General features: G+C 69.3%; 49 protein-coding genes and 3 pseudogenes (1 of these 52 only partly in view). 18 read left to right on the top strand and 34 right to left on the bottom strand.

Annotated elements, in window-relative coordinates:
* From ACIBH3_RS29935 to ACIBH3_RS29860, 16 genes are all read right to left on the bottom strand, one after another.
* Positions 1-965: the 5' portion of an FAD-dependent oxidoreductase gene (locus ACIBH3_RS29935; RefSeq protein ID WP_396315240.1), read on the bottom strand. Its footprint begins 661 nt before the window's first position; 965 of the gene's 1,626 nt are visible here — the first part of the coding sequence; it begins with the start codon at positions 963-965; its stop codon lies beyond the left edge, outside the window.
* A 62-nt stretch (positions 966-1,027) separates the two neighbouring features.
* The gene (locus ACIBH3_RS29930; RefSeq protein ID WP_396315239.1) at positions 1,028-2,047 is read right to left on the bottom strand and encodes a Gfo/Idh/MocA family protein; all 1,020 of its coding nucleotides are present in this window, start codon (positions 2,045-2,047) and stop codon (positions 1,028-1,030) included.
* Entirely contained in the window at positions 2,044-3,522 is a 1,479-nt protein-coding gene (locus ACIBH3_RS29925; RefSeq protein ID WP_396315238.1) for an NDP-hexose 2,3-dehydratase family protein, read from the bottom strand. The genes ACIBH3_RS29930 and ACIBH3_RS29925 overlap by 4 nt, the downstream gene beginning before the upstream one ends.
* Before the next feature lie 10 nt (positions 3,523-3,532).
* The gene (locus tag ACIBH3_RS29920) at positions 3,533-4,600 is read right to left on the bottom strand and encodes a glucose-1-phosphate thymidylyltransferase (protein ID WP_396315237.1); all 1,068 of its coding nucleotides are present in this window, start codon (positions 4,598-4,600) and stop codon (positions 3,533-3,535) included.
* Positions 4,597-5,640, bottom strand: coding sequence for a dTDP-glucose 4,6-dehydratase (gene rfbB / locus ACIBH3_RS29915; protein ID WP_396315236.1), 1,044 nt, complete (start codon positions 5,638-5,640; stop codon positions 4,597-4,599). Before rfbB ends, ACIBH3_RS29920 begins: the two co-directional genes overlap by 4 nt.
* Positions 5,641-5,663: 23 nt before the next feature.
* The gene (locus ACIBH3_RS29910) at positions 5,664-5,885 is read right to left on the bottom strand and encodes a DUF6059 family protein (protein WP_396315235.1); all 222 of its coding nucleotides are present in this window, start codon (positions 5,883-5,885) and stop codon (positions 5,664-5,666) included.
* Positions 5,886-5,916: 31 nt separating this feature from the next.
* Positions 5,917-6,249 carry an antibiotic biosynthesis monooxygenase family protein gene (locus ACIBH3_RS29905; RefSeq protein WP_396315234.1) on the bottom strand — a complete coding sequence of 111 codons (333 nt, stop codon included), beginning with the start codon at positions 6,247-6,249 and terminating at the stop codon, positions 5,917-5,919.
* Positions 6,246-6,578 (bottom strand): antibiotic biosynthesis monooxygenase family protein, encoded by a 333-nt coding sequence (locus ACIBH3_RS29900; RefSeq protein ID WP_396315233.1) that lies wholly within the window; start codon positions 6,576-6,578, stop codon positions 6,246-6,248. Before ACIBH3_RS29900 ends, ACIBH3_RS29905 begins: the two co-directional genes overlap by 4 nt.
* Position 6,579: 1 nt before the next feature.
* Positions 6,580-7,329, bottom strand: a complete 750-nt coding sequence (locus ACIBH3_RS29895; RefSeq protein ID WP_396315232.1) for an SDR family NAD(P)-dependent oxidoreductase — start codon at positions 7,327-7,329, stop codon at positions 6,580-6,582.
* Positions 7,330-7,351: 22 nt separating this feature from the next.
* Positions 7,352-7,810, bottom strand: coding sequence for an anthrone oxygenase family protein (locus ACIBH3_RS29890; protein ID WP_396315231.1), 459 nt, complete (start codon positions 7,808-7,810; stop codon positions 7,352-7,354).
* The gene (locus ACIBH3_RS29885) at positions 7,807-8,283 is read right to left on the bottom strand and encodes an SRPBCC family protein (protein WP_396315230.1); all 477 of its coding nucleotides are present in this window, start codon (positions 8,281-8,283) and stop codon (positions 7,807-7,809) included. The genes ACIBH3_RS29890 and ACIBH3_RS29885 overlap by 4 nt, the downstream gene beginning before the upstream one ends.
* A 2-nt stretch (positions 8,284-8,285) precedes the next feature.
* On the bottom strand, positions 8,286-8,549 hold the full coding sequence (locus ACIBH3_RS29880) for an acyl carrier protein (protein ID WP_396315229.1): 264 nt from the start codon (positions 8,547-8,549) through the stop codon (positions 8,286-8,288).
* Positions 8,546-9,835: a ketosynthase chain-length factor gene (locus ACIBH3_RS29875; protein ID WP_396315228.1), complete on the bottom strand. Its 1,290-nt coding sequence runs from the start codon at positions 9,833-9,835 to the stop codon at positions 8,546-8,548. The genes ACIBH3_RS29880 and ACIBH3_RS29875 overlap by 4 nt, the downstream gene beginning before the upstream one ends.
* On the bottom strand, positions 9,832-11,103 hold the full coding sequence (locus ACIBH3_RS29870) for a beta-ketoacyl-[acyl-carrier-protein] synthase family protein (protein ID WP_396315227.1): 1,272 nt from the start codon (positions 11,101-11,103) through the stop codon (positions 9,832-9,834). The genes ACIBH3_RS29875 and ACIBH3_RS29870 overlap by 4 nt, the downstream gene beginning before the upstream one ends.
* The gene (locus ACIBH3_RS29865; protein WP_396315226.1) at positions 11,100-11,540 is read right to left on the bottom strand and encodes a cupin domain-containing protein; all 441 of its coding nucleotides are present in this window, start codon (positions 11,538-11,540) and stop codon (positions 11,100-11,102) included. Before ACIBH3_RS29865 ends, ACIBH3_RS29870 begins: the two co-directional genes overlap by 4 nt.
* Positions 11,537-11,860 (bottom strand): TcmI family type II polyketide cyclase, encoded by a 324-nt coding sequence (locus ACIBH3_RS29860; RefSeq protein ID WP_396315225.1) that lies wholly within the window; start codon positions 11,858-11,860, stop codon positions 11,537-11,539. Before ACIBH3_RS29860 ends, ACIBH3_RS29865 begins: the two co-directional genes overlap by 4 nt.
* A 271-nt stretch (positions 11,861-12,131) precedes the next feature.
* Between ACIBH3_RS29860 and ACIBH3_RS29855 the strand changes: the two genes are divergently transcribed.
* Complete coding sequence (locus ACIBH3_RS29855) at positions 12,132-13,136, top strand: acyltransferase domain-containing protein (protein ID WP_396315224.1); 1,005 nt, start codon at positions 12,132-12,134, stop codon at positions 13,134-13,136.
* A 121-nt stretch (positions 13,137-13,257) separates the two neighbouring features.
* Entirely contained in the window at positions 13,258-14,466 is a 1,209-nt protein-coding gene (locus ACIBH3_RS29850; protein ID WP_396315223.1) for a cytochrome P450, read from the top strand.
* 71 nt (positions 14,467-14,537) lie between these two features.
* Here the strand turns inward: ACIBH3_RS29850 and ACIBH3_RS29845 are convergent, their stop codons facing one another.
* The 5 genes from ACIBH3_RS29845 to ACIBH3_RS29825 form a co-directional block, all read right to left on the bottom strand.
* Complete coding sequence (locus ACIBH3_RS29845) at positions 14,538-15,044, bottom strand: DUF1707 domain-containing protein (RefSeq protein ID WP_396315222.1); 507 nt, start codon at positions 15,042-15,044, stop codon at positions 14,538-14,540.
* Between the two features lie 108 nt (positions 15,045-15,152).
* Entirely contained in the window at positions 15,153-16,349 is a 1,197-nt protein-coding gene (locus tag ACIBH3_RS29840) for a cytochrome P450 (RefSeq protein ID WP_396315221.1), read from the bottom strand.
* Positions 16,350-16,359: 10 nt separating this feature from the next.
* A complete protein-coding gene (locus ACIBH3_RS29835; RefSeq protein WP_396315220.1) occupies positions 16,360-18,357 on the bottom strand; it encodes a BTAD domain-containing putative transcriptional regulator in 1,998 nt (665 codons plus the stop codon).
* 218 nt (positions 18,358-18,575) lie between these two features.
* Positions 18,576-19,133, bottom strand: coding sequence for a class I SAM-dependent methyltransferase (locus ACIBH3_RS29830; RefSeq protein WP_396315219.1), 558 nt, complete (start codon positions 19,131-19,133; stop codon positions 18,576-18,578).
* Positions 19,134-19,273: 140 nt separating this feature from the next.
* Positions 19,274-19,954, bottom strand: coding sequence for a DUF1772 domain-containing protein (locus tag ACIBH3_RS29825; RefSeq protein ID WP_396315218.1), 681 nt, complete (start codon positions 19,952-19,954; stop codon positions 19,274-19,276).
* A 260-nt stretch (positions 19,955-20,214) separates the two neighbouring features.
* Here ACIBH3_RS29825 and ACIBH3_RS29820 point away from each other — a divergent pair, with 260 nt between their 5' ends.
* Positions 20,215-21,003: an SDR family NAD(P)-dependent oxidoreductase gene (locus ACIBH3_RS29820; protein ID WP_396315217.1), complete on the top strand. Its 789-nt coding sequence runs from the start codon at positions 20,215-20,217 to the stop codon at positions 21,001-21,003.
* Between the two features lie 79 nt (positions 21,004-21,082).
* Here ACIBH3_RS29820 and ACIBH3_RS29815 read toward each other — a convergent pair whose 3' ends face one another.
* Positions 21,083-22,792: an MFS transporter gene (locus ACIBH3_RS29815; RefSeq protein WP_396315216.1), complete on the bottom strand. Its 1,710-nt coding sequence runs from the start codon at positions 22,790-22,792 to the stop codon at positions 21,083-21,085.
* Positions 22,793-23,029: 237 nt separating this feature from the next.
* Between ACIBH3_RS29815 and ACIBH3_RS29810 the strand changes: the two genes are divergently transcribed.
* Positions 23,030-23,527 (top strand): MarR family transcriptional regulator, encoded by a 498-nt coding sequence (locus tag ACIBH3_RS29810; RefSeq protein ID WP_396315215.1) that lies wholly within the window; start codon positions 23,030-23,032, stop codon positions 23,525-23,527.
* A gap of 139 nt (positions 23,528-23,666) precedes the next feature.
* The gene (locus ACIBH3_RS29805) at positions 23,667-24,449 is read left to right on the top strand and encodes a DUF4097 family beta strand repeat-containing protein (protein WP_396315214.1); all 783 of its coding nucleotides are present in this window, start codon (positions 23,667-23,669) and stop codon (positions 24,447-24,449) included.
* Positions 24,450-24,478: 29 nt separating this feature from the next.
* Here the strand turns inward: ACIBH3_RS29805 and ACIBH3_RS29800 are convergent.
* Positions 24,479-24,694, bottom strand: a pseudogene (locus ACIBH3_RS29800) (IS5/IS1182 family transposase); the annotation flags it as partial.
* 2 nt (positions 24,695-24,696) lie between these two features.
* Here ACIBH3_RS29800 and ACIBH3_RS29795 point away from each other — a divergent pair.
* Positions 24,697-25,268 (top strand): annotated as a pseudogene (locus tag ACIBH3_RS29795) (transposase); the annotation flags it as partial.
* Between the two features lie 11 nt (positions 25,269-25,279).
* Here the strand turns inward: ACIBH3_RS29795 and ACIBH3_RS29790 are convergent.
* Positions 25,280-25,763, bottom strand: a pseudogene (locus ACIBH3_RS29790) (IS982 family transposase); the annotation flags it as partial.
* A 181-nt stretch (positions 25,764-25,944) separates the two neighbouring features.
* On the opposite strand from ACIBH3_RS29790, the gene ACIBH3_RS29785 reads away from it, so the two are divergent.
* Complete coding sequence (locus ACIBH3_RS29785; RefSeq protein WP_396315213.1) at positions 25,945-26,568, top strand: PadR family transcriptional regulator; 624 nt, start codon at positions 25,945-25,947, stop codon at positions 26,566-26,568.
* A gap of 499 nt (positions 26,569-27,067) precedes the next feature.
* The gene (locus ACIBH3_RS29780) at positions 27,068-27,466 is read left to right on the top strand and encodes a threonine/serine exporter family protein (RefSeq protein ID WP_396315212.1); all 399 of its coding nucleotides are present in this window, start codon (positions 27,068-27,070) and stop codon (positions 27,464-27,466) included.
* 81 nt (positions 27,467-27,547) lie between these two features.
* Here ACIBH3_RS29780 and ACIBH3_RS29775 read toward each other — a convergent pair whose 3' ends face one another.
* On the bottom strand, positions 27,548-28,453 hold the full coding sequence (locus ACIBH3_RS29775) for a LysR family transcriptional regulator (RefSeq protein WP_396315211.1): 906 nt from the start codon (positions 28,451-28,453) through the stop codon (positions 27,548-27,550).
* A 137-nt stretch (positions 28,454-28,590) separates the two neighbouring features.
* Between ACIBH3_RS29775 and ACIBH3_RS29770 the strand changes: the two genes are divergently transcribed.
* Together ACIBH3_RS29770 and ACIBH3_RS29765 are read left to right on the top strand one after the other, a co-directional pair.
* Complete coding sequence (locus ACIBH3_RS29770) at positions 28,591-29,409, top strand: 3'(2'),5'-bisphosphate nucleotidase CysQ (protein WP_396315210.1); 819 nt, start codon at positions 28,591-28,593, stop codon at positions 29,407-29,409.
* A 41-nt stretch (positions 29,410-29,450) separates the two neighbouring features.
* A complete protein-coding gene (locus tag ACIBH3_RS29765) occupies positions 29,451-30,047 on the top strand; it encodes an NADPH-dependent F420 reductase (protein WP_396315209.1) in 597 nt (198 codons plus the stop codon).
* Positions 30,048-30,580: 533 nt separating this feature from the next.
* Here ACIBH3_RS29765 and ACIBH3_RS29760 read toward each other — a convergent pair.
* Complete coding sequence (locus ACIBH3_RS29760; protein ID WP_396315208.1) at positions 30,581-30,814, bottom strand: alpha/beta hydrolase; 234 nt, start codon at positions 30,812-30,814, stop codon at positions 30,581-30,583.
* Between ACIBH3_RS29760 and ACIBH3_RS29755 the strand changes: the two genes are divergently transcribed.
* Positions 30,783-31,319 carry a TetR/AcrR family transcriptional regulator gene (locus ACIBH3_RS29755; protein ID WP_396315207.1) on the top strand — a complete coding sequence of 179 codons (537 nt, stop codon included), beginning with the start codon at positions 30,783-30,785 and terminating at the stop codon, positions 31,317-31,319. The genes ACIBH3_RS29760 and ACIBH3_RS29755 overlap by 32 nt on opposite strands.
* A 354-nt stretch (positions 31,320-31,673) precedes the next feature.
* On the opposite strand, the gene ACIBH3_RS29750 is transcribed toward ACIBH3_RS29755, so the two are convergent.
* Entirely contained in the window at positions 31,674-32,672 is a 999-nt protein-coding gene (locus ACIBH3_RS29750; RefSeq protein WP_396315206.1) for an NADP-dependent oxidoreductase, read from the bottom strand.
* A 121-nt stretch (positions 32,673-32,793) separates the two neighbouring features.
* Here ACIBH3_RS29750 and ACIBH3_RS29745 point away from each other — a divergent pair, with 121 nt between their 5' ends.
* Complete coding sequence (locus ACIBH3_RS29745) at positions 32,794-33,669, top strand: LysR family transcriptional regulator (RefSeq protein WP_396315205.1); 876 nt, start codon at positions 32,794-32,796, stop codon at positions 33,667-33,669.
* 563 nt (positions 33,670-34,232) lie between these two features.
* On the opposite strand, the gene ACIBH3_RS29740 is transcribed toward ACIBH3_RS29745, so the two are convergent.
* The gene (locus tag ACIBH3_RS29740; RefSeq protein WP_396315204.1) at positions 34,233-34,961 is read right to left on the bottom strand and encodes a TetR/AcrR family transcriptional regulator; all 729 of its coding nucleotides are present in this window, start codon (positions 34,959-34,961) and stop codon (positions 34,233-34,235) included.
* A 111-nt stretch (positions 34,962-35,072) separates the two neighbouring features.
* Between ACIBH3_RS29740 and ACIBH3_RS29735 the strand changes: the two genes are divergently transcribed.
* The 4 genes from ACIBH3_RS29735 to xdhC all read left to right on the top strand — a co-directional run bounded on the left by ACIBH3_RS29735 (position 35,073) and on the right by xdhC (position 41,615).
* Positions 35,073-36,206, top strand: coding sequence for an FAD-dependent oxidoreductase (locus tag ACIBH3_RS29735; protein WP_396315203.1), 1,134 nt, complete (start codon positions 35,073-35,075; stop codon positions 36,204-36,206).
* A 711-nt stretch (positions 36,207-36,917) separates the two neighbouring features.
* Positions 36,918-38,381 (top strand): xanthine dehydrogenase small subunit, encoded by a 1,464-nt coding sequence (locus ACIBH3_RS29730; RefSeq protein WP_396315202.1) that lies wholly within the window; start codon positions 36,918-36,920, stop codon positions 38,379-38,381.
* Positions 38,378-40,804: a xanthine dehydrogenase molybdopterin binding subunit gene (xdhB, locus tag ACIBH3_RS29725; protein WP_396315201.1), complete on the top strand. Its 2,427-nt coding sequence runs from the start codon at positions 38,378-38,380 to the stop codon at positions 40,802-40,804. Before ACIBH3_RS29730 ends, xdhB begins: the two co-directional genes overlap by 4 nt.
* Position 40,805: 1 nt before the next feature.
* Positions 40,806-41,615, top strand: coding sequence for a xanthine dehydrogenase accessory protein XdhC (xdhC, locus tag ACIBH3_RS29720; RefSeq protein ID WP_396315200.1), 810 nt, complete (start codon positions 40,806-40,808; stop codon positions 41,613-41,615).
* Between the two features lie 324 nt (positions 41,616-41,939).
* On the opposite strand, the gene ACIBH3_RS29715 is transcribed toward xdhC, so the two are convergent.
* Positions 41,940-43,304 carry a glutamate decarboxylase gene (locus ACIBH3_RS29715; RefSeq protein ID WP_396315199.1) on the bottom strand — a complete coding sequence of 455 codons (1,365 nt, stop codon included), beginning with the start codon at positions 43,302-43,304 and terminating at the stop codon, positions 41,940-41,942.
* A 300-nt stretch (positions 43,305-43,604) separates the two neighbouring features.
* On the opposite strand from ACIBH3_RS29715, the gene ACIBH3_RS29710 reads away from it, so the two are divergent.
* Positions 43,605-43,895, top strand: coding sequence for a hypothetical protein (locus tag ACIBH3_RS29710; RefSeq protein ID WP_396315198.1), 291 nt, complete (start codon positions 43,605-43,607; stop codon positions 43,893-43,895).
* A 25-nt stretch (positions 43,896-43,920) separates the two neighbouring features.
* Positions 43,921-44,388 carry a hypothetical protein gene (locus ACIBH3_RS29705; protein WP_396315197.1) on the top strand — a complete coding sequence of 156 codons (468 nt, stop codon included), beginning with the start codon at positions 43,921-43,923 and terminating at the stop codon, positions 44,386-44,388.
* A 195-nt stretch (positions 44,389-44,583) separates the two neighbouring features.
* Here ACIBH3_RS29705 and ACIBH3_RS29700 read toward each other — a convergent pair whose 3' ends face one another.
* The 5 genes from ACIBH3_RS29700 to ACIBH3_RS29680 form a co-directional block, all read right to left on the bottom strand.
* Positions 44,584-45,762, bottom strand: coding sequence for a hypothetical protein (locus tag ACIBH3_RS29700; protein WP_396315196.1), 1,179 nt, complete (start codon positions 45,760-45,762; stop codon positions 44,584-44,586).
* A gap of 335 nt (positions 45,763-46,097) precedes the next feature.
* Complete coding sequence (locus ACIBH3_RS29695) at positions 46,098-47,393, bottom strand: discoidin domain-containing protein (RefSeq protein WP_396315195.1); 1,296 nt, start codon at positions 47,391-47,393, stop codon at positions 46,098-46,100.
* A 67-nt stretch (positions 47,394-47,460) separates the two neighbouring features.
* On the bottom strand, positions 47,461-50,940 hold the full coding sequence (locus tag ACIBH3_RS29690) for a hypothetical protein (RefSeq protein ID WP_396315194.1): 3,480 nt from the start codon (positions 50,938-50,940) through the stop codon (positions 47,461-47,463).
* A 39-nt stretch (positions 50,941-50,979) separates the two neighbouring features.
* The gene (locus ACIBH3_RS29685) at positions 50,980-53,211 is read right to left on the bottom strand and encodes a hypothetical protein (RefSeq protein WP_396315193.1); all 2,232 of its coding nucleotides are present in this window, start codon (positions 53,209-53,211) and stop codon (positions 50,980-50,982) included.
* A gap of 107 nt (positions 53,212-53,318) precedes the next feature.
* Positions 53,319-55,856, bottom strand: coding sequence for a DUF6603 domain-containing protein (locus ACIBH3_RS29680; RefSeq protein ID WP_396315192.1), 2,538 nt, complete (start codon positions 55,854-55,856; stop codon positions 53,319-53,321).
* Positions 55,857-56,844 lie beyond the last annotated feature (988 nt).

Here is a 56,844-nt window from a genome sequence, read left to right as displayed (position 1 = left end):
TGGATGCCCGTGGACGAACCGAACGCCCCCGTCGGCGGCATGACATGGGCGCTGTCCCCGACGAGGAAGAGCCGCCCCACCCGAAAGGTCTCGGCCACCAGCCCCGCCGCCTGCCAGGGCTGGACCCCCAGGATCTTCACCGGCAGGTCCGGGACACCCGCCGCGGCCCGCACGGCCGCTTCGCAGCGCGCCTCGTCCCAGCCGTCCTGGTCGGAGTCGGCCTGCGGGGCCAGGGGGACGTGCAGCAGCCACCGGTCGGTGTTGTTGATCGGCAGCAGCCCCGCGGTCACCTCGGCATTGCGGACGTACGCCATGACGAAGCGCCGCTCCCCGAGCGCCTCGGTGAGGTCGGCGCGGAAGTGGATGTTCAGGTACCGCGCGAGGACGCCACGCCCCTGCCGTGCGATGCCGAGCTGCTCGCGGATCGGGCTTTCGGCGCCGTCGGCCACCACGAGGTAGCGCGCCCGCACCGTGTACTCCTCGCCGGTGGCGCGGTGGCGCACGGTGGCGGTCACGCCCTCGGCGTCCTGGGTGTGCCCGACCAGCTCGTGTCCGAAGCGCAGGTCGGCTCCGCTCTCCTCCGCGTGTACCCGGAGCACCGGCTCCAGTTCGTCCTGCTCGCACAGGGTCCAGCCGGTGGGGCTGACGTCCCGCGCGTCCTCGTCCAGGTACTCCCGGTTGAAGCCGGGGGCCTGGAATCCGGCCAGGGACTCCATCCGGACGATGCCGCTGTTGTCGGCGAGCGCGACGGCCGACTCGGTGGCCCGGATCGCGTCCTCCAGGCCGACCTGCCGGAACAGCTCCATCGCCCGGACGTTCACACCGCGGGCCCGGGGGTGGAGCGAGGTGCCGGGGTGGCGCTCGACGAGGAGCGGCCGCTCCCCCTGCCAGGTGAGGAAGACGGCCGCCGAAAGTCCGACAAGCCCTCCCCCCACGATGAGCACGGGAACGCTCACATCTTCCATCGTCTCTCCTCAGAGGCTGGTCAGTTGATCGGCTTGGTGGCTCTGTGTGTCGGTGCGGCTGGTCAGCTCGGCCGCAGCACCCGGGCCGTGTCCCGGACGGCGCTCAGCAGTGCGGCCTGGCGCAGGATCCGCGCGTACTGCTCCTCACGAGCGGCGGCCGGCCCCTGGGCGAGGCCCGCGAAGCTCGCCGCGGTGTTGCCGAACTGGTCGTCGGCGTCGAGCACGAACTGCTGGACGTGGTCCTGGCGGGACAGCCGCAGGACGGGCGGCGCGGTCGTCGGCGGGGTGAAGGGCTGGTCGAGTACGAGCCGCCCCTGCGTCCCCCACAGCGCGCAGTGGCTGCGGTAGCCGTGTTCGAACCCGAAGCTGAGCTCGGCGGTGACGCCGTCCGGCGAGGCCAGCAGCACGCTTCCGGCCGTGTCCACCTCCTGGTTCGGGCCGACCCGCAGCACCGCGCCGACGACCTGGACGTCATCGCCCAGGTACATCAGGGCCGTGCGCAGCGGATAGGCACCGACGTCCAGCAGCGCGCCACCGCCCAGCTCCCGCCGGTAGCGGATGTCCGCCGGCGGTCGCGGGGGGATGCCGAACGACGCCTGTAGCACCCGGAGTTCGCCGATCTCGCCGTTCTGCAGCCGGCGCTGCGCGGTCGCGTGCTGGCTGTGGTGGACGAACGCGAAGTTCTCCATCAGTGCCAGGCCGCGCTCGCGCGCCAGGGCGACCACGTCCTGCGCCTCGGCGAGCGTGCCGGTCGCCGACTTCTCCACCAGCACGTGCTTGCCCGCGTCGAGGGCCCGGGCCGTCCAGAGCGCGTGCAGGCCGGTGGGAAGGGGTATGTACACCGCGTCGATGTCCGGCCGGGCGAGCAGCCGTTCGTAGTCGTCGACGGCATCGCAACCGAACTGCACCGCGAAGGACTTGGCCCTCGCCGGGGCGCGGCTCGCGACCGCCACGACCCGGATGCCTGGCCTGCCCGCCAGGGCGGGAAGCATCCTGCGCCGGGCGATGTCCGCGCAGCCGAGCACCCCGATCCTGAGCTCGGCGGTCCCGGGCCGCCCCTCGGCCGGCCGGTCCGCCGTCACTGCGGGCCCTGCCAGAGGGACTGGAGGCAGGTCATCAGGGTCCGGGCCTCGACGTTGATGTGGTTGCCGCACCGCAGCAGGTCCTTGAGCTGGGTGAGGGTCGCCCACCGCATGGTGTCGGGTTCGGCGTCCGGGAACTCGTCGCCGACCTCGACTACGGTGTACAGGTTGTCCCGCTGGTAGAACCGGCCGCCCTCCTCCGGGAGCACCGCGCTGAACCGAACCTGCGCGGCGTCGGCGCCGAGCACCTGGTCGAGCAACGGGGGCCGCTCGCCCGGCGGCAGTGCGCGCCAGTCCCGCGACACGCACTGCACGGTCGGTCCGATCTCGATGGCGTCCCGGATCCCCGGCTGCGCCTTGCCCTGGACGAGGACGTGCGGGACCCCGTCGATCCGCTTGACCAGGAAGGCCGCCACGCCCTGGCCCGGGAACTGCAGCATCGGCTGGGTCCACCGGGTCACCTCCCGGGTGCCGGCCTTGACCGAGACGGCGATCACCTTGACGCAGCTGTTCGACGGCTCGGTGACGGCGTCCTCGTCCGTGCTCCATCCGGCCAGCTCCCGCAGCGGTACCAGCCGGGCCGACTGGGAGCTCTCCGTCCTCAGGTCCTGGAGCCAGGTCAGCAGCTCCAGATCGCCGTGTACCGCCTGCTCGCCGCGGTCCAGGGACCGGGTCAGCGCGCTCTGGAAGGAGTCGGCCGGCCCCCCGGCGACGGCTTCCTCGTGCGCCCCGCGCTGCCGGCCCAGCGGCATGCAGCTCAGCACGGTCCGTACGTCCATGTTGACCAGGTGGTCGATCCCCATCAGGGAGTGGACCTGCCCCAGGGTCATCCAGCGGTGGCCGTCGTGCGCCGGGACATCCTCGAACACCTCCACCACCATGTTGCGGTTGCGCTTGTACAGGAAGCTGTCGCCCTGTTCGGACTGGAGCGCGTCCACCAGGACCCGGCCGCGGTCCGGTCCGACGAAGTACTCCAGATAGCGCGTGTGGCCACCGCGGTGGACGCGGGTGTAATTGCTCCGGGTGGCCTGGACGGTCGGGCCCAGCTGGACCAGTCCGGTGTTGCCGGGCTCCATCTTGGCCTGCATGAGCAGGTGCAGGACGCCGTCGATCTCACGGACCAGGATCCCCAGGATCCCGCTCTCCCGCTGGTTGATGATCGGTTGGGTGATGCCCTCGGCGGACCAGTCGCCGCCGGTCACCCGCAGCCCCTCGACTGTGAAGAACCGCCCGGTGCTGTGGCCGAGGTTGCCGGTCTCCTGGTCGAAGCTCCACTGGTCCAACGCGGCGAACGGTATCCGGTCGACGGCGAAGCCGCCCTCCCTCCGGGCCCGCTCCAGCCAGGGCACGACGTCCTCGGTCGCGAAGCGGGGGTTGTCGAAGGTGGTGGCGGAGAGGCTCAGCCGGTCGGCCAGGATCACGGTGTCGTCGGGCCTCCCGGCCCGGCCGGTGAGAGCGTCGGCACGGTGCGACATGTTCTCTCCTTCAGTAGTTCAGGCGCACTCGGCTGTGGTCGCCGATGACCAGCTGGTGGCCACGCGGCGCGGGGCCGGCCGGGGAGACCTCCACGTTCCTGCCGATGAGCGAGTTCTGGATCCGGCTCACCCCACTGATGGAGGAGTGGTCCATCACGATCGAGTACTCGATCTCGGTGTGGTCCAGCCGGCAGCCGGACCCGACCGAGGTGAACGGTCCGACGTAGCTGTCCGCGACGACCGTGCCCGGGCCGATGGACACCGGGCCCACCAGCCGGGACCGGATGACGACCGCGTCCTCGGCGATGTCCAACCGGCCGATGACCTCGCTCTCGTCATCCACGCTCCCGCCCATGCGGGGGGCGATGTTCTCCAGGACCATGCGGTTGCACTCCAGCATGTCCTCGACCCGCCCGGTGTCCTTCCAGTAGCCGGAGATGGTGTGCGAGGTGACGTCCGCCTGCTGGAGGATCAGTTCCTGGATCGCCTCCGTGATCTCCAACTCGCCGCGCGCGCTGGGCCGCAGCTCCGCCACGATCCGGTGGACGAGCGGGGTGAACATGTAGATCCCGACCAGGGCGAGGTCGCTCCTGGGCTCCTTCGGCTTCTCCTCCACCCTGACCACCCGGCCGCCCTCGTCCAGTTCGGCGACCCCGAACTCCGAGGGGTTGGCGACCTTGGTCAGCAGCAACTGGGCGTCCGGGCGCCGGGCTAGGAACTCGGTGACGAAGTCACGGATGCCGTCGATGACGAAGTTGTCGCCGAGATACATCAGGAAGTCGTCGTCCCCGAGGAACTCACGGGCGATCAGCACGCAGTGCGCCAGGCCCAACGGGGCTTCCTGCGGGATGTAGGTGACCGACAGACCGAACCGTGATCCGTCGCCCACCGCACGCCGTACTTCCGCTCCCGTCTCGCCGACGACGATCCCGACCTCGCGGATGCCACTGTCCCGGATCGCCTCCATACCGTAGAACAGCACCGGCTTGTTGCCGATCGGTACGAGCTGCTTGGCGGAGGTGTGGGTGATGGGCCGCAGCCGCGAGCCGGTGCCACCGGCCAGAACCAGGGCCTTCATCGGGCGCCGGCCTCGGACGGCGACCAGGCGCGCTCCTCCACCACCGGGCGGCGCTCCAGCAGCGGCTCCCACCAGCCGGGGTTGTCGCGGTACCAGCGGATGGTCTCCCGCAGGCCCTCCTCGAACGCGACGGTCGGCTGCCAGCCCAAGGTCTCCCTGATCCGGCTGGAGTCCAACAGGTACCGCCGGTCGTGGCCCGGCCGGTCCGCCACCGTGGCCTGCAGCGAGGTGGGCAGCCCGAGCTCGTCGAGGACCAGGTCGGCGACCTGCTGAACGCTCGCCTCCACCCCGGTTCCGACGTGGTAGGTCTGTCCGGGCTCGCCGTCGGTGAGCACCGCGTCGATCGCACGGCAGTGATCGTCCACGTGGATCCACTCCCGCCGGTTGTGCCGGGACGCGTAGACCGGCAGGCTCAGGCCGCGCAGCGCGTTGGTCACGAACAGCGGGACGACCTTCTCCGGGAACTGGTAACGCCCGTAGTTGTTGGCGCAGTTGGTGATGGTGACCGGCAGGCCGAAGGTCTCGTGGTAGGCGCGCACCGCGTGATCGGCTCCGGCCTTGCTGGCGTTGTACGGAGTGCGGGGCCGGTACGGGGTCTCCTCGTGGAAGACCTCCGCGCTGTCCAGGGCCAGCTCCCCGTACACCTCGCAGGTCGAGACGTGGTGGAACCGCTCGACCCCGGCGTCCAGGCACGCGTGGAGCAGCTCCTGGGTGCCGAGCACATTGGTCCGGAAGAACCTGCCGGGGTCGAGGACGGCGAGGCTGTTGTGCGACTCGGCGGCGAAGTTCACCACCACCTGCACCCGGTGCTCGCGCAGGATTTCGGACATCCGGGCGCCGTCGGCGATGTCGGCCCGCACGAAGAGCACGTCGTCGCGCACCGCCGCAAGGTTCTCCTGGTTGCCGGCGTACGTCAGCGCGTCAAGGGCGATGATGGTGTCGTCAGCATGCGTCTTGCGCCAGTAGTGGACGAAGTTGGCGCCGATGAAGCCCGCCGCTCCGGTGACGAGCACAGTCCGGGTCGGGACGGCACGGTGCATCACAGAGCTTCTCTCTACTCGGGTCATGAGGTCGGCCACCGCATCTCTCGGCGCAGCTCGTCGAACAGCCACCGCTCGGCCGCGGTCGCCGAACTGCTGGGGATCAGTCGCTCCGGTGAGCCTGACGGGGGTTCCGTCAGGACTGGTCCGCCGGGGTTCTGTAGAGGCAGGGGGACGTACATCGCTCCCAGCACCTTGAGTCCCTCGTACAGATTCCGTCCCAGCGCGCGCACCAGGTTGCGCATCGCCGAATTCCTTTCTCGTGGCAAAGCGGCGTCAGGCCTGGTCGGGGATCGCGAAGGTGGCGCGCACCTGGTAGATCCCGTAGTGCCGGCTGCCGCCCCGGTCCTGGTACTGGCGCAGCGGCGAGGTCTGCTTGCGGTGCGCCGCCCCCTGCTCCCAGGCCTGGAACGACTGGACGTCCTTCCAGTAGCTCAGGACGGCGAAGGAGCCGCTCTCGCCGTCGAGGGTGGACTGCAGCAGTTCGCTGCGCAGCAGACCGGGCACCTTGCCCAGGTCCTCGTTGATGTGGTGGAAGGCCGCCTCCAGCGGGGCGTCTCCCTCCTCGGGCGCCCGGCAGTAGACGATCACCCGGATCCCGCCGCTCATGCCTTCGCCGCCTCGGCCTGGGGCAGGTGGTAGACGACCTGCATGGTGGCCATCGAGCCGCCGGAGCGGAAGGGGTGCAGCCGCTCACGGTGCTTGACGTGCTGCTCGCTGTGCTCGAAGGTGCGGAAGCCGGGCTCGTCGGTCCAGTCGCTGATGATGTGGTAGATGTGCTCCTCTTCGGTGGAGCGCATCAGCCACTGGCCGAGGTTGGCCGGGTCGGAGGTCACCGCGGTGCCGATCTCCAGCCAGGTCCGCTCGAAGTCCGCCGCCATGCCGGGGTGGGTCTCCACCCGCAGCAGGACCCGGAAGGCCTTCTCGGGGTGTGCCATGTCAGATTCCTCCGTCGACGTGGATGATCTCGCCGGTCAGGTAGCTCGACGCGGAGCTGGCGAGGTAGACGACCACCGAGGCGACCTCGGCGGGAAGGCCGAGCCGGCCGAGGGCGGTCATGTGGCGGTACCGCTGCTGGAGCGCCTCGTACTCCTCCGGCGTGAGCTTCGCCGCTTCCTCGGTGTCGATGACGCCGGGCGCGACGACGTTGACCCGGATGCCCTTGGGGCCGAGCTCCTTCGCCATCGACCGGCTGAGCCCGATCAGGCCCGCCTTGCTGGCGGTGTAGTGGGCGCGCAGGGCGAGTCCGACGACGGCCACCCGGGAGCCGACGTTGATGATCGAGGGCTTCTCCGCGAGCAGCGGGAGCGCCTTCTGGGTGATCAGGAACGGGGCGGTGAGGTTGGCGTCGATGACGCGCTGCCACTCGTCCAGCGCCAGCTCGGCGAACGGTATGTGGGAGATGACGCCAGCGTTGTTGACGACGGTGTTGAGCGTGCCGTACCGGCTCCGGCACTCGTCCAGCAGCCGTTCGATGTCCTCGGCCCGGCCGACGTCGGCCTTGACCAGGTGGTGGTCGCCGGGCAGCGACTTCAGCTCCCGGGCGAGGCTCTGGGCGTCCTCGGAGTCGTTGCGATGGCAGGTGATGACGTTGGCGCCGGCAGTGGCCATGGCCAGCACGATGGCCCGGCCGATGCCGCGGGTGCCGCCGGTGACGAGCACGTTCTGCCCGTCGAGAGACAGGTTCATGGGGTCTCCGTAAGTTGTGGAGTTACAGGGCGAGTGCCGCTGCGAGCGCGTTGGCCAGCAGCGCGATGACCACGAAGGCGGTCCGGACGACGTTCCAGTTGCGCCATCGGACCCGGGGATCGATCCGCTCCCAGTCGGGCGGTACGACGCCCGGCTCCAGCGTTCCGACCCACTTGTTGATCGGGACGTTCTTGACGAGCGACACCACGATCGCGCCCAGGAGCAGCACGGCCGCGACACCTTCGGGCCCGCGGGCCGAGCCGTCGGACAGCGTGGCCGCGGCGATGTCCGCGAGCATCGCCGTGATCATGCAGATCGGCATGAACGGGTCGAACCTGGTGACCAGGAACTGGTGGACGGGGATGTAGCGGTCGACCGGGAGGCTGAGCAGCAGCGGCGCGCCTCCCAGCGAGGCGATCATCAGTCCGCCGGCCCCCATCCCGCTGCCGATCAGGGCCAGTGGCAGGAGGATCTGGCTCATCGCCCCGACTCACCGGAGCGGCCGACCGCCGCCTCTTCGACGAGCTTCTTGATCCTGGCCATCTGGACCTTGGTGTTGGTGTTCAGGTGCTCGGCCATCGCCGCGTCGCCGAACGGCATCTCCGGCCGTACGTGGAACTCCTGCACCCAGCGCATCCGGACGCCGCCCTCGGCCTCCTGGTAGTCCCAGGAGATGTTCATGAACTCGAACGGTCCGGTCTCCACCCGGTGGGCCCGGACGGTGCGGGTCTCGACGTCGGGCTTGCGCAGCGAGACCCAGCTCCAGACCTTGCCGTCCTCGTCGGGGAACATGGTCAGCCGGAAGCGGATGGTCCCGTCCGGTGAGCGCTCCAGGATCTCGGCCGCGGCGTACTCGTCGAACAGCTGCGGCCAGGACTCGATGTCGTTGGTCATCTCCCACACCAGGTCCATGGGGGCGTCGATGACCACGGTGTTCTCGGTCCGCGCGGTCATGGTCACGCTCCCATCGGCAGGTGGCTGTCGATGTACTCCAGGACGGCCCGCGGGGTGGTCATGAACTCGATGTGGTCGTCCGGGATCGGCACGCCCAGCTGGTTCTGGATGCGCGTCGCGAGCTCCAGCATCGCGAGCGAGTCGTAGCCGAGGCTGCTGAACGGCGTGTCCAGCACGGCGCCGTCGAGGTCGACCGACTCGTCAACGCCCGCCGCCTCCTGCAGCATGGTCTTGAGTTCGTCGAGAGTGAAAGCACTCACGGTCATGCCTCCGTTTTCACAGTGGTGGTTCTGATGTGCCGGTCGGTCAGACGCACGATGGCGACGGCGTTGAACCCGCCGTGCCCGCGCGCGATGACCATGGCGGTCCGCAGCTCGATCTCGCGGGGCTGATCGATGACCAGGTCCAGCTCGTGCGTGTCGGCCGGGTTCTTGACGTGGACGGTGGGCGGCACGACCTGGTCGCGCAGCGCCAGCAGCGCACCGGCAGTGTCGAGAGCGCCGGCCCCCGCGTAGAGCCGACCGGTCATGGTCTTGGGCACCGTCACCGGAACCGCCCGCGGGCCGAAGACCTCGGCCAGCGTCCGTGACTCCTGGCGGTCCATCTCCGCGGTGCCGTGCCCGTCCGCGAAGACGACGTCGATGTCCTCGGGCCGCATCCGTGCGTCGACGAGGGCCTCACGCACGCAGCGGGTGAGCGTGGGCGGACGCCCCGAGCCGGGGCGCGGGTCGAACGTGGCGGCGTAGCCCGCGAGTTCACCGTAGGGGTGGTCGACACCGCGTTCCCGTGCGGTGTCCGCGTTCTCCAGCACCAGGATCGCGCCGCCCTCGCCGGGCACGAAGCCGGAAGCGTCGGTGTCGAACGGCAGGTAGGCGCGGGCCGGATCGTTGACCGGGGTGAGGTTTCCGGTGGGCAGCTGCGAGACGAACCCGGCCGGCGACAGGGAGGAGTCGCTCCCACCCGTCACGACCAGGCGGGTGCCGTCGCGGACCACCCGGCGGGCCTGTCCCAGTGCGTCCAGGCCGCCGGCCTGCTCGCTGACCATCACACCGCACGGCCCGCGCATCCCGTGGCCGATGGAGATCTGGCCGGTGGTCGCGGCGTAGAACCAGGCGATGGACATGTACGGGCTGACGTCCTTGGGGCCGCCGCGCCACAGCTTCTGGAGCTCGCGCTGGCCGAACTCGGCGCCACCGCTGGCGTTCGCGGTGATCACCCCGAGCTCGTACTCCGGGATCTTGGACAGGTCCACGGTCGCGTCGTCCAGGGCCATCCTGGTGGCGGCCAGGGCGAAGTGGCTCATCCGGGACGTCTCGACGACGATCCTGGCCGACAGGCGCTCGCCCGGGTCGAAGTCCTTGATCTCTCCGGCGAGTTGGGACGGGTAGGAGCGGGCGTCGAAGCTGCGGACCGTGTCGATCCCGCTCTTGCCGGCCAGGGTGGCGGCCCACCAGTCCTCGGTGCCGGTCCCGTTGGGAGCCATGACACCGATCCCGGTGAAGACCGCCCTCGCGCGGCCGTCGGTGCTCTGCCGTACCTGCGATTCGCTCATGCCGCCGCCTTGTCGGGTGCGGCCATCACGATCGCGCTCTGGAAGCCGCCGAACCCGCTGCCCACCGAGAGTGCCGTGGAGATCTTCTGCTCACGCGCGGTCAGGGGCACGTAGTCCAGGTCGCACTCGGAGTCGCGCTCGTGGAGATTGGCCGTCGGGGGGACCACGTCGTGCTCGATGGCCAGCGCGCAGGCCGCCACCTCGATGGATCCGATGGCGCCCAGGGAGTGGCCGATCATCGACTTGATGGAACTCATCGGGACCTCGAAGGCCCGGCTTCCCAGGCTCGTCTTGACCGCCGCGGTCTCGTGCCGGTCGTTCTGCCTGGTGCCGGAGCCGTGGGCGTTGACGTAGTCGATGTCCTTCGGGTCCAGCTCGGCCTGGTTCAGGGCGACAGTGATCGCCTCCGCCATCTCGCGGCCGTCCGCGCGCAGGCCGGTCATGTGGAAGCCGTTGGCGCGGGTGGCGTAGCCCAGGATGCGTGCGTAGATGTGCGCACCCCGGCGCCGGGCGTCGTCGGCGTTCTCCAGCACGAACATCGCGGCGCCCTCACCCAGGACGAGGCCCCGGCGGTCCCGGTCGAAGGGCCGGCAGGCCCCCTCCGGGTCGTCGTTGTAGGTGGAGGTGGCCTTGATCGCGTCGAAGCACGCCATGGTGATCGGCGAGATCGGCGCGTCGGCGGATCCGGCCAGCACGACGTCCGCGCTGCCCTCGGCCAGCAGGCCGGCGGCGTAGCCCAGGGCGTCGATGCCCGAGGTGCAGCCTGAGGAGACCACCGAGGTCGGGCCCTCGGCGCCGGAGCGCCACGCCACCTCGGTGGCGATCGAGCTGGGCACCAGGTAGTTGTAGAGCTGGGGAACGGCGAAGGTGTGGTCCACGGCCCACTGCCGACCGTCGTCGCTGAGGACCCGGTACTCCTCCTCCAACCCGGTGGTGCAGCCGACCGCGTTGCCCACGGTCACGGCGACCCGCCCGGGATCCATGCCGGCGAGGTCGAGCCCGCTGTCGGCCGTGGCTTCGTCCATCGCCACGGCCGCGAACTGTGCGGCCCGGTCCATGCGGCGCCGGTCCTGCGGCGTCAGCCCGTGGGCGGCCGGGTCGAAGTCGATCTCGGCCGCCACCTGGCAGCGGAACCCGGTCGGGTCGAACAGTGTGACCCGGCGGGTGGCCGCCCGGCCGGAGACGATGCGGTCCCAGAACGCGTCACGGCCCAGTCCTCCGGGGGCCATGACACCGATTCCGGTGATCGCGACATCCATCGTCCTCATGCGTCCGCCCCGACTGGCCCACCGACCCGAGGCGCCGGAGCGTCCTCGTGGCCGGGCAGGAACTCGGTGTCCACGTGGCCCAGTTCGGGCTTGGGCGCCAGGGGGCCCAGGTGGAAGACGGCCTGCGCCTGGACGGAGCCGGTGTTCACCAGCCGGTGCCGCACGCCGATCGGTACCATGGCCGAGTCGCCCGGGTGCAGCTCCAGCGTCGTGCCATCGATGGTGAGGCTCACGATCCCGCGGACCAGGTGGACGAACTCCTCGGAGTACGGGTGGTAGTGCTCGCACACGTACTCGCCCGGCTCCAGCGTGACCGTCCCCATGAATCCCGAGGTGGCGCCGACCGTCAGCGGGCTGAGCAGGACTCGAACGTCCCCGCCCCGGCGCAGGTTCGGTGTCACATCGGTGACGGCGACCTTCTTCACTTCAGCACTCACCGCTTGTTCTCCCAGGTGTAGAACGGGCTGGCCATGGCGTCCTTCGGCTCTTTCCACGCCGGGTCGTACGGCCGGATGTGCCGCGCGAGCCTGACGTGGATGTCCTCGTAGAGCGGGTGGCTGCGGGCCCGGTAGAGGTTGGGGGTGACGTCCTGGTCTCCCTCCACGAGGTGGAAGTACAGGTCGTGGAAGCGCCACAGCGAGCGCCGGGACACCCCGATCAGGTGCGGCAGTTCGGAAGCGTCCGATTCCGCGAAGATCTCCGCGACGGAATCCGCCTGCGAAGGATCCATCCGGGCGACGATCAGGTTCTGATACACGGGTCCTCCCCGAGTCGGACGGTGTGAGGTGGCGTTGGACGTGTCAGGGATCCGGCCGGGCGCGCCACGCCTGTTGTGTCACGGCCGGTTCGATCACCGGGCAGGCCCTCGGTGCACCAGACTGGGCGGCTCCGCTGGACGCGGGCTCGCGAGCAGCTGGCATCCCTGTGAGTGGTGGTCCAGCCACCCGCTAGTGGGCCGAGATTCGGCCGCCCCATGGTCGGTGCGGCGCCCGCCCCCGGGCGCCTGACCATTGCCTTCGGAGGCGTCCATGAAGACCACCGCCACGTCCGGCGCGCGTCCAGTAGTGCTGCTGTTCGCGGGCCAGGGTGCCCAGCACCCAGGCATGGGACGACACCTGTACGGCGCCGAGCCGGTGTTCACCACCGCCATGGAGGAGGTCTTCGGCCTGCTCGGGCCGCGGGCGGAGCGGCTACGGGCCGACTTCCTGGCCGGGCGCGAGGACGGTCTCGACGAGGCCGAGCAGGCGCAGCCGCTGCTGTTCGCCCTCGGTTACGCGACGGCGTGTCTGGTCCGCAGCTGGGGCGTCCGTCCGGCGGCCCTGCTGGGCCACAGTGTCGGCGAGGCCGTCGCGGCCGTCGTCGCCGGTGTGATGTCCCTGCCGGACGCCGTGCGGCTGCTGATCACGCGGACGGAGGCGGCGGCGCGGACACCTCCCGGCGGGATGCTGGCCGTCGCCGCGTCGCCCGACACGCTGGCCCCCCTGCTTCCCGAGGGGGTGGTGGTCGGGGCGGTGAACGGCCCCCGTCAGACCCTGCTGGCCGGTGCCGACGAGCCGCTCGCCGAGGTCGAGAGCCGGCTGCGCGCACAGGGCGTGCTGTGCCGCCGGGCCCGGGCCCGCCAGGGCTTCCACAGCCCGCTGATGGATCCCGTCGTCGCCTCGACCCTGCCCGACGTCGCGCGGACGACCCTGCGCCCGCCCACCGTCCGGCTCTACTCGGCCTGCACCGGGCACCCGCTGGGGTCGGCGGAGGCCATCGACCCCGGCTTCTGGGCCCGCCAGATCGCCGAGCCCGTGCTCTTCGGCCCCGCGCTCGACCGGCTCCTCGCCGACGGCGACTTCCTGCTGGTCGACGCCGGTCCAGGCGAGAGCCTGCTGAGCCTGGCCCGCCGGCACCCGGCGGTCACCTCCGGCCGCAGCGACGTCGTCGCCGTGCTCCCGCCCGCGCGCACCGCCGCCGACCTCGTGCGTGGGGCGCTCCCGACCGCTGTCCGGCGGATTCGGTCGGAAGGGCACCGGCTGAGCGTCCAGTGATCGTCCATCACCGGCTGCCAGAGTCTCATCGGCATAACCGGCCGCGCTGGGACCGAAGTTCCCAGCCAGCACCACTACCGAGCCGGTCGAACAGGCTGGATCTCATCTCTAAGGGAGACGTATGACTACGAGCCCCCGGACAACCGGTGCGTGTCCGTACCCGTTCAAGCGGCCGTCCGCGCTGGAACAGCCCACCGAGCTGCGCACCATCCGGGAGGAGCCGGTCGTCCCGGTGGAGCTCCCGAGCGGCGACCAGGCCCTGCTGATCACCAGGTATTTGGACATGCGGGCGGTCCTGTCCGACGAGCGCGTGAGCCGCGACCTGACCCGACCGGGTACCGCCCGCATGACGAAGGACAACGTCATGTTCCAGGACCCGCACATCAGCCCGGACCCGCCGGAGCACACCCGGATGCGCCGCCTGATCACCAAGGCCTTCACTCCCAAGCGGGTCGAGGAGCTGCGGCCGCGCACCGAGAAGGTGGTGGCCGAACTCCTCGACGCGATGGAGAAGGGCCCCCGCCCGGCCGATCTGAACGAGGCGCTGGCGTTCCCGCTGACGATCCGGATGACCTGCGAGCTGCTCGGGGTTCCGCTTGAGGACCAGCACAAGTTCCGCAGCTGGACGGACCACTTCCTGTCGGTGAGCCGGTTCACCGGTGAGGAGATCGGCCGGGCCCGCGGCGAGCTCATCGCCTACGTCCAGCAGCTCGTGGCCGCCAAGCGGCAGAAGCCCGGGAACGACCTGATCAGCGCGATGATCGCGGTCCAGGACGACGACGAGTCGGGCCTGAGCGAGTACGAGCTGGTCTACTGGGTGATGCTGCTACTGATCGCGGGGTACGAGACCACCGCCGGTCAGCTCGGCTCCAGCCTCGTCGTCCTGCTCAGCCGGCCCGAGGACCTCGCCCGGCTGCACGCCGATCCGTCGCTCGTGCCGTCGGCCGTCGAGGAGCTCCTGCGCCTCCAGGTGATGGGCTCCTCACTGTCCATGCTGCGCTACGTCAAGGAGGACATCGAGGTCGGCGGCGTCCTCATCCCCGCCGGTTCGAGCATCATCCCCTCGATCGAGTCGGCCAACATGGACCCCGCCATCTTCACCGACCCGGAGACCTTCGACATCACCCGGCGGGACAACCGCCACGTGACCTTCAGCACCGGCATCCACTTCTGCGCCGGGGCCGCCCTGGCCAGGATGGAGCTGCAGGTGGCCCTGGAGGGCGTGGTGCGCCGCTTCCCCGAGCTGCGGCTCACCGCTCCCGCGGACGAGCTGCCGCGGAACGAGGGCGCGCTGATCCAGAACTTCGTGGAGATTCCCGTGCAGTGGTGACCAATGGTTCGGGCCGCGCACCGATCTGGTGCGCGGCCCGAACCATTTGCCGGCCGATGCCGGCCGGGATGTCACCTGAGGAACAGCAGCGCCTTCATCAGCTGGCCGGTGATCGTGAACTCGGTACCGCCGGGGAGACCGCTCCGGTCGGCCACCCGGTTGCGGATGAGACCCTTGTGGACCGCCAGTCCGTGGACCGAGACCGATGCCCCGGGGGGCAGCTGAAGACGGACGATGCTCTTGGCGGCGGACAGGTCGATGCGGACTGCCGGGTGCCCGATCGACGCCTGGCGAAAGTCGAGCCGGATCACCGCGTCGTAGCAGCCGACGGTCAGGAACGCCGGCACCTCCCAGCGACCGTCGATCCGCGCGAACGCCTTGACCCGGTTGACCTCCAGCGCCTCCGGCGGACGGGCGGCCGGCAGGTCGGCCATGACGGCGTCGACCTCCGGCCTGGTGTCGGCCGAGTAGACCAGGGAAAGCCGCTGGTCGAGTTCGGCCAGTGAGATGCGCCCCTCGCCGACCGCGGCCTGCAACTGCTCAGCGACCCGCTCGCGTTCCGCGTCAGAGACCCTCAACGGCTTTGGCACAGAATGGCGTTCAAGATCGTCAGCCACGATCTGCACCTCTCTTCCCGTCATGTCGCCATGGCCGTAGTCTAGTTGATGCTTCTCAGGATATCGCGCTCACCAGTCGACCGGCAGTGCGGTCAGGCTCCGGATGACGCCCGCGGTACAGCTCAGCTCCTCCTCCGGCACGGCGAGGCGCAGCCCGGGGAACCGGCGCAGCAGCCCGTCGATCGCCACCGTCAGCTCCAGCCGGGCCAGTTGGGACCCGAGGCAGTAGTGTGCCCCGAGCCCGAAGGCCAGGTGGGGGTTGTGGTCGCGGTCGGGATCGAAGTCGGCGGCGTTCGCGAAGACCGTCTCGTCCCGATTCGCCGACGTGATCGCGGGCAGTACCGCCTCGCCCGCCCGCACCAGGACCCCGCCCAGTTCGACGTCCTCGGTGGCGACCCTGATCGTTCCGCCGTTGACGCCGGCGGTGCTGTACCGCAGGATCTCCTCGACCGTGGCCTGGATCCGCTCGGGGTTCCCCGCGATGCTCGCGGTCAGGTCCGGGCGGCGCAGAAGTTGCAGAGCCCCGTTGGCGAAGGTGCTCGACGTCGTGTGGTAGCCGGCGATCAGCAGGGTGACGCCGAAGACCACGAGTTCGTGCTCGCTCAGCCGGTCACCGGCCTCGCTGGCGCCGATCAGCAGGCACAGCAGGTCGTCGCCGCCCTCCGCCTGGCGCTTGACCTCGATCAGCTCCCCCAGGTAGCCGGCCAGCTCCGAGCGCGCGACCCGGACCTGGTCCGAGGTGTGGGTGCCGAGGCTGAGCATCACGTCGGCCCACCGGCAGAACCGGTCACGGTCGGCGAAGGGCACGCCGAGCAGCTGGCAGATGACGGCGACCGGCAGGGGCAGCCCGAGGCCGGCCACCAGATCGGCCGGCGGGCCGGCCTGCTCCATCGCGTCCAGCAGCTCCTGGGTGGTCTGCTCGACGAACGGGCGTAGCCGCTCGATCTGCTTCTTCCCGAAGGCCCGTGCCACGAGCTTGTGCAGCCGGGTGTGCTCGGGCGGGTCCATCGACAGGATGGTCGCCGCGTCGGCGGCCAGCGGCCGCATCCGCGGCGCGTCCGGAAGGGCCGCGGCCGCACGGCTGAAGCGTGCATCGGTCAGCACGGTGCGCACGTCCTCGTACCGGGTGACCAGCCAGCCGCTGTCCCCGGTCGCGAAACCGACGCGGGCGACCGGACAGGAGCCTCGTAGCCGCTCCCACTCCTCGGCTGTCTCCAGCACACCCGGGCTCTGGAACGGGAAGGGCAGGGCGCTGTGTTGGTCCATCATCGCTCCATCACCTACAGGCCGGCACCCGGCACTGTGCAGTCGGGGAACATATCGGGAGGCTGGTGACCGGCCCGGGGTACGACCCGGACGGCAGGGCGTCCTCCAGCCGCAGCATGGCCGCGCGCCGGCGCTCCTGCGCATACAGCCTTACCAGTTCATGACAGCGATAGGCCGGTCGATAACTGCCGTCCTCGATCCGGATGACCCGCTCCACCAGCCGGGATTCCACCAACTGCTTCAGTACGCCGTCCACATCGTCGCCACCGCAAAGGAGCTCCTCGCGGGTGAACGTCTCGGGAAGCGCTCCCAGCCGCTCGAAGATCCGCTGGCCACTCTGTCCGAACGTCCGGCAGCTGAGCTCGAAGGTCTTGCGCAGGCTCGTGTCCGGTGACATGAGGGTGCTCAGCCGGCCCGCCGAATCGGCCAGCCAGTCGGCGAGGTCGCTCAGCCGCCACTGGGGCCTCGAACCGAGCTGGGCCGCGGCCGCGCAGATGGCGGCCGGCAGGCGGCCGCACAGCCGGACGACCTTCTCGGCATGCTGGCGGTCCTGCAACACCTGTCCGGCCGGAAGCAGCGACTCGAGCAGCTGGACGCCCTCCTCGAAGGACGGCAGCGAGAGTTCGAGCGCTATCTCCTCGCCCAGTCCGGCCAGGTGCGACCGGCTGGTCAGGATGGTCGCGCACTCCGGTCCGCTGGGCAGCAGCGGCAGCACCTGCTCGGCGGACACCGCGTTGTCCAGGACGACCAGCACCTTGCGGTCCGCGCTCCAGGCGCGGAACTGCTCGGTGCGGTCCTCCAGCCGGTCGGACGGATCGGGCTGCAGTCCGATCCCCCGTAGGAATCCGTCGACGGCCTCGACGGAGGGCAGCGGCCGACCGTGCTGGTCGCGGAGGTCGACGTAGAGCTGACCGTCCGGGAACAGCGGACGCAACTCATGCGCCGTGTGCAGCGCCAGGGTGCTCTTCCCCACGCCGGGCATGCCGTGGAGGGAGGCCAGAGGCGGTGTGGCGTCCCAGTACCGGGTCCGGTCGGCAGCCGTTCGCAGCACCGCTTCCAGCTGCGCGGCCAGACTCTCGTGAACGGCCAGATCGGCTTGTTGGTCCGGGAGTTGAGCCGGTCCGCTGTTCAGCCGGACGACCTTCCGCTCTCCGCCGGGGAGGTTCAGGGACGGATCGGCGCTGAGGATGGCCCGTTGCAGCCCCGCCAACTCGCCGGACGGGTCCAGCCCCAGTTCGGTCACGAGCCGACGGCGCAGCGAACGGTAGACCTCCAGCGCCTCCAGTCGGCGGCCCGAACGGTAGAGGGCCAGCATCAATTGGGCGGGGAACCCCTCGTGCAGGGGGTGACTGGCGATCAGCGACCGGAGCTCGGCGATCAGTTCATGGTGTCGGCCCAGCTGCAGGCCCGCCTCGATCCGCATCTCGTGTGCGCGCAGCCGGGCCTCCTCGAAGCGCACCAGGTGCGCCTCCAGCAGCGGACCGACCGGCACGCCTTCCAGCATGTTTCCGCGCCATAAGGACAAGGCTTCGCCGAGCAGTGAGGACGCCTGCTCGGGCTTGCCGTCTTGGAGCGCGTCCTGCCCGAGCCGGGAAAGCTGCTCGAACAGGGTCATGTCGACCTGCTCCGCTTTGGCCCGCATGAGATAGCTCGAGTTGACCGTGACCAGGGTCTCCCGCTCACCGATCCCCTCGTACAGGCCGAGCTTCTTCCGGAGCCGGTAGATGTAGGTCTGGAGCGTGGTGGCAGCCGTCGCCGGCGGTTCGTGCAGCCACAGTTCTTCGATCAGCGACTCGGGCCGGACCGGCCGATTTGCGTGGAGGAGCAGAGAGGCCAGTACGTGACGCAATTTCGGCGATGTCGGAGTGACCAGCTGTTCTCCGTCATACACTTCCATACTTCCAAGAATACTGAATCGCATGCAGTCCCCCGTCCGTTGAGCTTCGAACGCTATTTCACTGCAACATACGTATGTTTTCCGGTCGGCAACGCCGACGGAACCGGTCACATCACTGTAACTCAGGCATCAGATATCCCGTAGGTACTGGCACGATCTAGGCACTGGCACGATCTTGCACGCAGCATAGCTGTCGACGTCTGCCTCCAGACAGTTCTCAACTTCTCTTTGCCGATTGCTGACGGCCCGATTTGCACGCGTTTGCGGCGCAGCCTCGTGAGCTCATCGAGCCGCTCACCAGGCTGCGCCCTGGCCTGATCCCGCTGGTTTCAGCGACGCACCATGAGGAAGCAGGCGGCGTGCGCGGGCCTGGGCGGGTCGGGGAGCCGTTCGACATCGAAGGCCTGGCCGAAAAGACGCTGTGATTCTCCCGGTGCCATGACCGTGTGAAGAAGCCTGGACATTCTCTTGCGAGCCACCCAGGGCAGGTCCTTCTTGTCCGCCGCGAAGCACCAGTGGAAGAACTGCGACCCGGGGCGCGAGAGCCGCAGCACGGTGTTCACTATGCCGCGCTTCACGGGACCGGTGGTGTCGTCCAGGGTCCCGTAGTCGACAAGTAGGTCGAACGGCCCGACGACACCTGGGATCTCCGCCGCCGAGAGGTCTCCGTTGATGAATCGGCAGTGCTGTCCGACGCCTGCCTCACGGGCCCGCGCGCGGGCCCGCTCCAGGGCGAACTCGGTGAAGTCGACTCCCACGACGTCGAAGCCGTTCTGAGCGAGGAACACCGCGTTGGATCCGGTGCCGCAGCCCAGATCAAGGGCGCGCGGACGGCCTTCGGACTGCAACGGGGCCTTGATGCGTCCCTCGGTGACGAGCTCGCGCAACTCAGGGCTGATACCGACGCGCTCCCACGCGGCTCCTCGCTTGTACAGCCATGTGTAAAACCACGGTCTCATCACAGTTCCCTTCGACTGAGTATTGCCCAGGTGTGAGGCCGGCCCGGCATCGGCCCGGTGTGGCGCCGTCAGTTGGCGAGCGTGATCGCGAGGCTGTTGAGCAGCAGGACCACGAGCGCCGCAACGGTCCTGATCATGTGCCACCTGCGCCACCTGGGGCGGGGATCCTGCCAGTTGGCCGGAAGGGCATCGGCGTCCGTGCCCCTGACCACGTTGTTCAGGGGCACGTTGCAGAGGTGGGAGACCGCCTCCACCACCACGATCCCGACGATCGACGTGATCAGGAGGGAACGGATGGTCGCGGACGGTGCTGCCACGGCCAGCACGATGTCTGCCACCAGGGTCGCATTGACCAACAGCGGCATGGTCGGGTGATACCCCTTGCCCAGCAGAGAATGGGCCTGTAGATAGCGGTCCGGTGTCATCGCGTTCAGCGCCGGTAGAACACTGACGGCCACCGCGAAGAACACTCCGGATATTAGGCCGCTGCCGATCAGGACCGCGACTCCGACGAGCTGGACCACTGGAGTTTCCCTCTCTTTCACGCGCTCCTCTTCCTGCTCGAAGAGGTCCCGCAGCCCTGGTTCTGCGACCTGACCAATGCTCGGTAAGCGCACTAGCAGCTCAATGGACGCGGCGGTGGCGGAACGGAAAGTCACGTCAATCGGAACTGATTCGATGCCATTGGGTTTGAGGTTCTCCCCACGTCGTCGGGCGGCACCGATGGTCCAGACCTGACCGAAAACCATGGGTGGATGGCCAGGCGCCGGGGTGCAGCCCGCCTCCGGGGTCCGGTGACCGTCGTCGTGATCGGTCGGCGGGAGTCCGCAACTCCCGCCCGCGGGGCCGGCTTGTCGCAGCCGACGGGGCCTCGCGGTGGTTTCGCCGCCGCCTCTCCGCTGTCCAGCAGCGCGCTAGCTCCATTGGCCAGCATCGTCGCCAAAACAATGGCGTGCGCTCCGTCTCCGACCGGTTGGCGAGCGCCCGGCGAGAGACGAGGTGGCACGGGATGGTGACCTACACATCCGCCCTGGTGACCGGGGCATCCAGTGGTATCGGTCAGAGCCTGGCCCGGCGACTGGCGGAGCAGGGGGCCGATGTCGTGGTGGTCGCGAGGCGCGGCGACCGCCTGGAGAGCCTGGCCGAGGAGCTCCGTAGCCACTACCAGGTGTCCGTCGAGGTGCTGACGGCCGACCTCACCGTGCCGGAGGAGCTGGCCGCGGTCACCGAGCGGCTGACCGACCCCGACCGTCCGATCGACCTGCTGGTCAACAACGCCGGTGCCGGCTCCCGTCCGCCCCGGCCGCTCGCGGACCAGCCGCTGGAGTACGAGCTGGGGAAGGTGGACCTCAACGTGCTGGCACCGCTGCGGCTGACCCACGCGGCGCTGTCCATGATGATCCCCCGTCGGCACGGCGGCATCCTCAACGTCTCGTCCATTGCCGGCTTCCTCCCTCAGCCCCAGGGCGCGACCTATGCCGCGACCAAGGCCTTCCTTACGTCGATGACGGAGACGGTGTACTGCGAGGCACGCAAGTCCGGTGTCCACGCCACGGTGCTCTGCCCCGGTTTCGTCCGGCGCGGTGAGGGCGGAGCGCACGGCGGAATGCGCAGCGTCCGCCTGCCGGAGTTCGTCTGGCTCGACCGGGACGAGGTGGCCCGCGAGGCGATCGCGGCCGTGCGGTCCGGGGAGCCGGTCTGCATCCCCGGGCGGCACTACCGGGCGGCCATCAAGCTGAGCAAGATCCTGCCGCGCTCGGTGTCCTACCGCGCCTTCGAACGTCTGTGGGGGCGTTAGGACCCGGGGCACGGCCGCTGATCGCGGTGGAGCCAGGAGCGTCAAGGTCCTGGGCCACCGCGATCAGTGCTGCCGGCGCTTATCCCCACTTCCGCGCGCGGGCCGGGAGGAGGAAGGAGAGCAGGAAGACCAGCAGCATGGCTCCCGCCGCGCACCACAGGGTGCGCTGGAGCGCCAGGGTGAAGTTCTCACCGTTCGCCCGGGAGCCGGCGTGCTCGAACACCGCCGCCATCTGCTTACTGACGGAGTCCGGCACCTGGGCGGTCGCCCCGTCTCCGGACTTGGCGCCACCGCAGCTCGCGGGCGTCTGCGACGGGTCCTTCGCCACCATCCGGTCGTGGTAGCAGGACCGGAAGGTCGCGATCACCTGGTCCTGGACCGTGCCGGGCACGTTCACCGCCGACATCTCGGCCCTCAGCTGCGGGGCCACCCGGTCCGCGATACCGGTGGACTGGGAGCCGAGCAGCGAGAAGAAGATGACGCCGAGGATCGCGATGCCGGCCGAGGCCCCGACCTGGGTGATGGCGTTGACCAGACCCGACGCGGACCCGATCTCCCGCGGCTCCACGGCCGCCAGCACGATACCGAACAGCGAGGAGACAACAGCCCCCATGCCGAGGCCGGCCACCAGCAGGCTGGGCAGCATCTGCCAGGACGAGGCGTTGGTGCCCTCGTAGTGCAGCGTCAGAATGAGCCCGACGAAGGCGGCACACATGACCAGCGCCCCGATGCTGAGCAGCTTGCGGCCGAGCCTGGGGGCGAGGACCGCGCCTGAGACCGCCGAACCGATCGCCATGCCGAGCGACCAGGGCAGGGCGGTGAGGCCCGCGTGCATGACCTCGAAGCCGCGGCCGATCTGCAGGTACATCATGAAGACGAAGAAGAACCCGATCAGCCCGGCGAAGAACAGGAACCCGATGAGCAGACCCCCGTTGAAGGGGAGCTTGCGGAAGAGGCTCATCTCAACCAGCGGCGACTTGTTGGCGCGGGCCTTGCGGATCTGCACGAAGGCGAAGAACGCGAGCACCGGAACCGACATCGCCATGGACACGTACGTCCACGCCGGCCACCCCAGGTCTCGCCCCTTGAGCAGGGGGTAGACCAGCATCAGCATGGCTGCCGTGACCAGCAGGCTGCCCACGATGTCGACCCGTTGCACGTGCTCGGACTTGGTGTTCTGCATGTACAGGGCGGCGCCGATCAGCGCGATGATCCCGACCGGGATGTTGACCAGGAAGATCGACCGCCACTCCAGGCCGAACAGGTCGGCCTTGATCAGCAGCGCACCAAGCATGGGCCCACTGACCACAGCGAGGCCGGAGACCCCGCCGAACATGCCGGCCACCATGGCCCCTTCCTTGGGCGGGAAGGTCGCCATCAGGGTGGAGAGCACCTGCGGCACCATGAGCGCGGCCATCGCGCCCTGCAGCACGCGGGCGATGATCAGCATCCCGGGGCCCTGGGCCGCTCCGCAGAGGACCGAGGAGAGCACGAAACCGGCCACGCCGATCATGAACAGGTTCTTGCGGCCGAAGATGTCTCCCAGCCGGCTACCGGTGATCAGCACCAGTGCGAACGCCAGCGCGTACCCGGAGGCCACCCACTGGGCGTCGGAGTCGCTCGTCCCTAACTCCCTTTGCAGTGACGGGATGGCCACGTTCACGATGGTCCCGTCGAGCAGGTCCATGAAGCTCGCCAGGAGCAAGGCGATGAGCGCCCACCATCGTCGAGAGTTCTGGGCCGCGCCGCCGCCCGGACCGGCGGGCGCTTCCACATCGGTTGCAGTCACATCAGTCTCCTCGTTGCTTGCTCACGACTGGACGGCCATAACGCGTAATAGTCGCGGGTGAGACAGCCAAATGCTTGCCGAGCCGACCCGACAAGATGAACAGAGTTCTCCGTCTGAACCAGGGAGAGTTGGACCTGGGTGAGGGAGAGTCAGAAGAAGTAGCGGCACGGTTGAGAACTCGACCACTATGAAGTATCTTAGCTTACGAGCTAAGATACTAGGGAGGATTGAGCACGCATGTCAACCGGCTTGCCCCCAAGGGAGGACCTCGTCGGCGCACTCTCGTGGAAGATGCGCCGCCTCAGCGGTGAGACCGTCCTGTTCCACCAGGCGATTGCCGACAGACTGGGCATCAGTCCAACTGACCTGAAGTGCCTCGACCTCGCGTCCAACGGCCCCGGGCCGATCACCGCAGGTCGGCTGGCCGAGGTCTCCGGATTCACCTCCGGCGCGATCACCGGAGTGATCAACCGCCTGGAGAAGGCCGGGCTGGTGAACCGGGAACAGGATCCGAACGACCGGCGAAAGGTGATCATCGTTGTCAACCCGAGCGTGCCCGACAAGGTCGTCGGACTCTTCGGTTCGATAACGGACTCGATGATGGAGCTGTGCTCCCGCTACGACGACCGCGAGCTGGCACTGGTCCTCGACTTCGTCAGCCGCGCGGCGGAGACCACCCACAACGAGGCGACGAAGCTCCAGCAGAGCACCGGCATGCCTGCTGACCGCAGCTGACACCGCACCGGATACCGATCAAGGTAACCGCCCACTGGCCGCCTCGGTGGGGATACCCCTGCCCCCGTCAGAGATATCCCCACCGGGGCTTCATCGACTCCGAACCAGGCGTGGCGGTCCATGGGAACGAAGGAGCGCGATGACGCACTTGAAGATCGATCGACCGCGGCGCATGACGCTGGAGGGGGTGACAACCGTCCGGTCCTTCATCGCCAGGGGACGCATCCAGGTGATCGGGACGGACGACGACAACGTCACGCTGGACGTGTCCGAGATCGACCGGCACCCGATCAGCGTCCAGCGCCGGGACGGCCTGCTCTTCCTGGGGCACCATGGCACCGGCTGGCAACAGGTCACGAAGGGCCGACTGCGCCACCGACCATCTCAACATGCCGTCATATATCTTGCGGTGCCCCGCGATTGCAATCTCGACCTGTGGTCCGTTTCCGCCGAGGTACTGGCCAGCGACAGCCGGGGCGAGGTCCAGGTGCACAACGGGGAGGGCGGGACCACGCTGAACCAGCTGTCCGGCGCGGTCGAGGTGGAGACCTCCTCGGGGCACGTGGACGCCATCAACCTGAGCGGCGACGTCGAGATCAGGTCGGTGTCCGGCACCGTCGCCCTGTACGCCACACCCCGCAGGACCCGAGCGCTGAAACTGTCGAGCGTGTCGGGTGACATCAGCATCTGCCTGCCGGAGACGGCTGATGCCAGGGTTCACCTGGAGTCCGGCAACGGACGGGTTTCCAGCCAGTTCAGGGGAATCATCCCGGTTAAGATACCGGGACACCACAAGGCCAAGGGCGACATCGGCAGCGGCAGCGGCAGCGCCTCATTATGGGCCAGTAGCGTCTCCGGCCGCATCGTGCTACTCAACGGCGGCAACCTGGACGGACTCGGAGGTACCGGCATCACGGACTAGGGCGCGTATCGCCGTGATCATCAGGTGGGCCGGGTGACGGTGTTCCGTTCCTTGTAGAGCTCTGCATCGTGGCTGACGAGTCGGCCGCCCTTGGAGCCCTTGTTCTTCCGGTGGGCGGCGTGGTCCCTCTTCTCCGGGATGACCGCCTCGATGCGACGTTTGCGCAGGTGGGTGCGGTTGCCGCGGGACGAGTAGGCCATGTCCCCGGCAACCGCGTCGGGTCGGTTGCGTGGACGGCCGACCGGCCCGGCGCCATCGCCACCCCGGGCGACTGCCGGTACCGGCCCGCGTCGCGCTGGCCGGCATCGTCTACGTGCTGCGCAAAGGGGTGGCCTGGCGCGACGTCCCGACCCAGGTCGTGGGGTGCTCCGGGGTGAGCAGCTGGCGAAGGCTGCGGGACTGGACCGAGGCCGGCGTCTGGCCCCGCCTGCACGAGGCACTCCTCGCCGAGCTGCGGGCAAGTGGCCTGCTGGACATGGACGATGCGGCGATCGACGGCTCCCACGTCAGGGCCCTCAAAGGGAGGATCTTGTCGGCCCCTCACCCGTCGACCGAGGCCGCCCCGGGTCCGAACACCACGTGGACAAATACCGTCGCCTGCTGTGGAAGCGTGGCATCAAGCCGCTCATCGCCCGACGTGGTGTCGCCCACGGCTCCGGCCTCGGACGCACCCGCCGGGTCGTCGAGCGGACCTTCGCCTTACTTCACCAGTTCAAACGACTCCGCATCCGCTACGAGCGCCGAGCCGACCTGCACCAAGGCCTGCTCGACCTCGCCTGCAGCATCATCTGCCTCCGCCGACTCCGGAAGGCATTCTGAAACGATCAGTAAGATGACGGGCAGGCCGTGCAGGGTGCACGCCAGGTGCAGGCACAGGCCCCGGAAGTAGCGGGAGTGGCTGGCGCAGTAGCCGTACTCGGCCCATACGGCCAGGTCGGAGCGCTTGGCTGTCTCGCGGGAGCGCACGCATTCCACCGGAGTGAAGGCGACGACCCACACGGTGTCGGTCCACAGCGAGGTGTCGGTCACCAGCAGCCGGTTGACCCGTGCGATCAGGTCGGCGGCCTTGCGCAGTCGCCGGTTGTAGCCCGACTGCCCGGGCAGGTACGGGAACAGGAGCCGCAGGTGGGGGGTGGCGTGGCGGATCCAGCAGCGGATGTGAACCCGGGCAGGGCCTGCATCACGGCCAGAGTGACCAACTCGGCGTCACTGGGCCGGGGCGCGATGCCGATCTCGGGACGCCACGGGCAGATGCAGCGCTTCCTTCAGCGGGTCGACGGTCTTCACATAGAGTGCGGTGGCGAGGGAGTCCAGGTCAGGCTTCGCAACCGACCATTTGGACTCCCTCGCCTCATCTCATGCGCGCCAGGAAGCCCTTGGCATCAGTCATCTAGGAGTTGAACGGCAGATGAGTGACAACCACCGCTTCTCCCACGGCCAGATACGGCTCCAGCTGCTGGCCCTGCTCGATCAACAGCCGAGCCACGGTTACGGGTTGATCACCACGCTGAGCGAGCGGTTCGCCGGCGCCTACCGGCCCTCTCCCGGCGCCGTCTATCCGCGGCTGCGCCAGCTGGAGGCCGAGGGCCTGCTCAGCCATGAGACGGCCAACGGCCACAAGGTCTACCGGCTCACGCCGGCTGGCCGGCAGGAGCTGGAACGCCACCGGCCCGCCGGCAGCTCCCCCGGTACCGCCGATCGACCGGGCGAACAGGCTGCCGCGCAGAGCTCGGCGGCTCCGGCGGCTCCGGCGGCTCCGGCGGCTCCGGCGGCTCCGGCGGCTCCGGCGGCTCCGGCGGCTCCGGCGGAAAACCTGAGCGACCCCATCCGCAGCGCGGTCGAGGAGATCGTCGGCGACTTCCGGAAGCAGTTCGGATCCGCGAGGGAACGGCCGGCACTCAGCTTGGACGAACACCGCGGACTCAGCTGGACCGTATCGCTCCCCCCTGGTCCTCAGCCTTCTGCCAAAACGTTCTTTCAGCAGCGGCTCGACGACCTCACCACAGCCGCACAGCAGTTGCTCCAGTCCGAATCCACCCCGGACAACGTGCTGTGGGAGGGCGCGAGGCTCCTCGACAAGGTGACGGCCATGCTGCGCCCGGGCGGCTCCATGAGCTGACCGAGCTCATGCCTTTCGCCTCTGGCTGCCGGCCGCGAGCGACAGGATCGACGCCATCATGGACACGATCGGAGTGAGGGTGGCCTCGAGGGACTGATGCCAGTCATCCAACTCCTCGGACCGGGTGTCGGCCTCCGCGGGCTGGTCCGCACTCAAGGTACGGACCACGCCGGAGCGCCGTCCACCCTGCCGCGCACCCAGACCCATGCCTTCTGATCGCAGACTCACAATGCCTCCGAACACGCCGTAGCTCCCGTGCACGAAGACTGTCCCGGGTGAACCTGGACGGCCTCTGGAAGCTGAGTGTTCGTTCGCCCGAGGACGGCTGGCAAGCAGTTGGACGCCCCGCGGCCCCGGGCTGGCCGAAACCACAAAAGCCCAGGTCAGGCAATGTCTGACTTGGGCTTCACTGTGCCGCCTACGGGATTGGAACCCGCGACCTCCACACTACGAGACCACCCGGTGTGCGGGCAGTGCTGCTGGCATCGCGGCCGACGTCGTGGCGACGACGACCGCGATGGCGGCAGCCCTGGGACTGCACGGCTGCGCGGCGGACGTCACCGCCGGCTCCCTCTCGCTGTCCTACCGCAGCGGGCCGCGAGCGGTACCCCTGACCGAGATCCGGCTTGTGCGCAGCGCTGCCCTTGACTACTCGCGCATCGATGCGGTTCATCGCCTCGTTGAACAGGCCGGGCGGGGCCCCTGGACCTCCGTGGCGCGCGGTCCCGCCTGGCGCGGATCGAGGCTGCCCGACCGGCCCACCCCGCCTGGCAGGTCACCCTGGCCTGGGGGCCTGGGCGAGGCCGAACTCCGCCCGCCACCGCACCCCCTGGCATCCCTGCCGTCGCACCCGGCCGACCTGAGACGGCCACGACCAGCAGCCCCTCCGCGTCAGTGAGCAGCGGGCCCGCCGGCTTCCGCCTCGTCAACGCGACCACCGGTCTGTGTTCTCCGCCGCGAAGCGGCCGGACGACGCCGACTACGACGCTCCGCACACGGCTAGCGCGGTTCGCGCCAGCCCGCGCAGCCAGGCGTGGGCGTGGTCGGTGTCGTAACGCTGATGCCACGACAGGTATATCGGTGCCGACGGCAGTTCGAGCGGGAGGGGGAGCACGACCAGGCCGAGGTCGGCGACTGCGGACCGAGTGGTGGCTTCGGGGACGCTGATCAGGAGATCGGAGCCGCGCGCGAACTCCAACGCGGCCGCTTCCGTGGGCGCGGTCGCCACCACACGGCGGGTGAGGCTGAGCCGAGCGAGGGCGTCGTCGAGGGCATTGCTGAGGTTTCCACGTCGCGAGACGGTGACGTGCTCAGCGGCGGCGTACCGCTCTGCGGTGACAGTCCTGACACGGGTGAGGGGGTGCCCCTGCCTCACGACGATGACGAGGCGGGTCTCGCCCACGTTCTCGGCGCGGATGTCCGGTGCGCTCGGACGGTTGGCGTTCGCCTCCAGGTCGACCTCGCCTCGCCGCAACTCGGGGGTGTCGACGCTCGATTCCGCGACGAAGCGCAATCGCACGCCCGGCGCCTGTGCGCGCACGGCCGCGAGCAGTGCGGGGCCGCTCAAGGCGACCAGGGAGTCGTGCCAGCGGAGTGTGAACGTGCGCTCCAGCGTCGCCAGATCGAGCTCTCGGCTCGGCGCCAGCACCCCCTGGACCTGGTGCAACAGCTCGTGCACCTGTTCCCGGACCGCGATCGCATACGGCGTCGGGGTCATCGTGCGGCCGGTGCGCACCAGGATCTGATCCCCGGTCGTGCGCCGGATTCGGCCCAGACTCCGGCTCATCGCGGGGGCGGTGACATGCAGGCGCGCGGCCGCCCCGGCCACACTGCCCTCCTCCAGCAGCGCGTCGAGCGCGGCGAGCAGGTTCAAATCCAATTGCATGTGAGTAATCCTAGCCGTGCTTGACATGCATTTGAAGTTAATTGAGCGGCTGTATACCTTCGAGACGAAAGCGCAGGACGGAACGAACCGCTCGGCCCGACCGCCCCCATCCCCCCACCTCAGACGGGAGTACCACCATGTCCGAAACGCTTCAGACCACTGACGTCGCCGCCTTGGACGCCGACCTGCTCGCCCAGACCGCGGACGCCGTGCGCGCGGCCGGTTCGGCACTGCGCGAGCGCTTCGGCGAGGTGGTCCGCTACCAGAGCCGCGAGGAGCTGATGCGCGCGCTCGCCGCCAACGACGACACGGCCCTCGACATCCTGCGCCCCCGCCTCACGAGCCTTCGCCCGGACGCAGGCTGGGTGGAGGACGAGCTGGACGGCGGGGCGCTGCCGCCCGGCGAGTGGTGGGTCGTGGATCCGGCCGAAGGCAACGTCAACCACCTGCACGCCCTGCCGGAGTGGGCGGTGACCGCCACCCTCGTGCGCGACAACCAGCCGGTGCTCACCGTGGTCCACCTGCCGTTGACCGGCGAGACCTACACCGCGCTCACCGGCGCGGGCGCCCACCTCGACGGCCGGCCGCTCCACGTCTCCCGGACCGCAGACCTCGGCCTGAGCATCGTGGCCACCAGCCAGGCCCGGCCCGACGAGGACGAGAAGGTCGTGCGACGCGTCGGCTCCTCGATCACCGCGATGCTCTTCGACGCGCTCGTCGTCCGCACCGCCGTGCCCGCGACCCTGCACCTGCTGGACGTGGCCGCCGGCCGGATCGACGCCTTCTGGCAGTTCGCCGGCGCCCGCGCGGACCTGCTCCCCGGAGCGCTGCTCGTCACCGAGGCCGGCGGACGGATCTCCGACGCCGAGGGCCGCCCCTGGACCCCGCAGAGCGAAAGCTTCCTGGCCGCCGCGCCCGGCGTCCACGCCGAAGCCGTCGCCACGCTCTCCCGCTGACCGCGCACCACAACCCGCACCCACGGAAGGACCACATCATCATGACCACGATCGCAGTTCTCGGAAACGGCCGCGTCGGCGGCAACCTGGCCGCGGCCCTCGTCCGGGCAGGGCATGAGGTGACCGTGGCGGACCGCACGCCGGGCGCCGCCGCCGACGCCGCCCGCACAGCCCGCATCGTCATCAACGCCACCCCGGGCAACGGCTCGCTGGACCGGCTCGTCGCCCTGCGCGACGAACTGCGCGGCAAGATCCTCGTCGATGTCTCCAACGCCACCACCGACGGACCGGACGGACTGCCCGCCGACCTGATCTACCCCGGCTCCAGCCTCGCCGAACAGCTCCAGGAAGCGCTCCCCGAAACGCGCGTCGTCAAGACCCTCAACACCATGCTCTTCCCGGTGATGACCGCGCCGGCCACGCTCCCCCAGACACCGACCGCGTTCCTCTCCGGCGAGGACCCCCAGGCCAAGCAGACCGTCCGCGAACTGCTCATCGACCTCGGCTGGCGAAAGGAATGGATCACCGATCTCGGCGGGGTCCAGACCGCCCGCGCCACAGAGGCCGCGATCCTCTTCGTCCCGCACGTCATCCGCTCCAGCGGATTCGCGCCCTTCGCGATCTCGATCGCCCGCTGATCCGCACACAGTGCACCGGCCCCGGGCGGGCCCACATCCAGAACGGATACGACAGCGCAGCCAGGGCCGGCGATGCAGCGCCGGACGGCGCCCCGTGGCCTCCCTTCGTCAACACCCAGCACCCGCGGCGTGCTGGACTGCGGATCCGGCCGCGCCATGACCCTGCACAGCAAGGTCATCCTCCCTGCGTCAAAGCCCAGTTGGACAGCCAATCGGGAGCCGGCCCGTCCGGCCAGTGCCAGCCCGATGCGCTCCAGCGTGCGGTTGAGTCGGCCGGTGAAGCGCGCGTACGGGGCGGGTCAACTGCGCAAACGGCTCGGCGAACGTCCGGCGTGAGCAGTCCGCCGAGCCGCAGGACGAAACGCCGGACCGCCGACAGGATCACGACGCGTAACTCGCCCAGTGGGAGATCTCTGAGTCTGCGCTGGTACTCGGCGACCTGCTGTCGACCCAGAAGTCGCGGGCTCGCGGGACGTCAGGTCCCCGCCGCGCTTATGCGTGGTGGGGACCTGGCAAGCGGCAACGCCGGGCGGTCAGTCGTTGAACGCCATAGCCACGGCATCTCCGAGCTGATTCAAGACGTCCCGCGAGAGCTGCACGGACCCGGTGAACGAGAAGAAGGCGTGGGTGGCACCCTTGATCGGGAGGTGCTTGACCGGCACGTCGGCGTCGGCGAGCTTCTGCGCGTACCGGTCACCCTGGTCCCGCAGCGGATCGGAGGCCGCCGCTGAGCTGATGTTCCACCACGGCGTCGGGGGCACGAGCATCCCGGACATCCAGGCAGCCGCCGGAGTCAGCGCCTCGCAGATCTACCACTACTTCGGCGACAAGCGGAGCCTGGTCCTGGCCGTGGTCAACTTCCAGAATGACACCAAGCTCGACCAGCAGCGTCCTCTGCTGGACAACCTGGACAGCATCGACGCGCTGCGGGCCTGGTGCGACAGGGCGGCGGACCGACAGGACGCCATGGGGTGGGTGGGCGGCTGCGAGATCGGCTCGCTCGCCAGCGAACTCGCCGAGACCGACCCCTTGGCCCGCACCGACCTTGCCGCGTCCTTCGAGCGGTGGGAAGCACCCATCAGCTCGGGGCTCGCCCGCATGCAGGCTCGCGGCGAGCTGAGCGAGCGCGCCGACGTCACCGCACTGGCCACCGCCCTGCTGGCAGCCATCCAAGGGGGCATGCTGCTGTCCCAGGTCCGCCGGTCGAGCACCGCATACCGACATGCCGTATCGGCGGTGATCGACCACATCGAGAGCTACGTCCCTCGGTAACCGCTCGGGCTCCGCCGCTACTCTCGGCTTCCGGACCGCCGAGCCGACGGCACCCTTGCCTCCGCGCATCGATCCGCGGAGGTCTTTGACGAAGCACTACTCGGGTACCGCGTCCGTCGTCGTGACCACGACATTGCCCGGGTGGTGCCGCACCCTTCCGGTCTCGGCCGTGTGCCCGTCACGGATGAAGTCGAGCACCCCCGCCGCACGCGTCCGGCGACCGGGCCGAGCACTCCCTGTCCGGGCATCGTCAAGGTCCAGGTGGTGTCTTCGGTCAGAACCGCTTCCAGCTCGGGACATTCAGCTCGTCCAGGGCATGGGCGTAGTGCGCTACCGCCTGCTGGAGTTCGGCGATCACGAGATCACCGTCAGCACGATCTTGCCTTGGATGTGGCCCTGCGCGGCTCGCGTGTGTGCGCTGCCCGCCTCGGGCAGCGGGTAGGTGCCGTCCACCCCGACCTGCAGCTTGCCCTCGTCGAACAGGTGCCCGATCTCGGCGAGCTGGGGGCCGTTGGAACGCACCTGAATGTTGGAGACTGTGATGCCCAGACTCGCCGTCTCTTCCGGGTCGTACTGGGCGAAGAACACCGGAAGCATGGTGCCGCCGCGCTTGAGCACGGTCAGGAAGCGTGAGCTGTCCGGGCCACCGACGGTGTCGATCACCAGGTCGACACCGCTGACCACGTCCGCGGCCTGCGTCCTGGTGTAGTCGATGAACTCATCGGCGCCGAGCTTGCGCAGGAACTGCTCGTGCCGCCCAGAGGCCACCGCGATTACGTGTGCCCCCTTCCATTTCGCCAGCTGCACCGCGAAGTGGCCCACTCCACCGGCGGCCCCGTTGACCAGCACGGTCATCCCTGGCGTGATCGGCACCGGCTGGTGCACCTGGCCGGTGAAAGGAGACGGCACGTCGTGGCCGAGATCAACCAGGTACTGCCAGGCCGTAAGCACGGCCATCGGCGCCCCAGCCGCCTGCACGTGGTCGATACCGGCCGGCTTGTGAGCCAGGTCCGAAGCCGGCGCGGCCACGTACTCGGCGTACGTCCGGCCGTCGAATCCGGGGAACCGCAGCATGCCGAAGACCTCGTCACCGACAGCGAACCCCAGCACGTCCGGAGCGACCGCCTGGACCACGCCCGACATGTCCGTTCCGGGGATCAGGGGGAACTCCAGCGCCGGCCTCATCTCGGCCGGCATGACCTTCATCCCCTCACGCAGGTACCAGTCCGGCGGGTTGATGCCCGCCGCGTGCACCCGGACGAGCACTTCGCCCGGGCCGATCTCGGGAACCGGCACCTCGTCATACTGCAAAACCTCCGGCCCGCCCGCTTCATGGAACTGGATCGCCTTCATCGCATCTGTCTCTTTCTTGGGGAACGTTGCTCCTTCAGTCAAGGCCCAGGACGGCATGGCCGTCCAAGACCGGTTCGGCAACCTGATCATTCCGAAAGGGCATGACGCGTACGCTGCATGGGTGAACGATCTCGGACAGGACCTGGAACTGCGGCTGGTGCGCTACTTCACCGTGGTGGCGGCGCACCAGCACTTCGGCCGGGCCGCCGCCGACTTGCACGTGGCCCAGCCTGCGCTGAGCCGCCAGATCCAACGGCTCGAGAACTATCTCGGCACACGGCTGCTGGACCGCGTACCCCAGGGCACCAGGCTCACTCCGGCCGGCCAGAGGTTCCTCCCCCGGGCCCAAGCCCTGCTGCAGGCCGCCCGCCAGGCCGAACTGGCCGTGCGTGAACAAGCCGAGACCGAACGAATCGCCATCGGCTACGTTGAAGACCTGGTGATCACTGCCGCCGTACGGGAACTGCGCCGCCGTTACCCGGATGCTGAGATCACCACCCGGTACCTGAGTTGCCGCGACGTCGGGGCGCTGTCCGACAAGCACGTCGACGCCCTGATCGCGCGGACCCCGCTGCCACTCGCCGCCGACGACGTCTTCACCACCCCGCTGTACGAGGAGCCCCGGATGCTCGTGGTCCCGCGCGGCCATCCCTTGGCCGACCGCGCGTCGGTGACCGCGGAAGAACTGGCCGGCGAGAAGGCGGCGCCGTGCCCGTTCGAGACCGCGGACTGGACTTCCTACCGGCTCCTCGGGGCCGGCGTACCGACGATCGAGAGCTACGAGGACAAGCTCGAACTCGTCGCGAGTGGCAGGGCGATCGCCGTGCTACCCGTCGGCGATCGGCGTAGCTCACTGCGCCCCAACCTCGTCACCGTCCCGATCGAGGGCGCTCCTTCCAGCCAGGTCGTCCTGGTCAGCCGCAAGGGCGACCCGAATCCGATGATCAGGAATCTCCGGCTGGTGGCCAAGGCCGTCCTGACCGCCCCGGCAGCCTGACCGGCGGGCTCGCCTTCTCCTACAGCAAGGCGATGCGCGAGGGCCAGGAGGTGCGCATCCTGCGCAAGGACCTGGCCCACCTGGTGCCGTGGATGCCGTCGCTGGAGCAGACCGTCGCCGACGTCGCCTAGGACGCCCCGCACTGGGACTTCACGGTGTTCCAGCCCAGGGCCGATGGCATGGTCATCGCCAAGGTGGCGCTGTCGACGCAGTGGCCCGCTTGGTCGAACAAGCAGGCCCGCGCCGCCCCCAAGACGACGCGGCCACCGGGCCCGGCTCGCTCGTTTGACCAGATAGGTGAGTCAGCGCCGCGTATCGTCGGACGCGAGGAGGCTGGTCAGCTCCGAGATCGCCTCGGGAGAGGGCTTGAAGTAGCGGATCGACTTCCCCCGGGGCTGGTCGCCAAGCTGGCCCAAAAGCAGATACGACGAGGGGTCCGCCGATCCGTGCAAGCCCTGGCGGGTCGTTTCGGGGAATCGCGTTGCGTCGGGGGTTCGGCACGCGGAGGCCGGCATCGGGGTGTGGAGTTCCCCGTTGAACCGCCAGGTGACGCTGCCGGATCGTCAGGGCCGGACCGGGAGGCTGGCCTCCCATCCGTCGAGGAGCCGTTCGAGTCCCAATTCGAACCCGCGCTCGGCGCTGTCGGCCGCGTGGGGAAGCTCGGCATCACGAATGACCCGGGCGAGGAGTGGATGGCGCCCGCTCTTGACGACTTTGTCGAGGTAGGGCGCATGGGCGTCCATCCATTGCTGGATGCCGACTCCGGAGCGTCGGACGGCTTCCTGTTGGGCGAGCTCGCCGATGGCGTAGCCGCGGACGAAGGCCTGCAGCGTGTCGACGACGGTGATCATGACGTCGATATCGAAGCCGAGGGGATCGAGGGCGGCGAGTGCGTGTTCGATGGCATCGAGGGAGTTCGGTCCAAGCGATGGGCGCCCTGCTGCGAGGGAGGTCATCCAGGGATGCCGGTGGAAGGCGGCCCGGGAACGATGGGCCAGGCCTCGCAGGTCGCTGCGCCAGTCGCCGGTGGGGGCAGGCGGGCCGCCGCCTTCGGCCGCTACGGCGTCGAGCATGAGGTCGAGCAGGTCGTCTTTGGATGCCAGGTAGCGGTAGAGCGAGGCTGTGCCCGTTCCCAGTTCCTTGGCGACGCGCCGCATGGACAGCGCCTCGATGCCCTCGGCGTCGGCGATCGCGATAGCGGCGCTGGTGATCTCCGCCCGCGTGCGTGACGGCGCGGGGCCTTTCGCGGCCCGCTCCGGCCGGTTCCAGATCACTGTATGAGCGTCGTCCATCGGTTCTCCTCCTCGCTACTGCGCTCACTGTTCGCAGTAGTGCTATCGTGGCGCCGGTACTGCGAACACTGTATCGCGGTAGAGCGGTGTCCAAGCGAAAGGGAAACCACCATGACCACTCCCGTCACGATCGTCGGCGCCGGGCTCGGCGGCCTGACCCTCGCACGGGTCCTGCACCTGCGCGGCATCCCCGCGACCATCTACGAAGCCGAGATATCGGCGGACGCCCGCACGCAGGGCGGTCAGCTCGACATCCACGAGTACAACGGGCAGCTCGCCCTCGAAGCGGCCGGCCTCACCGACGAGTTCCGCGCGATCATCCATGAAGGCGGCCAGGCCCTGCGCGTGCTCGACCAGCACGGCGCGGTACTGCTCGACCAGCCCGACGACGGCACAGGCGGTCGCCCCGAGGTGCTCCGCGGAGACCTGCGTCGGATCCTGATCAACTCGCTGCCCGACGAAATGATCCAGTGGGGACACAAGGTCACCAGTGTCCGCCCCCTCGGAGAGGGTGGGCACGAGCTGACCTTCGCCGACGGGCCGACCGTGACGACCGGCCTCCTCGTCGGCGCGGACGGCGCCTGGTCGAGGATCCGGCCGCTGCTCTCCGACGCGAAGCCCGAGTACGTCGGCACGTCGTTCATCGAGACCTACCTGTACGACGCCGACCAGCGCCACCCAGCAGCGGCCAAGGCCGCCGGCGACGGTTCCCTGTTCGCCGTCACAGCCGGCAAGGGGATCCTTGGCCACCGAGAGGCCGACGCCGTTCTTCACACCTACGTCGCGCTCAACAAGCCGCAGGACTGGATCGCCGCCATTGTCGCCAGTCCCGAAAGGGCGGCAGCCCAGGTCGCGGCAGAATTCGCCGGATGGGCGCCTGAACTCACCGCACTCATCACTGACGGGGAAACAGCCCTCGCCCCGCGCCCGATCAGCGCCCTGCCGATCGGCCACCGCTGGGACCGCGTTCCCGGAGTGACGCTGCTGGGCGACGCCGCCCACCTCATGTCACCGTTCGCCGGGGAGGGCGCCAACCTCGCCATGTTCGACGGCGCTGAACTCGGCAAAGCCATCGCCACACATCCCGCCGATGTCGAAGCCGCCCTTGCGGAGTACGAGCAGGCCCTTTTCCCCCGTAGTGCTCAGTTCGCCGCCGAATCCGACAAGAATCACCAGCTGATCTTCGGCGACAACGCCCCCGCCAGCCTGCTCGACCTGCTCATCGGCCAGGAGTCGACCGAGTGAGCGAGATCGCCGGAGGGGAGAGGGACGAGCCGAAGTCAGTAGTCTGCTCAACCATCCCCGCACCTGTAGACAACCGACCTGTCGTTCCCGTCCAACGGGCGAGCCGTGCTGCTGGTCGACAGTCGAAGTGGAGTTGGCGCATACACACCCCCGGCTGCCTCGATCGTCCGAGTGATGACACTCTTCTCCCGCATCGGGACCTCCGGTGATCTTCCTTGCTCGACACAAGTTGATCTACCAGAGGTCCCGTAGCGTCGTCACATCACCTTGCTGAAGATCCCGTCAGCCAAACGCAACGGCGTTGACCTGTACGCCGTGGATGATCTTCTCATCGCCTCGAACCGTCCGGTTCTCGAGACACAGAGGTCAACCTCTTGACCTCTGTGACCCCAGCCACTACTTTGCGGTAGACGTCGACCCATGACTACCGGAAGGAGGCGACCAGCGGATGTACACCAGCTCTGATCTTGGTCGCCTCGCCCAGTGCACGGTCTGGGTTCCGGGTCGGATCGCGCACGGCTGCTGAGCACGCCGTTCTGATGTGCCCGTCCGTGGCACATTCCAGGTTTCCCGTCACCACCTTCCGGCACGTCGCTGTTACGTGCCGTTTTGCGCCCGCTCCTCTCGCGTGGCGCGTCTGGACACAGAAAGCTGCCTGAAATTGGCGAACATGATGAATCGACCGATCGTGCACCGAAACGAAGGCCTGTCATGGTAGCGGCGCGGATCACGGTCAACGGGAAAGCAACACCGATTTCACCGGCTGCGCCCCACACCACAATCCTGGATCTTCTGCGCGAGCGTGGCCTCACCGGCACCAAGGAGGGCTGCGCCGAGGGTGAATGCGGCGCCTGTTCGGTCCTGGTGGCCCGTCCCGGGGTGATCAAGCCCACCGACTGGGTGGCGGTCAACGCCTGCCTGGTCCCGGTCGCGGCGCTCGACGGTCAGGAGATCATTACCTGCGAAGGTCTCGCCACCACCGGCGAACCCGGCATGCCGCCCACCCTCCACCCGGTGCAGGAGGAGATGGCGGTCCGCGGCGGCTCCCAATGCGGTTACTGCACGCCGGGATTCATCTGCAGCATGGCCGCCGAGTACTACCGGCCCGACCGCTGCGCGCACGCGGACTCGGCCGACAGCACCGACGCCGAGCACGGTCCGAACGGTTTCGATCTGCACGCGCTGAGCGGAAACCTGTGCCGCTGCACCGGTTATCGCCCGATTCGCGATGCCGCGTTCGCCGTCGGTACGCCCACAGATGAGGACCCGCTGGCTCAGCGTCGCGAGCAGTCCCCGCCCGCACCGGCTGCCACCGAATACACCCGGGACGACAGGGCGTTCCTGCGGAAGAGCACCCTGGCCGCTACGCTGCAGTTGCTGCGCGAGCGGCCCGATGCGGTGGTGATCGCCGGCTCCACCGACTGGGGTGTGGAGGTGAATATCCGTTCCCGCCGGGCGGATTGCGTGGTCGCCATCGACGGGCTGTCCGAATTGCGGGAGCTGCGAGTCGAATCCGACTACATCGAGATCGGGGCGGCGCTGACGCTCACCGAGATCGAACGCCGCCTCGACGGCGGCGTCCCGCTGCTGGCAGAGCTGTTCCCGCAGTTCGCATCCCGGCTCATCCGCAACGGTGCGACCCTCGGCGGCAACCTGGGTACCGGCTCGCCCATCAGTGACAGTCCACCGGCGCTGCTCGCGCTGGAGGCATCGGTGGTGCTCGCCGACGCCGACGGTGAGCGCGAGGTCCCACTGGCGGACTACTTCACCGGCTACAGGCAGAGCGTGCGCCGTCCCGGCGAGCTGATCCGCACGGTGCGCATCCCGCTGCCGCTGTCGCCAGTCGTGGCCTTCCACAAGATCGCCAAGCGGCGCTTTGACGACATCTCCAGCGTGGCAGTCGCTTTCGCGCTCGACATCGAGGACGGGATCGTCCGCAAGGCACGCATCGGCCTCGGCGGCGTAGCCGCCACCCCGATCCGCGCCCTCGCCACCGAGGCGGCCCTGGAGGGCAAGCCGTGGGCGGCGGAGACCATCGAAGCCGCGGCCCGGGTCCTGCAGGCCGAGGGCACGCCGATGGACGATCATCGAGCCAGCGCCGACTACCGCTCCGCGATGCTCGGCCAGAGCCTGCTGAAGCTGCACGCGCAAACCACCGAGGCGGTGTCGTCATGAGCCAGTTGTCCGAGCGCCCCGAAATGCCTGTCGTCGGCGTCTCGATGCCGCACGAGAGTGCCGTCCTGCACGTCACCGGCACCGCGCTCTACACCGACGACCTGGTCCAGCGCACCAAGGACGTGCTGCACGCCTACCCGGTCCAGGTCATGAAAGCCCACGGCAGGATCACCGCGCTGCGCACCGAGCCCGCGCTCGCCGTGCCCGGTGTGGTCCGCGTGCTGACCGGTGCCGACGTGCCCGGCGTCAACGATGCCGGGATGAAGCATGACGAACCGCTGTTCCCCGACAAGGTCATGTTCTACGGCCACGCGGTCGCCTGGGTGCTCGCCGAGACCCTGGAGGCGGCCCGGCTCGGTGCGGCGGCCGTCGAGGTGGAACTCGACGAACAGCCCTCCCTGATCGCGCTGCAGGACGCGATCGCGGCCGACAGTTTTCACGGCGCTCGGCCCGTGATGCTGACCGGCGACGTCGCCGCCGGCTTCGCCGACTCCGCGCACGTGTTCACCGGAGAGCTCCAGTTCTCCGATCAGGAACACTTCTACCTCGAGACGCACGCGGCGCTGGCCTATGTCGACGAGGCCGAGCAGATGTTCGTCCAGAGCAGCACCCAGCATCCTTCGGAGACCCAGGAAATCGTCGCGCACGTGCTCGGTCTGCACAGCCACGAGGTGACCGTGCAGTGTCTGCGAATGGGTGGCGGCTTCGGCGGCAAGGAGATGCAGCCGCACGGGTTCGCGGCCATCGCCGCGCTCGGCGCCAAACTGACCGGTCGGCCGGTTCGGCTGCGGCTCAACCGGACTCAGGATCTGACCATGTCCGGTAAGCGGCACGGGTTCCACGCCGAGTGGAAGATCGGCTTCGACGCCGACGGCCGCGTCCAGGCCCTGGACGCCACCTTGACCGCGGACGGCGGCTGGAGCCTGGATCTGTCCGAGCCCGTGGTGGCCCGTGCGCTGTGCCACATCGACAACACCTACTGGCTTCCCAACGCGCGCATCGCCGGTCGCATCGCCAGGACCAACAAGGTCTCCAACACCGCCTTCCGCGGCTTCGGCGGACCGCAGGGCATGCTGGTGATCGAGGACATCATGGGCCGGTGCGCGCCGCTGCTCGGCCTGGATCCGATGGAGCTGCGGGAGCGTAACTTCTACCGGCAGGGTCAGTCGACGCCGTACGGACAGCCGGTCGTTCAGCCCGAACGCATCTCCACCGTCTGGCAGCAGGTTCAGGACAACGCCGACATCGCCGATCGCAAGCGCGAGATCGCTGCCTTCAATGCCGCGCACCCGAACACCAAGCGGGCACTTGCGATGACCGGCATCAAGTTCGGAATCTCGTTCAACCTCACCGCCTTCAACCAGGGCGGCGCGCTGGTGCTGATCTACAAGGACGGCTCGGTCCTGATCAACCACGGCGGCACCGAGATGGGCCAGGGCTTGCACACCAAGATGCTGCAGGTGGCCGCGACCACGCTGGGTATCCCGCTACGCAAGGTGCGGCTGGCCCCGACGCGAACCGACAAGGTGCCCAACACCTCTGCCACCGCCGCCAGTGCCGGGGCGGATCTCAACGGTGCGGCGGTGAAGAACGCCTGCGAGCAGTTGCGCGAGCGGCTGCTGCAGGTGGCCGCCACCCAGCTGGGTTCGAATGCCTCGGATGTGCGCATCGTCGAGGGCGTCGCGCGCACTCCGGGCAGCGACAAGGAGCTGGCCTGGGACGACCTGGTGCGCACCGCGTACTTCCAGCGAGTTCAGTTGTCGGCGGCCGGTTTCTACCGGACCGAGGGTCTGCGCTGGAACGCGAAGACGTTCAGGGGCTCACCGTTCAAGTACTTCTCCCATGGCGCCGCCGCAGCCGAGGTGGAGGTGGACGGCTTCACCGGCGCGTACCGCATCCGGCGGGTGGACATCGTGCACGATGTCGGCGACAGCCTGTCCCCGATGATCGACATCGGTCAGGTCGAGGGTGGTTTCGTGCAGGGCGCGGGCTGGCTGACACTCGAGGACCTGCGCTGGGACGCCAGTGACGGGCCGAACCGCGGCCGGCTGCTAACCCAGGGCGCGAGCACCTACAAGCTGCCGAGCTTCTCGGAGATGCCCGAGGAGTTCAACGTCACGCTTCTGGAGAACGCCACCGAAGAGGGCGCGGTATACGGGTCAAAGGCTGTGGGTGAGCCTCCGCTGATGCTGGCGTTCTCGGTACGAGAAGCATTGCGGCAGGCCGCCGCCGCGTTCGGGCCGAGCGGGGTCAGCGTCGAGCTGGCCTCGCCTGCGACGCCGGAGGCGGTGTACTGGGCGATCCAGGCGGCTCGCCAGGGCGAAGCCCCCCGGAACGGTTATGCCCGCAACGGGTTTGCCACCAACGGCCACGCCGCCGACGGCAAGATCCGAACCGAGGCAAAAGCGTCGAGCGGTGCCTGACATGACGTGGGTCGCCGCGGTCGCACGGTTGCGAGCACGCCGGGAGTCCGGCGTGCTGGTGACCGTCGCGACCGTGCGCGGCCATGCCCCGCGCGACGCCGGTGCGAAACTCGTTGTGGGGCAGACCGAGACGTGGGGCTCGATCGGTGGCGGCAATGTCGAGGCCGTCGTAATCGATCGGGCCCGGGAGATGATCACTGCGTCCAAGCCGGAGCCGGAGCTGATTGATTTCGCCCTGAACGACCAGGTGACCAACCAGCATGGCGTGCAGTGCTGCGGCGGCACGGTCTCGGTGCTGCTCGAACCGCTGCCAACGGTACGGGTGGTAGCGATCTTCGGCGTCGGGCACGTCGGGCTGGAACTGGCGCGCATCCTGGCACGTCAGGACCTCGACCTCCATCTGATCGACACCCGCCCCGACATGCTCACCGAGGAGCGGCTCGACGTGCTGGCAGACGCGGTGGCGCAGGTGCACGTGCATCACACACCGCTGCTGCCCGAGGAGGTGCTGGCGGAGTTGCCGCGCGGCACCCACATCCTGATCATGACCCATGATCACGCCGAGGACGCCGCTCTGTGCGACGCCGCCTTGCGCACGACCCATCTCGGCTCCATCGGGCTGATCGGGTCGGCGGCCAAGTGGGTGCGGTTCCGCAAACGCCTCGCCACCGAGGGCGGTCACGACGAGGCCACCATCGATCGGATCAAGACCCCGATCGGGCTGGCCGACATCACCGGCAAGGAACCCGCGACAATTGCCGTGAGCGTCGCTGCCGATTTGCTGCGCACCTTCGAAACCGAGGGGAACTGACTCGCATCCTGGGTGCCGCAGACGGCGAAGTACCTCGTCATGGACCTCGAGGACGCCGGCTGCCGGGCCCGCCACCTGATCCGGGACGGCAAGTTCCCCGACCTGGTCGACGCCGTCCTGCAGGACGCGGGGATCGAGGTCGTGCTCAGCGGGGTCCGGATACCGAGAATGAACTCGATCACGGAGAGATGGGTGCAGACCTGCCGGCGAGAGCTGCTGGACCGCACCCTGATCTGGGACCGGCGCCACCTCATGCACGGCGTGTTCCAGGATCTCGCCGATCACGGCTTTGGGAACGTCCGCTGTGCCGGGCCCGGTTGCGCGTCAGTAGCCGGTGCCGCGCTTGATCTGGGCCCGCTCGACGTCGTGGGTCGCACCCTTGTGGTCCAAGGTGGCACACGCGTCGGCGATGTCCCTGGTCAGGCGCTCGATCTGCTCGCGGCTCAGGGTCTCCTTGGCCAGGGCACGAAGGATCTTCACCCGTTCGGCGTTGGGCGGGAGCGTGTACGCCGGCACCATCCAGCCGCGCTCGGCCGAGAGCTGCCAGGCGATGTCCGACTCGTCGTACGAGTGCTTGCCGGCGAGACGGAAAGCGACCAGCGGCAGCTGTTCGAGGTCGCTGCCGATCACCTCGAAGCGGCCGCTGCCACGCAGGTTGTCCGCCAGCGCACGGGCGTTGGTCTGCATCGCCTCCATGACATAGGTGTAGCCCTGGCGACCCAGCCGCACGAAGTTGTAGTACTGCGCGAGGACCATCGACGCGCCGGTCGAGAAGTTCAGCGTGAACGTCGCGTCGGTCTTGCCCAGGTAGTTCTCGTAGAACACGAGGTCCTTGGCCAGGTCGGACTCCTCGCGGAAGACCAGCCAGCCGATGCCGGGGTAGACCAGACCGTACTTGTGTCCCGAGACATTGATCGAGCGGACCTGCTCGAGCCGGAAGTCCCACTTCGAGTCCGGGTAGAGGAAGGGCCACACAAAGCCGCCGCTGGCGCCGTCAACGTGGATCGGGATGTCGAGATCCCGCTTCTTGCGGATGTCCCGCAGAAGCTTGTCGATCCCGACGACATCGTCCTTGTGGCCGGTGAACGTAGTGCCGACAACGGCGACCACACCGATCGTGTTCTCGTCGAGGTGAGGTTCCACATCCTCCGGGCCGATCGTGTACTTGTCCTCGGCAAGCGGCACGATCCGCGGCTCCACGTCGAAGTAGCGGCAGAACTTCTCCCACACGACGTGGACATCACCGCCGAAGACCAGATTGGGCCGGTCGACCGACAGGCCGGCCGCCTGCCGCCGCTCCCGCCACTTCCACTTCAGCGACAGCGCACCGAGCATGATCGCCTCGGACGACCCCTGGGTCCGACACCCGGCAGTCTTCCCCGGCGCGTGGAAGAGATCGGCGAGCATGCGCACGCAGCGCTGCTCGATCTCCGCAGAGATGGGGTACTCCGCGTGATCGATGAAATTGCGGTGGAGGTTCTCCGCGATGATCCGCTGCGCCTCCGGCTCCATCCACGTGGTGACAAACGTCGCGAGGTTGCGCTGCGGGTCGCCCTCCATCGCGAGGTCCTCGTCCACCAGCCTCATGGCGTCCGTCGCGGTCATACCTTCCTCTGGAAAGGTCTCCGAGGGAGCAGGTGCCGTCAGGAATCGGTTGCCGAACAGGGCCGCGGCCTCACTCTTGCTCATGGCGACGACTCAACCACGCCCCGGACGGGTGCCACGGCAGGACCTGAGGACCGAGCTCGAAGTGCACGCGAACGGCGCATCCCCCCGAGTGATCGACTTCCAGCGACGGCGAAAGCAGCAGGATCCGGGGCCCCTCCCCGCCTGGGGAACGCAGCAGCGGCCGCAAGACTGTCAGGTGCCGGACCGGCTCTTCTCAGCTACCAGCCACTCACACGATGTTCATGCGCACATGCATTTCACCGGCACGTCCTCGCCGTCATTTAGAGGCGTTCGCCAGTCGATCTGGCGGACAGCGTCCGCTTGTGCCGCGACCCACACCACAAGCAGCTCGGAGCCCGCTGCCCCCGCCTCGCCAGCGATCCCGAGCACGGTACCTGGACCCTCGCCGTCGACCTCCCCTCCGCCGACAAGCGCCATACGCTCCGACGGGGCGGCTTCCCCACCGAGGACGCCGCCCGAGCCGCACTCCGACGCGTCCTCGAAGGCCAGGACGGCGGCTTCACCGCAGACCCCAACCAGACCCTCGCCGACTACCTCACCGCCTGGCTCCAGGCCAAAGCACTGGTGATCAAACTGAAGTTCCCCCTCTGAACTGGACAGCCTGATACTGGGACGGTTGTGCCCCACGTCGCCACCGCACTCCGACACCGCGCCGCCGCCCCGGGCGCCGCTGTCTCGCCGGACAACCTGGTGTTCTGCAAGCCCGACGGGCAACCGCTGCGCCCACAACGCGTCCTGGACCGCCTGCGCGAGCTCTCAGCTTAAAGCCGACGTCCCCATCATCGCCGTCCACGACCTGAGCCACCTCGCCGCCACACTCCCCATCACCGCCGGCGTCCCCCTGACCACGGTCTCCAAGAGGCTCCGTCACGCAACGCTCTCCACCACTGCCAACATCTACGACCACCTCACCCACCAGGCCGCCCGCGACGCCGCCGACACCATCGCCGACATCCTCGCCCGGGCCGACAAGGACGCCACCCACCAGCGATGGTTCCACCGGCTGCAACCACACCGCGATCACTCCAGCCGACGCCAGGAACATCCGGCGAGCCCCAAACTCCCAGCGATTGCTGCCGCTTGAATCCCGGCCCGCGCCGTCCACGAAGTGATGACAACCTCATGCGACCACAATGCGACCATCAATCGACGAAACGTCAAAAAGGCCGTCTTCGCATCACTGCGAAGACGACCTCTGACCTGCGACAACGCTATCAATCGCTGTCGGGACGACAGGATTTGAACCTACGACCCCTTGACCCCCAGGCGGCATGGCGGGTTACACAGGCAATCCCCCACCGATGGGCATCCAGTAGAAGTACGCCCGACAGGAGGAACGCCTGATCGCGTACCGGATACTGAAAAGTGCGCCGGGGGCGATAGGGACCGTGAATGACTCGTAGCCGGAGGCGCTGCGTACGGTGGCGCCCACCTCGGGGACCCCGTCCAGCTTGACCGCAGCGGTTCCCCAGGTGTTCTCATTGTCGCCGGATACTGACGGGACAAGGTGGTCGTACTTGATCATTCCGAGAAGGATTCCAGCAGAGGATGCCGTCAAGTCCTTGGCAATCTCCTTCTCTTCGATACTTCCGTAGTGGTGCCAGGCGAGCTGGTGCGTGCCAAAGGCGTGCACGGGCCCCTGCGGGATCAGTTCTCCGAGTGTGCTGGTGTGTCCGTGCACGGTGAGGTTGCTGATTTCCAGGTCGGGCTTGAGGACGGTGACCTGGGTGGAGAGGATCCGCACGACGGGGTTGGTGGGGTCGCCGGTGGTGGCGCGGATGTAGAAGGTGGTGTCGGATTTGATGCCTTCGAGTTCCAGGCTGGTCCGGTCGGTGACGTCACGTTCGACCCCGGGGTAGAGCAGGTCGTACTTGGCGTTGGCTGAGCGTTCCCAGGTGAGCTTGATGTCGCCGCCGTTGGCGATGATGGAGGGTTCGCAGAGGAAGTTGCGGAGGTAGAAGTCGGCGGGGAACTTCCCGATGTTGAAGACGGTTTCCCTGTCCTGGAATGCGGAGGTTCCGGTGCGGGACTCCTCCGTCAGGGTGATGGGGGCGGTGCCGACCTTGCGGCTCATCGGGATGTCGGACAGCTGGATGGTGAAGCCGAGGTCCGGGCCGATGGGCGTGTGACCGGCCACGGGTGAGAACACGAACTCCTTGTCCGCGGCCTCCAGACGGCCGGTCCAGCCGGTGAGGCTGATCCTCGGCGTGACCTTCGCCAGGTCGGTGGCGAGGTCCGGTGACATGGTGCCGGCGGGCACCTGCAACCGGATCGACTTCACGTCGGCCGGGGTTCCGCTCTGCCGGGAGACGGCGATGACAATCTCCCCGATCTCCTCCGGAGCCTGCGGGTTCTCGGGCGACGCCTTCAACGGGCTCGGGGTGGTGGTGATCTGATACGACAGCAGGGGATCGTTCGCGGCAACGCCCGTGTCCTGCATCTGGACGACCACGGTCACAGCTGACTCCTCGGAGGGTTCGGTGGCCGTGCCGCCCCGCGTGGGGCGGCATGTAAAGGCGGTGATGGCTACTCAGTGGTCGGTGCGGCTGTGGGTGACGGCGTCGTCCAGCGTGAGAAAGCCGGAGCGCATCGCAATCGATGGCTGCCAGGGGACTGAGCCCAGGAAGTGGACTGGTCGGCTCCCAAGTTCCCCCACGGCAGCCCCCAGCCCTCCCAGCCTGCTGTGGCGCTCTTACGCCGGTGTTCCGGCCGGAGCGTCCGCGTCCACGGCCGGGAGCGGCGGGCCCGGGGGTGCGGTACGCGTGTCCGGTACGAGCTGGCCACCGGTGTTCGTCACGACTGCGCGTCACCGGAGGTTTGGGCGACGCCGAGTGTTCCGCTCGACCCGATGCCCGCAGTGAATGCAACGCCGGGGGTGACGATGAAGTGCCGAATCTGGAAAACGACGGACGGGACTTTGGTAACAAGGAAGCGCACGTACCGGACCTCAGCTCCCCCGTTCGGGAACGTGTGGCTGTATACCGGTGCGGTGGCGTCCCCCCTTGAGGTCCAGTTGGTTTGATCGGTCGATGTTTCGACCCTTCCAGGCGCCACGGATGTGGTGAAGTGGATCTCGATTCCGGTGATGCGGCGGACCTCTCCCAGGTCAACCATCGCCCAGTCGTCGCGGTGCGGGATGAGCCTCGACTGGTAGAAGGTGTCGTCCCGGCCGTCCAGCATCTTGTCCGCTGTGGCACGCCCGATGATGCCTTCCGGCAGAGCACTGGCGGTTGGAAGTCCGGCGGTCAGGGTCTTGCGGGCTGTCACCGTTGTGGCTGTGAGCGCCCCTGAGATGGTGACATTCCCGTTGACGGTGAGGTTACCGATGTCGAGGTCGGGCTTGAGGACGGTGACCTGGGTGGAGAGGATGCGCACGACCGGGTTGGACGGGTCGCCGGTTGTAGCGCGGAGGTAGAAGGTGGTGTCGGATTTGATGCCTTCGAGTTCAAGGCTGGTCCGGTCGGTGACCCATCGGCTAACGCCCGGGTAGAGGAGTTCGTAGGTAGCGTTGGCGGAACGCTCCCAGGTCAGCTTGACGTCGCCGCCGTTCTGGACGATGGACGGCTCACAGAGGAAGTTGCGGAGGTAGAAGTCGGCGGGGAACTTCCCGATGTTGAAGACGGTTTCCCTGTCCTGGAATGCGGAGGTTCCGGTGCGGGACTCCTCCGTCAGGGTGATGGGGGCGGTGCCGACCTTGCGGCTCATCGGGATGTCGGACAGCTGGATGGTGAAGCCGAGGTCCGGGCCGATGGGCGTGTGACTGGCCGCGGGTGTGAAGACGAACTCCTTGTCGGCGGCCTCCAGACGGCCGGTCCAGCCGGTGAGGCTGATCCTCGGCGTGACCTTCGCCAGGTCGGTGGCGAGGTCCGGTGACATGGTGCCGGCGGGCACCTGCAACCGGATCGACTTCACGTCGGCCGGGGTTCCGCTCTGCCGGGAGACGGCGATGACAATCTCCCCGATCTCCTCGGGGGCCTGCGGGTTCTCCGGCGAGGCCTTCAGCGGGCTCGGAGTGGTGGTGACGGTGTAGGACAGCAGGGGATCGCTGGCAGCGATGCCCGCGTCCTGCATCTGAACGACCAGGGTCACGAATGGCTCCTTAGTAGGGGGTGGCCGTGCCGCCCCAGGCGCGGGGCGGCACGGTAGTGGCGACTGGTCAGCGGTCGGTGCGGCTGTGGGCGACAGCGTCGTCGAGGGTGAGGAAGCCGGAGCGGATCTCGGGTTCGGCGAGGGGCAGGTCGTACTGGTCCTGGCCGAGGATCGGCAGCTTCTCCCACTCACCGCCGCGGTTCTCGGACCAGCTCCAGGTGCCGACGACACCGGCCGGGGCCGGCATGAGGACGGTCTCCTCACTCTCGCCCTGCGGGCCGCGCAGGGCGGTGGTGGCGGCCAGGAGCGGGCCGGTGCGGAAGTTGACGGCCATTCGGGCGATCGCCTGGTCGGTGAACTCCTGCGGGACGAAGACCTTCTTGGTGGCGAGGATGTCGGTGGTGGCGTGCACGGCGGCGCGCGGGTCCAGCAGCACGGTGGCGACCGCGGTGCTGTGGTCGCCGAAGTCCAGTTCCAGGCTGGGCCGGTCGCCGATCGGCCGCAGGTATCCCCCGCCGCCGGCAGCCGGGTTGATGACCGTCTCAAAGTGCTCGTAGTCGTCGTCGAGGACGTAGCCGACCAGGCCGTCGTCGCTCTGCTGCGCCTCGCCGAGGCGGATCGCCCAGGGGTAGGTGGGCAGCTGGGAGGGTGACGGCTCGAAGAGGTTGTGCCAGCTGACGTCGGTGCGCAGGGGGCCGCGCAGGTTCATGGTGAGGCGGGTGCGGACCAGGGCGAGCGGGCGGCCGAGGAGGAAGCCGAGGCCGGGGTCGGCGGGACCGTCCGGATCGATGGTCTGCAGGGCCTGGTCGACGGTGGCGCGGAACGCGTCGAAGGTCTGCGGCCCGCGGGTCTTCACAGCGTTGAGCAGCTGGTAGGGGTGGGGAGCCAGCGCCTGCAGCTGTTCGAACCGGGTCACCTCGGAGCCGGGCAGGGCGGACCAGGAGACCTCCCGCTGGCCGTTGGCGTTGAGGGTGACCCGGAGTTCGCCGAGTGCGGCCCCGTCGGGGGCGTACACGACGAGGGACTGGTCGAGGCGGTTGTGCAGCAGCCAGGCGCAGACGGGGTTGGTCCCGGGGGTGAGGTCGGTGTCCTCGTCGCCGGTGGCTGCGAGGAAGTCGAAGCGCAGCCGGGCCGGCTGGAGCAGGCGCGGGCCGAGCTCGACCAGCCGGTCGGAGTCGTCCTTGCTGACGGGGTGGGCCGGGCGCATGGTGTCGGGCATCTCGGGGCGGAAGTGGGACGGGTTTGCAATGAGGTTGACGGACCGTCCGAAGCGGTCGACGACGGCCAGGTCGAGGAAGGCGAGCTGGCCGGCGCGCAGCTCCTGGAAGGTGGAGACGGGGTCGGGGTCCCAGGGGCTGGCTTTGCCGGGGCCGGGGTCCGGCGGGGGGTAGTCGCCGTTGCCGATGAGGTCGGCGAGCTCGCCGGTGGGCTGGAGGCCGGCCAGGGGCTGGCGTTGGGCGATGGCGGCGCCGAAGCCGTCGAGGGTCTGGGAGAGGTAGTCCGCCTCACGGGCCTGGGAGCGCACCTGCCGCAGCGCGTCGGCGGGCAGCTGGTCGCGGACGCGGGCATAGCTCTGGAGGATGCCGTCGACGATGTGGCCGGCGGAGGGGGCGAGGGTCTGGCGGCCGGAGACGGTCAGCGGGGTGCCGGGCTCTCCGGTGCCCTTCCACTGGTAGCGGGAGCCGTCGATGAACTCCCAGTGCGGGGTGTCGCCGTCGCGCAGCGGCAGGGGGAAGTAGGTGGCCTTCCACAGCAGGAACAGCGGCTGCCACGGCATGGCCCAGGGTGCGGTGCCGTACTCGGGCAGGGTGCCGGTGACATCGCGGATAGCGCCGGTCTTCAGGGCGCGGTCGAGGATGAGGAACTCGCTGAGCAGCGCGGGGAGGCAGGGCGGCTGCTGGCCGGTGAGGTTGATCTGGGCGGCGGTGGCGGCGACGTCGGTGGTGGTGATGTTGGAGGCGCGGGTGACGATGCGTTCGGGGGTGCGGCAGGGCAGGGCGGTGTCGCGGGTGAGGGGGGCGTGGAGGTTGGCGCCCTCCAGGGTGAGGACCGGGTCGGCGCTGTACTCGAAGTCCTCGGCGGGCACCCGGATCAGGCGACGGGCGGCGCGGGCGCCGTAAGCCGGATAGAGGGTGTCGATGCGTGCCGCGAGGTCTGCTTCGCTCCTGCCCCAGGGCAGGTCGGCGCGCTGCCCTGCCAGGTCGCGGGCGAGGGCGAAGACTCGTCCGGCTGCGCCGTCCGCGTTGTCCGGGTCGAGTTCGTCGTCGATGCGGCCGGTGAAGTCGGAGGGCTTCTTCTTGAGGTGGGTGAGCCACCACAGGTGGTAGAGGTGTTCGCGGGCGGTGTCGAGTTCGGCTTCAGTGGCGTCGTGGGCGGCCTGGCGGCGGTTGAGTTCGGCGACGGTGTCGGCCTCCGCTGCCCGGGTGGCGCGGGAGGTGCTGCGGCCGGTCTCCTCGCCTCGTTCGCCGATGAACCAGCGGTATCCGCCGGGCACGGGGCCGAAGGCGCTGTCGTGGGCGCGGCGGTCGGTAAGGATGTCGGCCTCGGGCCGGTCGCGTTCCTCCAGGGCGTCGATGCCGCCGAGCAGGAAGGCCCGGAACAGCTCGGCCTCGTCGCGGGACAGGGCGCCCTGGCCGTCGGCCTGGGCGCCGAGTTCGGCGACGGCCTCGGCGATGCTGTTGGACACGATCGGGGTGACGTCGGCCGGCTTCGGGCAGGGCGAGTCGGGGACAGGGCCGGTCAGGTCCCAGTCCAGCCCCAGGACGGTACCGGAGTAGACGGAGGAGCGGATGCCGCTGCCGGAGCCGACGGGTGGCGTCCATTGCAGGCGTTCCAGCAGCGCGGCGAGGTCCTCGGTGCCGGCGAGGATGTCGCTGCCAGCGTCCGCGTACCAGCCGGCGACGAAGTAGCTGAGCCGCTCCCGCGCCGGCAGTTCGCCCTCGGGGGTGTCCAGGAGGGTGTCGTGCAGGGAGAAGACGTTGCTGTTGTAGGGCTGGAAGACCGAGAAGGTCAGCAGTCCGGGGCCGATCGCGGTGAGGAACTGCGCCCGGCGGTCGGTGGGCTCGCGCCACGGGCCGGTGAGTTCGTGGCACTTGCCGATCAGGGTCGCGGGGGGTTCTTCGCTGTCACTGTCGGGGTCGGGGTCGAAGTCGGGGTTCTGGAAGGAGACGCTGCCGTCCATCGGGTCGAGGTAGTCGCTCTCGACGATCCAGGCCTTGAGCGTGCGGGTGCTGTCGGTGTGGCGGACGACGAGCCACCGGTTGGGCACCAGGGGGAAGTCGCCGATGCCCTCCTCCTCGTCGTGGCGGCCGCGGGTGAGGGCGGCGGGCAGTTCCCACTGGAGGTAGACGCCGAGGCGGTCCTCGCGGCCGGTCCATTCCTCGGGGCTGGAGAACGGGGCGGGCTCGGGGGCGACGCCTTCGCCGATGTTCTTGAAGTTGGTGATCCAGCGGTGGAACACGTGCGGGGTGCCGGTGTCGCGGGTCTGCCGGTTCACGGCGAGGGCCGCGACCTCGACCGGCACGATGAGGGTGTTGTCCACGGACATGGCCCGGGGTCCTTTCGTCGGTGTGGGGGTGGGCGGGGCTCAGGGCCGGGAGAAGGTCTGTGCCTGCGGCGCGTTAATCATCTGCAGGGCGAACTGGGCGGAGGAGATCCGCTGCCCACCGGTGAGCCCGTGCGCGCCGGACAGGGCGGGCAGCAGGGCGTCGCCGGTGCCGTCGACGTTGAGAACGTCGCGGCCCCCGGGGCGCAGGAACCGGGCGAAGCCGGCCGGCTGCGGGAACTCGCCCTTGGGGTGGCCGATCCGGTCCCCGGAGATCTCGCGGAGCTCGATGGTGCCGACGTCGCCGATGCCGAAGCACAGGCCGCGCGGCGGCTCTGCCAGTTCGAAGCGGTCGATGACCTCCGGGTAGAGCAGCAGGCGAGTCTCCAGGCCGAACACCGCGTCGCGCACGGGCTCGACGATGTCCGTGCCCTGGTAGGCGGCGACGATGGTGTTCGGCCAGTTCGGGACCAGGCTGGAGTTGATCAGCACCGCGCACTTCGGGACGGGCCCGCCACCGGTCGCGAGGGCGTTGAGGTCGGCGTCCAGGGCGTGGCCGACGCCGACGCTCAACGCGCCGTCCACGGCCGCCCGCACCCAGGCGGGATCGAGGTAGGCGAAGCGGATGCTCTCCGCCGGCAGCGCGCGCGGGTCGGGGACCAGGTGGGACAGGCTCAGCAGTTCCAGGCGGCGCAGCGCGTCCAGCCAGGCGGTGACCTTCGCGAACTTGTCGGGGGCGGCCTGGGTGAGGAGGTCGGCGACGCCGGGCTGGGCGAGGACGGCGCGTGCGTCGCCGATGCTGCGGCGGGCGCGGGCTGCGCTGCGGCGGCGGCCGGCGCGCAGTTGCGGGCCGGCCTGGTCGAGGGCCTGGTTGAGGCGGGCGCCGCCGGAGCGTGCGTCGCCGTCCGTGAGGAGGCGGTCGAAGGCCTCGAAGGCGAGCGGCGCGGTGAGGTGACGCCCGGTCAGGATTGCGGCGGACCGTGCGGCGAGCTCCGGGTGGGAGGCGAGGCGACGGGCCGCGGCGCGGGCGGCGGAGCGGAACTCCAGTAGCGCGGTGCGGAACTCGGCGTCGGCGAGGGCGAGGGTGCGCCCGGTGGTGAACGCGGCGGCGTAGGCGGCGTCGAAGACGCCGTACTGCTGCAGGTAGATCAGCGCCTCGCCCGGGGAGTCCAGGCGGGTGGCGGCCGCCGGGGGCAGGTCCCGGGCCGGCTGCGCGGTGAGCGGGCCCCGGTAGAAGGCGAGGGTGCGCTCGCCGCTCTCCAGGCGTTGCGGAAGGGCGACGGCGCCGCCTGCCATCCGGTCCAGGGCCTCCTTCTGCGCTCCGGCCGGGTTGGCCGGGCCGGTGGTCGGCACGCGAAGGCGCAGCTGATCGGCGGGGCGGGGGGTGGTGCCGTCGGTGGTGGCCAGGTGCTGGCACAGGTCGCCGAAGCCGATGCCGGAGTCGGGTTCGGTGGTGAAGGACCAGCTGGCGAGGGAGACCAGGCGCACGCCTTCGGTGGGGGCGGGGGTGGTCAGGTACCGGTCGTGGCCTTCGAGGGAGACGAGGTGGGCGACGTGGCGTCCGCCGGTGGCGGCGGGGAAGCGGTTGGCGACCAGCACGGCGTTGAGCTCACCCTCGTCCGGCTCGGGATCGGTGCCGGCCCGGGTGGCGTCGGGGCGCCCGCCCTCGCGCAGGTGTGCCAGGTAGGCCATCTCTGCGGGCAGCGGCTTCACCGCGTCGAACAGGGCGGCGGGGACGAGGACGGTGGCGCACTGCTCGTCGTACTCGTCCGGGCGCAGGCTCTCCGGCGGCAGCGCGGGCGGGCGGCCGGAGCCGAGGGCGCCGTCCAGGAGCCGGCGCACGGTGCCGGCGGTGACGAGGCCCACCGCGTCCGGGTCCTCGGGTAGTTCGTCCTCTCGGAACAGCAGCAGGGCCATCCACGGGACGGCGGCCGGCTGCTCGGGGCCCAGTGGGCGGTTCCAGGGCAGGCCGGGGGCGTCGAGGTTGATGTGGGCGAGGGTCTGGCTGTAGGTGCCGACGGCGTCCGGCACGGGGAACTGCGCGTTGATGCCGGTCGGATCGAAGCTGAAGCGCGGCTGGACGACGTCGAAGGGCTGCGGGGTGGCGTCGATGACGCGGTCCGCTCCGTCGAGGTCCTTGAGGGTCTGCCGGTTGTCGATCCTGTAGCGGCCCGCGTACAGCGACGGGATGCGATGGTCGAAGAACCGGGTGCGGTGCTCGGCACCCGGAGCGCTGGTGCGCGGCTGGGGGGCGGGTTCGGACGTGGTGGTCACAGGGCGTGCCTTTCGACAGGACGCGGCAAAGGGCGGGGGCGGACAGCGCGCGGCGGCGCGGGCCACCCCACGGGACGGCGTGGGGCGGCCCGGTGCGGCGCGTCCGGTCAGCCGGCGACGAGCATCGGCGCGGCGGTGAACGCGGTGCCGGCGGCGTTCGCGTAGCCGCTCAGGTCGGTGTCGAGCGCGCCGAGGTCGGCGCCGAGAGCGGTCAGGGCCTGGGCCAGGGCGGTGCGGCTGCGGCGGGTGGCGGTGCTGTCGATGTCGTCCTGGATCACGGCAATGACGCCGGCGGGCCGCTTCGGCTCCGGGCCCGTGGCCGGCTCGCCGGCGGACAGCGGCTGGTTGCCGTCGGGGTTGATCGGGTCGAAGGAGATGGCCTGCTCGTCGAGGAACCCGGTGGAGGTGCCGTGGTCGACCGGCGGCGACGTCAGCCGGATCCCGAGGATCCGGTCGGGGATGATCCCGTCGTTCGGCGCGTCGGCCTGCTGGCCCCACAGACCGTTGGGCACGTTGCCGCGCAGGACGGCGCGGCCCCACGGCGTCAGCTTCGAGGCCTGGCCGTTGTAGGTGAGCCAGACGCGCAGTTCGCTGCCCTTGCCCCGCAGGTGCATGGGCAGGATGTCCACCCCGGCGCCGTCGGTGGCAACCTCGATGGTGTCGCCGCCCTGATTCAGGTAGACCTTGCTGACGGGCGCCTGGGTGTCGGCGGTGAAGGTGAAGCCGCCATTGCTGACCAGCCACGGCTTGACCGCGCCTCGTGTCGGCGGGGCGCCCTCGCCCGTGTATCCGGCGATCGGGGTGGTGCGGACCATGTTCTCGGGCGGCGGCAGCATCCCCTGGAAGCCTCCCCAGTCCAGCGCCGGGGCCTGGCTGCGGCGGCCGGCGCCGAAGCCGATGGTGAAGGAGATGAACCACAGGTGGACGGTGGCCTCACCACCCACCGCGGGGCCCCAGACCCGGACGCTGACGCCGACCTCGATCGAGATCCTGATCTTGACGAACCAGACCTTGATGGTGGCGGAGACGCCGACCCGGATGCCCATGCCGACGTCGAAGTAGAAGGGGTTCCACTCCAGCAGGGCGTCCACCCGGGCGGTGAGCCAGGCCCGCAGCATCCCGGACTGGAAGACGACGTCCAGGGAGCCGCCGGCCATCAGGGACTTGGGGGTGAACGCGGCGTAGGCGTTGCCGGTGATGTTGACGGTGGAGCCGACGCCCCAGGTCAGGCCGGCCGGCTGCTGCTTTGGGTAGCGGGCGGGCAGTTCCCGGCCTGCGGGGATCGCGCCGAGCATGAACGCGAAGTCGCCGGCGTGGGCGTGGCTGCCGAACCAGAACTTCATGCCGACGCCGCCGCGCAGCTTGCAGTTCGGGTCGATGAGGAACGTCTTCTCGGTAAACGCCGCGCCGATGCTCAGCTCTCCTGCCGTCGGGCGCAGGGTCGCTTCAATGCCGATCTCCACCCGGGCGATCTTCTTGTCGCTCTTGGTGGGCAGTTGCATCCCGGCGACGCCGAGCAGGCTGATCGTCAGGTCGGATCCGGTCTGCACCAGCGCCATGGCGTGGCCGCGGAACGTCTCGAAGCAGTCGAAGGCCAGGCCGGCGGCGAACCAGAGGTCGCCCTCCTGGGGCCGCACCCATGGGTTGGAGCCGCCGATCAGCTCGCCGAGGACCTTGAGCGGGTCGACCTCCTCGTCGTCGGCGCCGATCTCGCCGGGGTTGTCGAGTGCGACGAGGAACGGGAAGCTGCCCAGGGCGTCGGCTGCCGGGACGCGCACGCGGCTGTTCCAGCCGAACCCGGCGGAGATGCCGCGCACCTGGAACAGCGGCGGGCCGAAGCCGACCTGGCTGCCGAGCGAGCCGTAGGCGAACAGCGACGGGTCCGCGCCGCTGCCGTCGGGAACCACGTAGGCGCCCATGGCCGAGCCGTTGAACGCGCCGGTGTCCACCAGCAGTACGCCGCCGACCACCGTCTTGTACGGCGGGGAGGCCGGCAGCGCGGTCAGCGCGCCGGCGATCCGCAGCGGCGGGTTGTAGTAGTCGACGCTCAGGCCGTTGTCGCCGCCGGGCGTGCCGATCGGCGACCAGCCGCGCACCGACGGCGCTTCGAGGACCCGCATGCCCTTGCGGCGGCGCGGTCCTGGGCGGGGGGTGAGGATGCCGTGCTCGGTGACCAGCGCCTGGGGGGTGCGGTCGCGGGCGGCTCCGTCCCGGTGCTTGACGGCGGGCAGGGCCCGGCCCAGGCCGTCCAGGCGTTCGGGGTCGGTCGGCGGCGCGGGCGTGCGCCTGGTCAACCGCAGCGCCCGACCGTCCGTCAGCGCCCAGGCCCCGGCGGGCAGTGCCGTACCTTGCGGAGCGCCGTCGACCAGGACCAGCCGGCGTCCCTCGCCGAGATCCACGGTGGCCACCGCTCCGGTCACCCACTCGCCGTCGGCGGTGAACGCGAGGTCCACCGGTGCCGTGGACGCGGTGATCATGGCCTGCCCGCCGACCGACAGCGTCCGCGAGTCGCACACCGCGCCGTCGATCCGCACGGTGCCGCCCGGAAAGACGAGCGCCGCGGCGTCGGGGTCGGCGAACACGGGCACCGGGATCTCGACCGCACCACCCGCCGTCTGGTCGAGAAGCTTCTGAACGTCTTCCACGCGTGCTGTCACAGCGATCCAGCCCTCTACTCGTGGCAAAAGGGGAAGGCGGAGGCCCGCGCCGGTCCGGCTACGGGTCTGACGTGTCCGCTGCGAGGAGCCTAACCAGGTGAACACTTTTAGCATGCAAACAACTACCTCCAGTGACGAATATGGCCGAAAGGAAGTGTGCAAACTGCACCAAAGGGTGGATCTGCCGCGCGCGTCCTCCCAGACCTGCAGAAGCGTTTCAAAGGGCCATGGAAGGCATCCGAGCTGGCGATAGACCATCTCCGCGCACGGTCGGCGCCCTCCAGGCCCGAGGCATAGCACGGGAAACCAGCCAATCAGAGGTCCGGGCTGCCTTGCCGGCAGCAGCGGACTTTCCTGCGTCGGAACCCTGACGACCCGCCGCACACCGCCGCCGTCAGCGCAGATGTCCAGGAGCCCGCGAACGCCCACGTCGTCGCGTCGAGGACCGGCCGAAATCACTCCGATAAAGCGCGAATTCAGGCAAGTCAGGTACTCGAATACCGTCGCGTCAGTTCACCAACGCAGCTGCCGGGCCGTCCGGGACAGGCGCTGGCCGTGCGGCCGACCGCCCCACGGGGTCCAGGCGAACCGGCTCCTGGAGTGAGCACGTCGCTCCGCGTTGCGCGTTGCCGCTGGTCGGCCCCGAGGACCACCAAGACACCTCATCCGTTCTCGGACGGTTCGCGGCTGCGAAGGCAGGCCGGGGGCCGCAGCCGATGCGCACAAGATCCATCCAGCTCGGGTGTCGCGGGGTGAGAGCCGGTGCGATGCTGAGACGGAGAAGACGCCAGTGCGGCGCTCGCGCGGCTGCGTGGGGCGAGGCAGAAAGCCGGCCGATGGAGAGGGCCGCTGCGGGGAACTGAGGTGCCCATGGCGGAATTCGCACGGGAGAACCGCAGGGCTGCGGCCGACCGGTCGGAGGGCTTCGGTGAGCGGCTGCTGGGCCAGCTGCTGGACCGGGCTCACGAGATGCCGC

It is taken from the genome of Kitasatospora sp. NPDC050543 (assembly GCF_044457565.1).
Taxonomy (GTDB): Bacteria; Actinomycetota; Actinomycetes; order Streptomycetales; family Streptomycetaceae; genus Kitasatospora.
The sequence above is the reverse complement of the archived record's forward strand: the minus strand, read 5'-3'. Positions and strand labels throughout refer to the sequence as shown.

Excerpts from the sequence above, each read along its gene's own strand:
- ACIBH3_RS29690 (WP_396315194.1), bottom strand. The coding sequence starts at position 50,940 with ATGTCCGTGGACAACACCCTCATCGTGCCGGTCGAGGTCGCGGCCCTC.
- ACIBH3_RS29840 (WP_396315221.1), bottom strand. The coding sequence starts at position 16,349 with ATGGACCAACACAGCGCCCTGCCCTTCCCGTTCCAGAGCCCGGGTGTG.
- ACIBH3_RS29855 (WP_396315224.1), top strand. The coding sequence starts at position 12,132 with ATGAAGACCACCGCCACGTCCGGCGCGCGTCCAGTAGTGCTGCTGTTC.
- ACIBH3_RS29920 (WP_396315237.1), bottom strand. The coding sequence starts at position 4,600 with ATGAAGGCCCTGGTTCTGGCCGGTGGCACCGGCTCGCGGCTGCGGCCC.
- ACIBH3_RS29875 (WP_396315228.1), bottom strand. The coding sequence starts at position 9,835 with ATGAGCGAATCGCAGGTACGGCAGAGCACCGACGGCCGCGCGAGGGCG.
- ACIBH3_RS29805 (WP_396315214.1), top strand. The coding sequence starts at position 23,667 with ATGACGCACTTGAAGATCGATCGACCGCGGCGCATGACGCTGGAGGGG.
- ACIBH3_RS29730 (WP_396315202.1), top strand. The coding sequence starts at position 36,918 with ATGGTAGCGGCGCGGATCACGGTCAACGGGAAAGCAACACCGATTTCA.
- ACIBH3_RS29905 (WP_396315234.1), bottom strand. The coding sequence starts at position 6,249 with ATGAGCGGCGGGATCCGGGTGATCGTCTACTGCCGGGCGCCCGAGGAG.
- xdhB (WP_396315201.1), top strand. The coding sequence starts at position 38,378 with ATGAGCCAGTTGTCCGAGCGCCCCGAAATGCCTGTCGTCGGCGTCTCG.
- ACIBH3_RS29760 (WP_396315208.1), bottom strand. The coding sequence starts at position 30,814 with ATGCTCGTGCCCCCGACGCCGTGGTGGAACATCAGCTCAGCGGCGGCC.
- ACIBH3_RS29890 (WP_396315231.1), bottom strand. The coding sequence starts at position 7,810 with ATGAGCCAGATCCTCCTGCCACTGGCCCTGATCGGCAGCGGGATGGGG.
- ACIBH3_RS29775 (WP_396315211.1), bottom strand. The coding sequence starts at position 28,453 with ATGCAATTGGATTTGAACCTGCTCGCCGCGCTCGACGCGCTGCTGGAG.
- ACIBH3_RS29820 (WP_396315217.1), top strand. The coding sequence starts at position 20,215 with ATGGTGACCTACACATCCGCCCTGGTGACCGGGGCATCCAGTGGTATC.
- ACIBH3_RS29900 (WP_396315233.1), bottom strand. The coding sequence starts at position 6,578 with ATGGCACACCCCGAGAAGGCCTTCCGGGTCCTGCTGCGGGTGGAGACC.
- xdhC (WP_396315200.1), top strand. The coding sequence starts at position 40,806 with ATGACGTGGGTCGCCGCGGTCGCACGGTTGCGAGCACGCCGGGAGTCC.
- ACIBH3_RS29850 (WP_396315223.1), top strand. The coding sequence starts at position 13,258 with ATGACTACGAGCCCCCGGACAACCGGTGCGTGTCCGTACCCGTTCAAG.
- ACIBH3_RS29880 (WP_396315229.1), bottom strand. The coding sequence starts at position 8,549 with ATGACCGTGAGTGCTTTCACTCTCGACGAACTCAAGACCATGCTGCAG.
- ACIBH3_RS29925 (WP_396315238.1), bottom strand. The coding sequence starts at position 3,522 with ATGTCGCACCGTGCCGACGCTCTCACCGGCCGGGCCGGGAGGCCCGAC.
- ACIBH3_RS29810 (WP_396315215.1), top strand. The coding sequence starts at position 23,030 with ATGTCAACCGGCTTGCCCCCAAGGGAGGACCTCGTCGGCGCACTCTCG.
- ACIBH3_RS29750 (WP_396315206.1), bottom strand. The coding sequence starts at position 32,672 with ATGAAGGCGATCCAGTTCCATGAAGCGGGCGGGCCGGAGGTTTTGCAG.
- ACIBH3_RS29770 (WP_396315210.1), top strand. The coding sequence starts at position 28,591 with ATGTCCGAAACGCTTCAGACCACTGACGTCGCCGCCTTGGACGCCGAC.
- ACIBH3_RS29740 (WP_396315204.1), bottom strand. The coding sequence starts at position 34,961 with ATGGACGACGCTCATACAGTGATCTGGAACCGGCCGGAGCGGGCCGCG.
- ACIBH3_RS29755 (WP_396315207.1), top strand. The coding sequence starts at position 30,783 with ATGTTCCACCACGGCGTCGGGGGCACGAGCATCCCGGACATCCAGGCA.
- rfbB (WP_396315236.1), bottom strand. The coding sequence starts at position 5,640 with ATGCACCGTGCCGTCCCGACCCGGACTGTGCTCGTCACCGGAGCGGCG.
- ACIBH3_RS29715 (WP_396315199.1), bottom strand. The coding sequence starts at position 43,304 with ATGAGCAAGAGTGAGGCCGCGGCCCTGTTCGGCAACCGATTCCTGACG.
- ACIBH3_RS29825 (WP_396315218.1), bottom strand. The coding sequence starts at position 19,954 with ATGGTTTTCGGTCAGGTCTGGACCATCGGTGCCGCCCGACGACGTGGG.
- ACIBH3_RS29765 (WP_396315209.1), top strand. The coding sequence starts at position 29,451 with ATGACCACGATCGCAGTTCTCGGAAACGGCCGCGTCGGCGGCAACCTG.
- ACIBH3_RS29910 (WP_396315235.1), bottom strand. The coding sequence starts at position 5,885 with ATGCGCAACCTGGTGCGCGCGCTGGGACGGAATCTGTACGAGGGACTC.
- ACIBH3_RS29870 (WP_396315227.1), bottom strand. The coding sequence starts at position 11,103 with ATGAGGACGATGGATGTCGCGATCACCGGAATCGGTGTCATGGCCCCC.
- ACIBH3_RS29895 (WP_396315232.1), bottom strand. The coding sequence starts at position 7,329 with ATGAACCTGTCTCTCGACGGGCAGAACGTGCTCGTCACCGGCGGCACC.
- ACIBH3_RS29735 (WP_396315203.1), top strand. The coding sequence starts at position 35,073 with ATGACCACTCCCGTCACGATCGTCGGCGCCGGGCTCGGCGGCCTGACC.
- ACIBH3_RS29885 (WP_396315230.1), bottom strand. The coding sequence starts at position 8,283 with ATGACCGCGCGGACCGAGAACACCGTGGTCATCGACGCCCCCATGGAC.